General features: G+C 47.0%; 39 protein-coding genes (1 of these 39 running past the window's edge). 28 read left to right on the top strand and 11 right to left on the bottom strand.

Annotation, left to right across the window (positions count from 1 at the left end; translation table 11 throughout):
• Nucleotides 1-267, top strand: partial view of an RNA polymerase sigma-70 factor gene (locus tag B5F34_RS12090; protein WP_087339376.1) — the 3' portion only. It extends 294 nt beyond the left edge of the window; 267 of the gene's 561 nt are visible here — the last part of the coding sequence; the start codon falls outside the window, past its left edge; its stop codon occupies nt 265-267.
• Nucleotides 268-364: 97 nt separating this feature from the next.
• Here B5F34_RS12090 and B5F34_RS12085 read toward each other — a convergent pair whose 3' ends face one another.
• From B5F34_RS12085 to B5F34_RS12055, 7 genes are all read right to left on the bottom strand, one after another.
• Entirely contained in the window at nt 365-2,707 is a 2,343-nt protein-coding gene (locus B5F34_RS12085) for a beta-galactosidase (RefSeq protein WP_087339375.1), read from the bottom strand.
• A 260-nt stretch (nt 2,708-2,967) separates the two neighbouring features.
• Nucleotides 2,968-4,974, bottom strand: coding sequence for a DUF5054 domain-containing protein (locus B5F34_RS12080; protein ID WP_239448937.1), 2,007 nt, complete (start codon nt 4,972-4,974; stop codon nt 2,968-2,970).
• A 93-nt stretch (nt 4,975-5,067) separates the two neighbouring features.
• Nucleotides 5,068-7,287: a glycoside hydrolase family 3 C-terminal domain-containing protein gene (locus B5F34_RS12075; protein WP_087339372.1), complete on the bottom strand. Its 2,220-nt coding sequence runs from the start codon at nt 7,285-7,287 to the stop codon at nt 5,068-5,070.
• A gap of 49 nt (nt 7,288-7,336) precedes the next feature.
• Nucleotides 7,337-9,799: a glycoside hydrolase family 2 TIM barrel-domain containing protein gene (locus B5F34_RS12070; RefSeq protein WP_087339369.1), complete on the bottom strand. Its 2,463-nt coding sequence runs from the start codon at nt 9,797-9,799 to the stop codon at nt 7,337-7,339.
• Nucleotides 9,800-10,335: 536 nt separating this feature from the next.
• Nucleotides 10,336-12,330 carry a RagB/SusD family nutrient uptake outer membrane protein gene (locus tag B5F34_RS12065; RefSeq protein ID WP_087339366.1) on the bottom strand — a complete coding sequence of 665 codons (1,995 nt, stop codon included), beginning with the start codon at nt 12,328-12,330 and terminating at the stop codon, nt 10,336-10,338.
• Between the two features lie 16 nt (nt 12,331-12,346).
• Entirely contained in the window at nt 12,347-15,808 is a 3,462-nt protein-coding gene (locus B5F34_RS12060) for a TonB-dependent receptor (RefSeq protein WP_239448935.1), read from the bottom strand.
• 291 nt (nt 15,809-16,099) lie between these two features.
• Complete coding sequence (locus B5F34_RS12055) at nt 16,100-17,041, bottom strand: FecR domain-containing protein (RefSeq protein ID WP_087339360.1); 942 nt, start codon at nt 17,039-17,041, stop codon at nt 16,100-16,102.
• Between the two features lie 416 nt (nt 17,042-17,457).
• Between B5F34_RS12055 and B5F34_RS12050 the strand changes: the two genes are divergently transcribed.
• The 10 genes from B5F34_RS12050 (at nt 17,458) to B5F34_RS12005 (ending at nt 31,538) form a co-directional block, all read left to right on the top strand.
• Entirely contained in the window at nt 17,458-18,360 is a 903-nt protein-coding gene (locus tag B5F34_RS12050) for a porin family protein (protein WP_087339357.1), read from the top strand.
• A 60-nt stretch (nt 18,361-18,420) separates the two neighbouring features.
• Nucleotides 18,421-18,999: an AraC family transcriptional regulator gene (locus tag B5F34_RS12045; RefSeq protein ID WP_087339354.1), complete on the top strand. Its 579-nt coding sequence runs from the start codon at nt 18,421-18,423 to the stop codon at nt 18,997-18,999.
• Between the two features lie 103 nt (nt 19,000-19,102).
• Nucleotides 19,103-21,643, top strand: a complete 2,541-nt coding sequence (locus B5F34_RS12040; RefSeq protein ID WP_087339352.1) for a heavy metal translocating P-type ATPase — start codon at nt 19,103-19,105, stop codon at nt 21,641-21,643.
• 178 nt (nt 21,644-21,821) lie between these two features.
• Entirely contained in the window at nt 21,822-23,141 is a 1,320-nt protein-coding gene (locus B5F34_RS12035) for a cytidylate kinase family protein (RefSeq protein WP_087339349.1), read from the top strand.
• 421 nt (nt 23,142-23,562) lie between these two features.
• Nucleotides 23,563-24,276: a UMP kinase gene (pyrH, locus tag B5F34_RS12030; RefSeq protein WP_087339397.1), complete on the top strand. Its 714-nt coding sequence runs from the start codon at nt 23,563-23,565 to the stop codon at nt 24,274-24,276.
• 77 nt (nt 24,277-24,353) lie between these two features.
• Nucleotides 24,354-24,914 (top strand): ribosome recycling factor, encoded by a 561-nt coding sequence (gene frr, locus B5F34_RS12025; RefSeq protein WP_087339346.1) that lies wholly within the window; start codon nt 24,354-24,356, stop codon nt 24,912-24,914.
• Between the two features lie 139 nt (nt 24,915-25,053).
• Nucleotides 25,054-25,989 carry a ribosome small subunit-dependent GTPase A gene (rsgA, locus tag B5F34_RS12020; protein ID WP_087339343.1) on the top strand — a complete coding sequence of 312 codons (936 nt, stop codon included), beginning with the start codon at nt 25,054-25,056 and terminating at the stop codon, nt 25,987-25,989.
• A gap of 106 nt (nt 25,990-26,095) precedes the next feature.
• Nucleotides 26,096-27,175 carry an efflux RND transporter periplasmic adaptor subunit gene (locus B5F34_RS12015; RefSeq protein WP_087339340.1) on the top strand — a complete coding sequence of 360 codons (1,080 nt, stop codon included), beginning with the start codon at nt 26,096-26,098 and terminating at the stop codon, nt 27,173-27,175.
• An 11-nt stretch (nt 27,176-27,186) separates the two neighbouring features.
• Nucleotides 27,187-30,219 carry an efflux RND transporter permease subunit gene (locus B5F34_RS12010; protein WP_087339337.1) on the top strand — a complete coding sequence of 1,011 codons (3,033 nt, stop codon included), beginning with the start codon at nt 27,187-27,189 and terminating at the stop codon, nt 30,217-30,219.
• Nucleotides 30,219-31,538 (top strand): TolC family protein, encoded by a 1,320-nt coding sequence (locus tag B5F34_RS12005; RefSeq protein WP_087339394.1) that lies wholly within the window; start codon nt 30,219-30,221, stop codon nt 31,536-31,538. The genes B5F34_RS12010 and B5F34_RS12005 overlap by 1 nt, the downstream gene beginning before the upstream one ends.
• Nucleotides 31,539-31,695: 157 nt before the next feature.
• Here the strand turns inward: B5F34_RS12005 and dnaJ are convergent, their stop codons facing one another.
• Together dnaJ and B5F34_RS11995 are read right to left on the bottom strand one after the other, a co-directional pair.
• On the bottom strand, nt 31,696-32,862 hold the full coding sequence (gene dnaJ / locus B5F34_RS12000) for a molecular chaperone DnaJ (protein ID WP_087339335.1): 1,167 nt from the start codon (nt 32,860-32,862) through the stop codon (nt 31,696-31,698).
• Nucleotides 32,863-32,879: 17 nt separating this feature from the next.
• Nucleotides 32,880-33,464, bottom strand: a complete 585-nt coding sequence (locus B5F34_RS11995) for a nucleotide exchange factor GrpE (RefSeq protein WP_087339332.1) — start codon at nt 33,462-33,464, stop codon at nt 32,880-32,882.
• A 680-nt stretch (nt 33,465-34,144) separates the two neighbouring features.
• On the opposite strand from B5F34_RS11995, the gene B5F34_RS11985 reads away from it, so the two are divergent.
• The gene (locus tag B5F34_RS11985) at nt 34,145-35,761 is read left to right on the top strand and encodes an ATP-binding cassette domain-containing protein (RefSeq protein ID WP_087339328.1); all 1,617 of its coding nucleotides are present in this window, start codon (nt 34,145-34,147) and stop codon (nt 35,759-35,761) included.
• Between the two features lie 94 nt (nt 35,762-35,855).
• Here the strand turns inward: B5F34_RS11985 and B5F34_RS11980 are convergent, their stop codons facing one another.
• Nucleotides 35,856-36,911: a leucine-rich repeat domain-containing protein gene (locus B5F34_RS11980; RefSeq protein ID WP_087339327.1), complete on the bottom strand. Its 1,056-nt coding sequence runs from the start codon at nt 36,909-36,911 to the stop codon at nt 35,856-35,858.
• 114 nt (nt 36,912-37,025) lie between these two features.
• Here B5F34_RS11980 and B5F34_RS11975 point away from each other — a divergent pair, with 114 nt between their 5' ends.
• Complete coding sequence (locus B5F34_RS11975; RefSeq protein WP_087339325.1) at nt 37,026-37,901, top strand: CPBP family intramembrane glutamic endopeptidase; 876 nt, start codon at nt 37,026-37,028, stop codon at nt 37,899-37,901.
• 122 nt (nt 37,902-38,023) lie between these two features.
• Here B5F34_RS11975 and B5F34_RS11970 read toward each other — a convergent pair whose 3' ends face one another.
• Nucleotides 38,024-40,150: a Tex family protein gene (locus B5F34_RS11970; RefSeq protein WP_087339323.1), complete on the bottom strand. Its 2,127-nt coding sequence runs from the start codon at nt 40,148-40,150 to the stop codon at nt 38,024-38,026.
• Nucleotides 40,151-41,002: 852 nt separating this feature from the next.
• Here B5F34_RS11970 and B5F34_RS11960 point away from each other — a divergent pair.
• The 15 genes from B5F34_RS11960 to B5F34_RS11890 all read left to right on the top strand — a co-directional run bounded on the left by B5F34_RS11960 (nt 41,003) and on the right by B5F34_RS11890 (nt 57,448).
• Nucleotides 41,003-42,931: a nucleoside-diphosphate sugar epimerase/dehydratase gene (locus tag B5F34_RS11960; RefSeq protein WP_087339391.1), complete on the top strand. Its 1,929-nt coding sequence runs from the start codon at nt 41,003-41,005 to the stop codon at nt 42,929-42,931.
• A gap of 233 nt (nt 42,932-43,164) precedes the next feature.
• The gene (locus B5F34_RS11955) at nt 43,165-43,704 is read left to right on the top strand and encodes a UpxY family transcription antiterminator (protein ID WP_087339316.1); all 540 of its coding nucleotides are present in this window, start codon (nt 43,165-43,167) and stop codon (nt 43,702-43,704) included.
• Between the two features lie 118 nt (nt 43,705-43,822).
• Complete coding sequence (locus B5F34_RS11950) at nt 43,823-44,734, top strand: Rpn family recombination-promoting nuclease/putative transposase (protein WP_087339313.1); 912 nt, start codon at nt 43,823-43,825, stop codon at nt 44,732-44,734.
• A 246-nt stretch (nt 44,735-44,980) separates the two neighbouring features.
• The gene (locus B5F34_RS11945; protein WP_087339388.1) at nt 44,981-46,270 is read left to right on the top strand and encodes an ATP-binding protein; all 1,290 of its coding nucleotides are present in this window, start codon (nt 44,981-44,983) and stop codon (nt 46,268-46,270) included.
• Nucleotides 46,271-46,716: 446 nt separating this feature from the next.
• Complete coding sequence (locus B5F34_RS11940; RefSeq protein ID WP_140393006.1) at nt 46,717-47,838, top strand: DUF6337 family protein; 1,122 nt, start codon at nt 46,717-46,719, stop codon at nt 47,836-47,838.
• Nucleotides 47,813-49,066 (top strand): oligosaccharide flippase family protein, encoded by a 1,254-nt coding sequence (locus B5F34_RS11935; RefSeq protein WP_087339305.1) that lies wholly within the window; start codon nt 47,813-47,815, stop codon nt 49,064-49,066. The genes B5F34_RS11940 and B5F34_RS11935 overlap by 26 nt, the downstream gene beginning before the upstream one ends.
• Nucleotides 49,066-50,064 carry a glycosyltransferase family 2 protein gene (locus B5F34_RS11930; protein ID WP_087339302.1) on the top strand — a complete coding sequence of 333 codons (999 nt, stop codon included), beginning with the start codon at nt 49,066-49,068 and terminating at the stop codon, nt 50,062-50,064. Before B5F34_RS11935 ends, B5F34_RS11930 begins: the two co-directional genes overlap by 1 nt.
• A 9-nt stretch (nt 50,065-50,073) precedes the next feature.
• Entirely contained in the window at nt 50,074-51,123 is a 1,050-nt protein-coding gene (locus tag B5F34_RS11925; RefSeq protein WP_087339300.1) for a glycosyltransferase, read from the top strand.
• 91 nt (nt 51,124-51,214) lie between these two features.
• On the top strand, nt 51,215-52,312 hold the full coding sequence (locus tag B5F34_RS11920) for a hypothetical protein (protein WP_140393005.1): 1,098 nt from the start codon (nt 51,215-51,217) through the stop codon (nt 52,310-52,312).
• A 27-nt stretch (nt 52,313-52,339) separates the two neighbouring features.
• The gene (locus B5F34_RS11915) at nt 52,340-52,570 is read left to right on the top strand and encodes an acyl carrier protein (protein WP_087339294.1); all 231 of its coding nucleotides are present in this window, start codon (nt 52,340-52,342) and stop codon (nt 52,568-52,570) included.
• A 3-nt stretch (nt 52,571-52,573) separates the two neighbouring features.
• A complete protein-coding gene (locus tag B5F34_RS11910; protein ID WP_087339292.1) occupies nt 52,574-53,632 on the top strand; it encodes a ketoacyl-ACP synthase III in 1,059 nt (352 codons plus the stop codon).
• A 2-nt stretch (nt 53,633-53,634) separates the two neighbouring features.
• On the top strand, nt 53,635-54,399 hold the full coding sequence (locus B5F34_RS11905; RefSeq protein WP_087339289.1) for an SDR family oxidoreductase: 765 nt from the start codon (nt 53,635-53,637) through the stop codon (nt 54,397-54,399).
• A gap of 17 nt (nt 54,400-54,416) precedes the next feature.
• On the top strand, nt 54,417-55,160 hold the full coding sequence (locus tag B5F34_RS11900) for a polysaccharide deacetylase family protein (RefSeq protein ID WP_087339286.1): 744 nt from the start codon (nt 54,417-54,419) through the stop codon (nt 55,158-55,160).
• A 12-nt stretch (nt 55,161-55,172) separates the two neighbouring features.
• The gene (locus B5F34_RS11895) at nt 55,173-56,453 is read left to right on the top strand and encodes a nucleotide sugar dehydrogenase (RefSeq protein ID WP_087339285.1); all 1,281 of its coding nucleotides are present in this window, start codon (nt 55,173-55,175) and stop codon (nt 56,451-56,453) included.
• On the top strand, nt 56,453-57,448 hold the full coding sequence (locus B5F34_RS11890) for a glycosyltransferase family 2 protein (RefSeq protein ID WP_343224317.1): 996 nt from the start codon (nt 56,453-56,455) through the stop codon (nt 57,446-57,448). Before B5F34_RS11895 ends, B5F34_RS11890 begins: the two co-directional genes overlap by 1 nt.
• Nucleotides 57,449-57,671: the final 223 nt, after the last annotated feature.

The raw sequence follows: 57,671 nt of genomic DNA, 5'->3' as shown, positions 1-57,671 counted from the left end.
TTGGAGAATTTTGAGCCATCGGCTTTGTTTACGGATGAAATACAGAACTTGGCTGGCAAGGCCCTGGAATCGTTGCCTGAGCAGACCCGCCGTGTGTTTGTCATGAGTCGCCGTGAGAACATGTCGCATCGTGAGATTGCCGAACAGCTGGGCATCTCCATAAAAGGAGTGGAGTTTCACATTACAAAAGCCAACAAGCATTTGCGTGCCATGCTGAAGGATTACTTGCTCCCTTCGGTTGTGTTGGCTTATCTGTTGGGTGTATGAGGCGTGCTCTGTATCCGGCAGAAAAGAAAACGGAGAACCGTCTGACCAATCAAGCAGACAGTTCCCCGTTTTTTTTGCAGGATTCCCGAAAAATGCCTTACAGTTTGAAGGGCGTTTCCTTGACGTATACCTTATAACCCTTGATGGCTCCCGGTGCTCCCTCTTCTGCCCGCGGGAGGTAGCGCAGTCCGTTTATGGTGCAGCTCTCTTGCAGGTCTATCACCAGTGCGTGCGGATAGGGGGCATCTTCCGATGTGCTCCAGTAAGTAGATTCCTGCAGGTCGTACACCTTGTCTGCCGAGAAGTTACCCCAGCTGGTACTTTCGCTGTCGGCATAATCAATTTGCCAATTCTGGCGAGAGAGCGGTTTTCCGTTCTCGTCCAACAGATATAACTCGGCAATGGCAGCATTGTTTTTGCCGTCTTGGCTGTTCAGTGCTTCCAGGCAGACGTAGCGTCCTTTAACCGGTCGTGAGAAGGTGATTTCCTGCCAGCCGTTGCCTGCTTTCATATTTCCCGTGGCAACCGGTGTCTCTCCCTTCAGTGAGAGATTCTCTCCTTCTTTGCGGTGTGTCAGCGGTTCTTCTGCGCGCAGCATGTCCAGTATAGGCTGTTTCAGTCCTTGTATCTCGGCACGGTCGGGTCCCAGCAAGTCAAGTACCACGATTTCGTTCTTGCCTTTTTTCAGCCAGCATCCGGGCATGTAGAGAGTTTGTTGCGGGCCTATCTTCCAGAAACGGCCGATAGCTTTACCGTTGACCCACACCATGCCTTTACCCCATGTCTGCATGTCCAGGAATACGTCTCCGGTTTCTTTCAGGTCGAAGGTAGCACGATAATAGGCAGGGCCGTTTAGTTTATCACCTTTGCTGAAATGTTTACGGGCTGCGAATTCAGCTTCATCGGGGAAGCTGTACACTTGCCAGTTGGTTAAGTCTTTCCGTCCCTGGTCTGTCAGCAGTTGTACCCGTTCCGTGATTCCTTTCCGGTCATGTATGGCATGGTCGAAATTCACTCGTCCCATGGCTTCTACCAAGATGTCGAGCCGGGTCCCTTGTTTCAAGGCAGGGAGGGTCAGACTGTTGTCGCCGCGGCGTCGGTCCAGCCGTCCTAATAGTTCTCCGTCGGCAAAAATCTGCGCCCAGTCGTGTGCCTCGTCAACCAGCAGTACTGTCCCTTCGGCTACGTCCTCCGGCAATGCAGTCCGGTAGAGTATAGTGCCCCAACCCTGATTGAAATCTTCCATGGGCTTTATGGAGTCAGTGTGTTGCGGTTCGGGAAGGTTGTCAAACAATGGTGCGGTTTCGTCCAGATGGATGGTGGGAATCTCTATGACGGGCAGGGGCTGTGGTACATCCGGAATGACCTGGCCGGAATCTGCATATTGTGTCAGCAGTTCGCGCAGCTTGTAATATTTGGGAGTGGCCCATCCGGCTTCGCTGATAGGAGCGTCGTAGTCATAAGAACTGCACATGGCTGAATAGGGCGGACAGTTGGCACCTCCCCAGTGTCCGAAGGTAGTGCCTCCGTGGGTCATGTAAAGTGAAAAAGAGATGCCTCTGTCCAGCATGTCGCGGATGCCGGCCACCATGGTCTCGGCATCGCGTGTTTCGTGGCGGCGTCCCCAGTGGTCAAACCACCCGCTCCAATATTCGCTGCACATCAGAGGGGAGTCCGGTCGTGCTTCACGCAGAGCCTTGAACTGTGCGTCGATGTTGGCACCTGTACCGAAGTTGATGGTCCACAGCAAGTCATCCAATCCGTTTAGCTGGAAAGTGGAACTCCAGTCGCATTGGAATAGAGGCACGTCCGTAAATCCGGCTCCTTTCACGATGTCGCGGATATTGGCTATGTATTCTTTGTCGACGGCATAACCTCCGTATTCGTTTTCTACCTGCACCATGATGATGTTTCCTCCCCGGTTCACCTGCAAGTCGGCCAGTTGTTTGCCGATTTCGTTCATGTAGAGCTTGGTACGTTCCAAGAAGTAAGGGTCGTTGGTGCGTAGTTCGATGTCTTTCTTCTGCAACAGCCACCAGGGGAGTCCGCCCATTTCCCATTCCGAACATACATAAGGACCGGGGCGCAGTATGATGTACATGCCGTGCTTCTGCGCCAGCTTGCAGAAACGTGCAATGTCGTTCTGTCCCTCAAAGTCGAACTCGCCGGGGCGTTGCTCGTGGATGTTCCAGAATGCATAAATACAGATAGTATTCATGCCCAGTGCCTTGCACATTTCAATGCGATGCTCCCAATATTCGGCAGGAATACGGGTGTAATGCATTTCGGCAGCCTTAACTACGAACGGTTTTCCATCGAGTAGGAAGGTTTGTTTGCCTACACTAAAATCGTGCGGTTCTCCTTGTGGGGCAGAACAGGAGGTGTTGCCCAGCAGACCGCAAGCCAAAAGGCTTGAGAGTAGTAAATGTCTCAGATTCATTGTTTGTTTTTTTGGTAAATAATTAATTGGATTAATATAAATAAGTTATTTAGACTTTTCGACTAACGTATGGCGAAACTGGCATTTTGTTGATAATCAGCATGCTATTCTCTATATATAACGAGCTTGCTGCTTAGCGCCTGGAAGCAGGCTGCTTAGCGCTTAGCTGTTTTCTATCAAGCGCTTATCAGAAAAACCGTTCCTATTATACAGCGCATCCGTGTTGCACAAAGAAGTTTCAGTCACTCCGAAGTCTGTGGCTATTCTTGTGGTAACCATTCTACAGTAAACCGATAGGTGAGTGATCCTTCGTTCCACATGCTGAAATTCGTACCCCACAGATTATTGCTCAGATTGAAGTGAATACCCTCCCGTTTATCCGGATAAGCGGTGGAGTAGTTCAGTCCACAAGGCTCGCCTACGTTTATCAGAAAGGCAGTTTCACTCCAGATGCGGATGGTTCCCTGTGAGGTCTGTATGTCTACGTAACGGTCTATGCCGTGCATCTGCCTGTTGCCCCGTTCTACTACGTCCAGCAGATTTACGGGTTGTCCCAGTTTTTCGGCAATCAATGCAACGATGTCGGCTGCGTTGAACGACAGCCAATAGGCCTCCGGAAGCCGTACGGCAGGTTTTCCGATGAGGGTCAACCGGATTTCGGCTTTAGTCCCTTGGTCTGAAGTCTGGCATTCGGCGTATATATGTTGGGGATAGCACCGTTCATCCACTCCGTCGCGGTGCGGGAATGCCAACTCATACAAGGAACAGGCACCCTGGGGCGTTTGCCGAATTTCCTGACGGATAATTTGAGCCGGTAATGACACACTGACAGCTTTTGAGTCTTCAAGACCCGGCTTGCCCAAATCATAGAAAGCCCAGTCATAACGGTTGCGGAGATAGTGGTTCAGATAGCGGTCGTAGTCTTTCGAGTCAAACATCTGATACGACAGTCCGCCTATTTTCAGGATTCCATCCAGCAGATTGCACTGCCAGGGAGAACGGTCGCCGTCGGTTGCCTGGTCTGTAAATGCAGGCGTGGATATGTTTTCGGTATCTTTCAACGTCTGCCGGGCTTCCTCTTGCAATTGGGGAGGCAAGTAAGCAATGGCCTTATCCAGGTAGCTGTCTATTTCTTTCCACGACTGTTCCACCCGCTGAAACGTTGCAGTTTTCCGTGCCTCAATGAACGGATCCATATCGTATTTGTCCCAATTCAGCAGATGGCTTTTCACATCCATTCCCTGCGTATGTTCTCCGATAAGTCCCAGTTCGACGGCAAAATTCAGGTCAGTATCGCTTCCGCGTTTCAATCGTCCCTCTTTCAGCCATTGTGAGTATAAGGCAGACAGCGCACGGAATTTGGCCATGCGGATGGGGGAGCTTCCGTATCCGTAAATCCAGGTGTCTCCTATTTCGGATGTGACCACAGGCAGAGCGTCTTTGGCAGCCAGCAGATGGTTTGCTACTTCGTTGAAGGAAGCCGGTATCAGCTTTGCATTGGGATAATGTTTGTGCAGATTGGCATAAATGGCCTTAACCTGTTCATAAGTGTGGGGACCGTGGTTGTCGCCGGTAAAATTGACGGCAATGGCTGTTTGTCCATCGGGTAGGATGCTTTCCGTTCCGTAATCTTGCTGGTAAGCCAAAATCAGTTCGTTGCCATACGGGTCTCTCCAACGGCAGAACGGCGGTACATCGGGCATCGGACTGGCGGGATTCACACCGATGTGCAGAAAACGAATGCCCGCCCGGCTCAGTGGTGCTATGATGCTGCGGGTGTGTCCGGGCACGTCGGTCATTTTGGCGGCGATGGTATGTTTGCCATATTTCTTGTCCAATCTGTGAGACAACGACAGGCATGTCTCAAACAAATCGAGGTTCATGGATTCGGATTCCACCGTGTAGGGAACACCGTTCCACACAATGTCGCCCCGTTTGATGGCTTTTTCCAGCCGTTTCACTTCTTCTGGCGTAGCTTTCTGCAGATACTTCCATACCAGCCATGAACCGGTGGTCCACACGTAGCGTTCTCCACTTTTGTCTGCCCCTAGCCTCTCTGCCACGTCCAAGGCTTTGGGTATGAATTCTTCTACATAATTCTTCTCGACCACCGAACTCAAGTCCGTAAATCCCACGTCCAGGTGGGTCTTGAAAATCACATACACTTTAGTGATGTCCGGATTGGTTTGCGCAGATACTGCCCAAACACAAAGGCTGCAACAAAGTGCCAGCACGGTTCTCTTGATTAGATTTGTCTTCTTCATCATCTTGCGGTGTTTTGTATAAGGATTATCGGGGTGCCATGCACTTTTCATACGAATAACTCATGGCTCTATATAAGTATGTATTATTGTCTGTTCTCAATAAAGAAAGTATTTAGGTTCTCCTTGTAGTTCTATGGTTCGGGAAAGAATTCCTTCCGTAAAACGTTGCGGTGCACTGGGGCAGACATTGCCTGCATAGATGGTGACGGTTCCGGGCATGGTGCCTACTCCACCTGTTTCGTCTACATAAGCCAGGTCGCGGGGAGAAAGGCGGAAGATGACCGTTTTGCGCTCGCCCGGTTGCAGTATCACTTTCTGAAAACGGACCAGTTGGCAAAGGGGGGCTTCCGGTGCCATAGCCCTGTGCGACAGATAGAGCTGCACCACTTCTTCGCCGGCGCGTTTACCGGTGTTGCACACTTCTACTGTCACCGTCAGACTGTCTCCGGTCTGTGTCACTTGCGGACATTGCAGCTTCCTGTATTTAAAAGACGTATAGCTTAGTCCGTACCCGAAGGGATATAACACATCGCCGCTGAAGTAGCGGTAAGTGCGGTTGGTCATGGAGTAGTCTTCCATCGGCGGGAGGTCGGCATCCGAACGGTAGAACGTAACCGGCAGCTTTCCCGATGGATTATAACGGCCAAACAGTATGTCTGCCAAAGCTGTTCCTGCCGCCTGGCCGCCATACCATGCTTGAATGATAGCCGGTATATTTTCGGCTTCCCAGTTATAAGCCATGGCTCCTCCGGACATACAGATAAACACCATGGGCTTATTCAATCGTTTCAGACGCTTCATGACTTCGGTCTGTATGGCTGGCAACTGGATGGTGGTTCTGTCGCCGCCCGCAAATCCGTCCGCTTCTCCGGCATCACCCGCTTCTCCTTCCAGCAGAGGCGATACACCACCTGCATAAATAATCAGGTCCACATCCTTGTACCTGTTTGCCAACTGCTCCAGATCAGTGCCTTCCTTCAGTTGGGTAAAGTCCGACACTTCGTCATAGACGACCTCAATGCCCTTTTCTGCCTGCAAGGCTTCCAACAGGGTAATGTTGTTACTGGGGATTCCGTTGTAGTTGCCCAGCTGTGTGGTTTCGTTGTGAGCATTCGGTCCGATCAGGGCAATCTTTTTTATTCCGGCAGAAAGCGGCAAAAGCCGGTGTTCGTTCTTCAGCAACACCATCGACTGCCGTGCCATCTTCAGTGCTTGTTCCTGATGAGGACGCGACTCCAACACGCTGTAAGGGATGCTGGCATAAGGCACTCTGTCTGCCGGGTCGAACATTCCCAGGCGGAAGCGTATCCTCAACAGCCTTTTCAGTGAGATATCTATCTGTTCTTCGGTAATCAGTCCGGCTTCGACTGCTTTGCCGAGTGAGCGGTACATATCACCACATTCCAGGTCTGTCCCGTGCAATACGGCATCAGCCGAAGCCGAGATGGAGTCGGCATGTGTCTTGTGACCATACAGAAAGTCACTGATGGCCCAGCAGTCGGAAGTGACATATCCTTCAAAATTCCAGTCGTGAAGCAGTATTTTCCTTAAGAAGAGGTTGCTTCCACAACAAGGCTCTCCGTTGAAGCGATTGTATGCACACATGATTCCAGACACATTTGCCTCCTTGATGAGGCGGTAGAAGGCAGGCAGGTAAGTGTCTTTCAGATCATGGTCGCTGGCTGTTGCATTGAACTCGTGCCTCAGTGGTTCCGGTCCGCTATGTACGGCAAAATGTTTGGCACAGGCAGACACTTTCAAGTAATCGGGGTCGTTACCCTGCAGGCCTTTTACCATTGCGATGCCCATTTCGGCTGTCAAGTAAGGATCCTCGCCGTAAGTCTCATGTCCTCTTCCCCAGCGTGGGTCGCGAAAGATGTTGATGTTGGGTGTCCAGAATGTCAGTCCGGTATAACGCTGAATCGTATTTCCTTTTCTGACGGAGGCATTATAGACGGCTCTTCCCTCATCGGCAATCATGTCTGCCGATTTCTGTAGCTCCTCCGGGTTGAAGGTTGCTGCCAGTCCGATAGGCTGTGGAAAAACAGTCACCTTCTCGGCAGAGCGTGCCACTCCATGCAGACATTCGTTCCACCAATTGTAGTCCGGAATGCCCAAACGGGGAATCCCTTTGGAGGTGTGGGTCATTTGTGAGACCTTTTCTTCCAAGGTCATGCGCGACACCAAGTCGTTGATGCGCGTTTCCATAGGTAAATCGGCGTTCAGATAGGGCGGGACTTCCTGTCCCTGCACGGTGGGGGCTGTTGTCATCAGAGCCCCCGCCAGTAAGAATCCTGTTAATAAGTGCTTGTTCATCGAAGTCTGTTACCTTATTATTATATATGTATAGTAGCTCTTGTTCAGATTATTTTTGCGAAGCCAGCCTCAGTTCCTTTCGGACAGTCAATTCCTCGGAAGCAGCATTCAACACCAGTCTCTTTTCCCGGCTGGTTTGCACGACAAAGGAGGCAATGCCCGCTTCAGCTTTTATGGACGATGGTCCCATGAGGGTACCGCCCTCTACGGATAAAGTTACTTCGCGGCTGTTTTCTCCGAACGCCAGGATACCGTTTTCATCCGTCAGTTTCACGTAAACAATCAGCAAGTCGTTGGTAGCAGCCGGTTTGCCGTTTTCGAAGTAAGATATATCCATCGACGATACCGGGCCTGGTGTGCGCACAACATGTTCTGCCACCTTCTTCCCGTCGTGATAACCGATGGCTTCCAACTTGCCGGTCTGCCATTCCACGCCCGTGAAGGTGAAGGGCGGACATTCCAGATGGCGACAGTTGCCACCGTCGGGTGCCGGGATGTAAGGAGAATCCGGGCCGTTGTCGGGGTGTTGGCGTGCAATGGTGCGTCCGTTGAGGCGAAGCTCCACTTCATCTACATTGCCGAACACCTGTACCGTGTCTGAGGAGCCTTCCAGCCAGTGTGAGGCAATGAATACCTTGTAAGGCATCTGCGTGTCGGGCAGGAGGGTGGTTCCGGCTCTGACTTGCGTGCGGAAGAAAGGCAGGCTGAACTTGGGCAGCCGGAAGATGTCGGCTACTCCGCTGTAGCAGATGTTGTCGCAACAGCCGCGGTTATAGTCATACATGCTCCATATGGCGGCTCCCATCGTGGCGGGATAATAAGTGCTGTAGCGGTTGAGCGACCACTGGGCATTCCATACGTTCTGCCGTAAGGCACGGTCGCCGTCGCCGCGGCGTATGCGGGTGGTACTGTGGTGTCCGCCGAACTCATAGTCATAATATTCGCGGATGAAGCCCGGCTTACCGGTGTGGTTAGGACGGTTGAAGCCCTCTTCCCAATCGTTGTAGCACACATCAAAGCCGTCATAGCCGTAGGAGTCGCCCGAAGTAAAGCACTGGTCGCCGGGATATTCTTCGTGTGCTACCTTTACAGCACCGTCTTTCCACTCTTTAGGCGGCCACGACTCGTTGAGGGTAGTTTCCCAAATGATGATGGACGGATGGTTGCGGTCGCGTCGGATGAGGTCGCGGATGTCCTGATATGTATGTTGGATGAAGGCCGAATCTTTGTTGAAGAACTGCCAGCCGGGGATAGGCTCGATGGCCAGCAGGCCCAGTTCATCGCAGGCATCAAGCACCGACGGGTCTTGCGGATAATGTCCCAGTCGCACGACATTGAACCCGTTGGCCTTTATCTGATAAACGTCTCTATACTGTGCATTGTCCGACAGGGCATTGCCCACATACGGATACTCCATGTGCCGGTTGGTTCCTACCAATTTCAAGGGCTTTCCGTTGATGAGGAATCCTTTTTCGCGCGACATTTCCAGGCGGCGGATACCGATGCGCGTCTGCTGAAGGTCGGTGCCTTCCTTGCCGCCGTCTACTTCCGTTTCGAGCAGGTAGAGCGCAGGCGATTCGGGATGCCACAAGTGCGGATTGGCGAGTCGGATAGAAGCATTCCAGGTAGCGGTGTCTCCGGCAACCATTTCCAGACTACCTTGTACGCTGGCCACGCGGCGTCCTTTTCCGGTCTGCCGGTCCCATTCGTAGAGTGTATGGCGTAGGGTAGGAGTCTGTGCCGTAGCTGTAGTGTTGGCCACTTCGGTGGCGATATTGATGACGGCTTCCTGTTCGTCAGCTTTCGGGTAGGTTACAAATATGCCTCCCCCTGCCGTATGGCGGGCCATGACGGGGTTGGTAATGTGTACGGCAGGTTTGGCAATGAGCCGCACATCGCGGTAGATGCCGCCGTAATAGCAGAAGTCGAGCGTTTCCAGCGGTTTGCCGGGAGGAATGAGCGGATTGTTGCGGTTGTCCAGGCGTATCAGCACTTCGTTGGGTCGGTCGGTGCGCACCACGTCCGTCACGTCTACGGCAAAGGGCGTGTATCCGCCCGAGTGTTGGGCCAGGTGGTGTCCGTTCACCCACACATCTGCCAGGTGCATGGCGCCTTCAAAGTCCAGCCACAGTCTTTTCCCTGTTTCGTCCGGAGTCAGGCTGAGCTGTTTCCGGTAGTAGCATACGCCTTGCCATTGGTGCAGCACTACGAGCGGTTCGACAAAAGGCGTGTGGGGCAGTGTCACGTCCTCCCACGTCCCGTGTTCTAAGCGGGTGAATTCCAGCCGCAAGGTATCGGCAGGTACGGACAGATTCTGCTGTTGGCTTGTCTGTATGTGTTCTACGTTGAACTGAGATGCCCAGTCGCTGCCCTGGTTCTTGATTTCTCCCGTGTAGGAACTTGTTTCCAGACGCTGGAACTGCCATCCGTCGTCTAATAGTCGCTGTTGTGCCGACAACGTGGAGAAGGCACCGGCCAGGCAAAAGAAGGTGATGGATAGAATCTGTTTCATAACTGTTGGCAGCTTGTTGGATGCAGGTTGATGCCGGAGCGACCTTGTGGAAGGGCAGAACTCTTTGTTGGATTATATATTTCTGACAGACAGATGTTTATTGTCTATATATAACGTGTCTGCTTCTTATATATCAGAAGTCTGCTTCTTATAGCCTGGACATTTGCTTCTTATAGCTTGGCAGTTTGTCCGGAAAAGCTTGCAGGGGTTCCGTAGCCGGTCCGACATTTTGATTGCATCATCAAATGTTTAAATTGCTTTAGTATTTTCTGTTTGAATATGGGTTCTCCGACAGAGTTTGTGCATGAGAATATCCCATGACAAAATTAAATTATCAAGGGTATTGCTCCAAATATTTCTTTTTATTTGTATTGAAATAATTTGAAATTCTGTGAAGTATCTCCCGCTGTGAATATGTGCGGGAGGTTTTTCCCCGTTGCACGGGATGGTATTTTGCATCTGTTTCTGCTGTGGTTTTGCCCAGATAAACCGTTTACCCCATCGGGTAAACGGTTTTTGGGCAGACTTGCACAGTCTTACTGTTCAGCAGGCATATCAGCCTGAACGGGCCAATAAGGATTCTGGTACAGCGGCGAGCGTTCTACCGAAGCATGGTCGTCAGCTGTGAGAATAAGCTGGCGGATAGGCATCGGTTGCAGGTAGTGAGCCATCTTCCAGATGTATCCGTTGCGATACAAGTTACCGCTGGTCATATTCTTTTCGTAAGGACGGAGGTATTCGCTCAGTTCAGGCGCAGATACGTTGGCCGACGAACTTCCGTCGCTCACCAGACCGGTGTACCAGTCTTCCATCGGAGTGTTCCACAGGTGGAAGCCTTCTATATGATACGGCTCCTTTAGCATCTGGTCGTACGAGCGCCAGCGGGAGAGGTCCATGGAGCGGTAGCCTTCGCCGAAGAGTTCGCAGCAGCGTTCGCGGCGGATGTTGTAGAGCACGCGGTCGGTCAGCTGTTGTCCGGCTGTGTACGATGCCCAGTCGGAGCGTTCCTGTGCCATATCCGTGGCTTCAATGGTCACAGTGGGGTCGATGGCATTGCCCGTGAATCCGGCTGCGGTGCGCACGGCTTTCCAGTATTCCAGGATGTGGCCGGAGTTGATGTCGTTTGTCAGCAGATACTGTGCTTCCATGTAGTTCAGCAGGGCCTCGGTGGCGCGGAAAGAGATGGCTCCGTTGTAGGCAAGCATGTTTTCACACAGTTCCTTGTCGAAGGTACCACCTTTGCGCAGTGCATAACCGGTGTTGTAGCCCTTGTCTATGGTGCTGTTCATCAGGTCGGGATAAGGTTCGATGGGCACGGCGTGCGTAGTGGTTGCATCCATGTTGATAAACACATTCTTCTGTCCCGGCTCTTTCAGGAAGATATGCAGACGCGGGTCGGCATTCTGGCGCACGTTGGCAATGGTTGTGTCGTCGTACTTGAATCCGTCGTGTTCGGCATACCAGGGCTTGCCGTCGCTCATCACGAAACGTTCTACTCCGTTGCGGGTTACACCCACACCCCAGTTACCGAATTGCACGCCTATTTCCGTACCGTTGGTAACGATACTCTTGTCGAAGCTGCGCCACATCAGGATATCCGGATACCCCGACATATCAACAGCGCCGAACATATAGAAATAGGGGTTTACGTCATCCTCGCTTTGAGGAGTTATGCCTGTGTTGCGGGTAAGCGAATTCTTGTATTTCTCGGCCACTTCTTCAGCGCTCTCGGCAGCAATTTCCAGGAAATAACGCACTTCATTGTCAATGCTGCCCGACGGATATTCGTAGTTGGCGTTATAGTCTTTGGCTTTGCCCGGCCATCCCTCACCGTTGGGGACGAAAGGCGTATCCTTGAAGTTCTGCAGCCAAGAGGCCTCAAACAAAGCCACACGCGATTTCACCAGTGTAGCTACGTCTCTCGATACGCGGTTGCGCACGGGGTCGAAACCATCCTTCATGTAAGTGCGTGCTGTATCTAAGTTGGCGATGATGAAACGGGCCACTTCGTTGCGCGGACGGCGCTTGTTGGCAGCTACCAGCACTGCTTCATCGTCGGGCAGGGCTTCGGTCACGATAGGCAGGTCGCCCCAGTTGCGCAACATGGTCCAATAGCGGTATGCGCGGAAGAAATACATCTCGCCGATGTATTGTTCGATGTTGTAGCTGCTACCCGTTATTTCACCGTTCCGGTAACGCTCCAAAGAAGTGTTGAGCGAATAGTTGATGTTACGGACAAGCGTCCAGTCCCAGTTGCCGTTGGTCATTCCCACGCGCCACTGGCCTTCGGCATACATACCGTTGGCAGAAAGTCCGGCCTGAATGTCGGTGTAGTCATCCGAGAATGCACCCTGCAGGTTGGGCATGATATCGGTATAGAAAGCGTTGGCAGCTGCCTGTATCTGGTCTTCCGACCGGTAATAGTCCTCGGGGACAGCATACGAGGGCGGTTCTTTATCCAAGAAATCTTCGCAAGAGGCCAGGGCGGCCGAGAGGAGCAATGCGCTCGTAAGTATTCTAAATGTTTTCATAATGTCAGTCTGTTTTTTATAAGGTAATATTCAATCCGAACGATAAAGTTTTCTGCAGGGGGTAGCCTATGCCTTCTCCTTCATAACCGCCGGTCAGAGTTTCCGGGTCGTATTGTTTGTCTACGCCCGATACTGTCCACAGGTTCTCACCGGAGAAGAAGATACGTAGGTTGCTGATTCCCCAGCGTTGGGTAATGGTTGCGGGTATGGTATAACCAATCTGCAAGTTTTTCAGACGGATGTAAGCTGCGTTTTGCAGGTAGCGGGTCTGTGTCTGCAAGTTCTTGTTGCTATACAGCGGACGGGGCAGGTAAGCATCCGTGTTGGCATCCATGTATCCTTCTTGCACAGACCATGTATTTTCGTTGCGGAAGTAGTCGCTTACGGCTTCAATGCCTGTTGCCTGCCACATGCCGCCACCGGTAGCTCCGAAAGTGAACACGCCTCCATTCCAGATGTCGCGTTTCATCACGCCTTGGAAGAATGCGCGGAGGTCAAACCCTTTCCAACTTGCGTTCAGGTCAAGACCGAAGAGGAAGCGCGGTGTCGTGTTACCGATAACGCTCAAGTCGCCCGTATCTCCCAGTCTTTCCGAACCGGAAGAGATGTATCCATCGCCGTTCAGGTCGGCATACATAATATCACCTGCGCGCCAGTCGGAGCCAAGGGCATCTTGTCCACCATTGGGCAGCGTAGCGAGATGCTGCTGCATTTCTTCATCGGTGCGTGCCAGTCCTACAGTGGTGTAACCCCATATTTCGCCGATTTCACGTCCGGGAATGTAGCTCCATATATCGTTGGAGGGGTTGTTGGGGTAACGCGTGATTTTGGTACGTGCATCCGACAGGTTGAAAGCAACGCCATAGCTGAGTCCGTTGTTCAACTGGTCTCTCCATCCCAGTGTCAATTCCCAACCTTTGGTACGCAAGTCGGTGTTGTTGGTTACGGGTACGGATGTTCCCAGAATGTTGGGCAATTCGGGAGCATAACCCACCATGTCTTTGGTGTCGCGGATGTAGTATTCAAATGAACCAGTCAGGCGGTTGTTCAGTAAGCTCCAGTCTAAACCGATGTTGGTGGTCTGGATGGTTTCCCAAGTCAAGTCTTCCGATACCAGTCCGGGAGCATAAGCCGTGTTGGGTTGGCGACCGTTCATCAGCCACGAACCGTTAGAGGCTCCTACACTCATGGTCTGGTAAGTCTGATACCAGTTAGTCGTGTTCTGGTTACCCAGTGTACCAAACGAAACACGCAGCTTCAACATATCTACCTTGTCTGCCAGGGGTTCAAAGAAAGCTTCACGGGCGAGGTTCCAACCTACAGAAACCGAGGGGAATACTTTCCAGCGGTTGTCTGAGCGAAAACGAGAGGTACCGTCGGCACGGATATTACCTTCAAGCAGGTACTTGTCGTTGAACGTGTAGTTTACACGTCCGAAGAAACCGGCAGTTGCCCACTCGTTTTCCGAACCGTACACATCGGGAGTGACTTCGCTTCCATCAGGTCCCAGACCGGTAGTCATGTCGATTTGTGATTTGTCGTTGAACAGAAGTCCGACACGTGTTAAACCATATTGTCTTTGTTTCTGGTTCTCGGCCTGGAAACCTGCCATGATATGGAAATTGTGTACATCATTGAAGAGGTGGGTATATTCTGTATATGCCGAGAAATTGTAATAGCTGTCTTTATAATAGCCTTCGTGTACTTCCGAAGTATCGTCTACCACTACCGGATTGCCGTTTACATCGTGATTGTAGAGTTCCTTAGTATCCCAGTGGCGGTCGTTGATGTAGGTGCTATAGTTAAAGTCAATATGCGTCACCCAGTTCTTGATGGGTTCGATGGTGAAGTTTACCTGATGGCTGACACGGTCGTTCTGCCAGCGGTCCTCACCGCCTTCTGCCAGTCCCAACAAGGGTGAAGGCGAATAGTAGAGGTAGCCGTTGCGGTCGTAGCTGGGCAGTACGGGCCATCCTTGGCGGACAATGTTGTGGTAAAGCATGGAAGTCATTTCAGCCGGACGTTTGTAGTCTTGGCGGTTGAATCGCGTAGAGTAGGTGAAGTGCAGCCAGTCTGTTACCTGCGAGTTGACTTTCAGCATCACGTTGTAGCGGGTCAAACCGTCTTCGCCTATTTTTATCATACCGTTCTGATGCATGTAGTTGGCCGAAGCATAGTAGTTGAGCTTCTTGTTACCACCATTGATGCTGAAGTTATGCTCCTGCGAGAATGTCCAGTCCTTGAACACGAGGTCGAAGTAGTCTTCGTCATTGATACCATACGCATAACCATCTTGCCACAAACCGCTTCCATCGCCGCGGTCGCTGATGGAATAAAGGATTTCGCCGTTGGCTGTAATGCGCGAGCCGGGACCATAGGGCTTGGCGTTGTGATAGGCTACGATTTGATCCATGCGCTCGGGCGTAAAGTAAACGCCGGCGCCACCATTGGTATTCGTATCGTTTATCCAGCTGGCAAAGTCTACGGAATTCATGGAGTGGTTCATATTGATAGCCGTACCGAAGCGGAAGCTGTTGTTGTAGTTGACAGTAATCTTACCTTCATCGTTTCCGGATTTGGTGGTGATAAGAATAACACCAAACGGTGCACGGGAACCATAGATGGAGGAAGCTGCAGCGTCTTTCAACACGGAGATACTGGCCACGTCTTGCGGGTTGATGGAGTTCAGGTCGCCTTCTACACCGTCAATCAGCACAAGTGGGGAACCGCTGGAACCCTGACCGATGGTTGTAGTACCGCGCACGTTGATGCTAGGAGAGTCTTCCAGACTACCGTCGGTCTGTGTGATGCGCAGACCGGGTACAGTACCCTGCAGGGCCTGGGTCAGATTCGTTACGGGGCGCTGCTGAATTTCCTCGGCGGTTACTACGCTGACCGAACCGGTGAGGTTTACTTTCTTCTGCGTTCCGAAGCCCACTACTACCACCTCGTCCAGCAGTTGGTTGTCTTCTTTCAGTGTAATGTTCAGAGGTTTGCCCGGTTCGGCTTTCAACTTCTGCGTAATATATCCAATGTAAGAAATGCTGATAGTAGCATCGGGCGACGAGAGAGTCAGCTTGAAGTTACCGTCGATGTCGGTTATGATACCATTGTTGGTTCCTTCTTCCAGGATGGAAGCTCCGATAATGGGCAGTCCGGTGTTGTCAATCACTTTACCGCTGATGGTCTGTTTCTGCTGCTTGTTCCCTTTTTGTTGCCGGGCATCTTTGGTAGTCAGTACGATGTTGTTACCTTCCATCTTCCAGGTAACTCCGACAGGGCCGAACATTTGGGTCAAAATTTCTGCTACGGTTTTCCCCTGCATGTTGACAGTGCAAAGTCTGTCTACATTGATGTCTTTGTTGTAGACAAACAGGTAGTCAGTCTGCTTCTCGATTTCGCTTAAGATGACCTCTACCGGTGTTTCTTTGCGGTTGATGTTAACTTTGGCGTTCTGTGCACAGATATTTTCGCTCATTACAGCGAAGGTTCCGAAACAGAAGCATACTGCTGAGGTTCTCGCAAATCTAAATAAATGTTTAATTCCAGGATTTCTTTGTGCATGGAAATCCAACAGAGGGATGTTTTTCATACCTTTGTGAATAAAAGTTTTAATACGTTTTTAGGAAAAGATTGTGTTATTGCTTTTGGGCCGGCAGGTGTTGCAGCACTTGCCGGTTTTGTTTCAGGATGTTTGGAAACACGTGTCGGATTAAGTAGGTTTTCTCATTATTCGTTCTGTTTTTAATGGTTAGTATTCGGGTTATTTTTATTGAATGTACACGATATTGTGCTCTATATCCCGGCTGTAACTGAATTCTACATCCAATTGCAGCACTTTCAGAATGAAATCCAGCCCTTCGGGGATGCGGAATTTTCCAGTGAGTACGATGCCTGCAATGCGCGGATTCTCAAGTCTTATTTCTATATCAAAGTATTTCTCCAGGTCTTTTAATATGTCGGCAAACGATTTATAGCGGAAACAATACAGTCCTTCGCGCCAGCGGTACACGTTGTAGTCGTCAATGTTCTCCACTACTAATTGGCCATCGAGCATGGTTGTCTTCTGGCTGGGAGCCAGCGTAACGTGCTGTTCGGGGTCGGAGGTGGAGCTCACTTTTACGCATCCCTGTATCAGTGACGTCTCAAAATGTTCGGTGTCCGAATAGGCCTCTACGTTGAATTCAGTGCCTAATACCTCTATGTCCATCTGGCTGGTATGCACCACGAAAGGTATTTCTTCGTTGTGTGTTACGTCAAAGTAGGCTTCGCCGTCTAATTCAACCTCACGTTGCCGCGTGCCGAAGGTTGTCGGATAGCTGAAAGTGGTACCGGCGTTCAGCCATACGTCCGTGCTGTCGGGCAGCAGGATGTTGACGCGCTGTCCGGAAGGAACCGTGATGGTTTGCATGGCCAGGGCTGTCCGGTGGTTTGTAAATATAAACCAAGTGGTGGTTAGGCTGAAGGTGACGGCTACTACGGCTGCTATCTTCAGCCATTCGCGCCAGAGACCTACCTGCCGTGCCTTGCTTTTACGCGGGGCAGCTTGCATGGGCATGGAGCCAAGTATCTGTCCGGCGTCGAAGAGCTTTCGTTCCTGGTACAGGACTCTGAGGTTTTCTTCCGAACTCTCGGCCCATTCCTTTATTTGTTTCATTTCTTCTATGGAAGCGTGTCCTTCGAAAAAACGGTATAATAGATTCTTGTTCATAAACGTGTTTTTTGAGGCGTTTCATATTAATAGCGTTTGAGAAAGGCTTGCCCCTAGTGAAAAATTCTGTTTTTTTTCATAAAATGAAAGGATACTGTAGAAGGGAAATCGTAAGTTGTTGAAAATATGCTTATTATAAACGGATTGCGTAGGCGTGATATTGCGTGTTAAAAGTGTCAGGCCAGATGTTTTTCTAGGCTGGATGGGGAGGAATAAACTTCCGAGGTATAAGAAGCAAAATGGCAAGGTATAAGAAGCGGATTTCCAAAGTATAGGAAGCGGGCTCCTTATATATAAGAAAATCAGCCTTTGCCAATTCGGGATTTGGCAGGATAATTTCTGTACCGGATTATTCCTGATTTCATAAATAAGTCCTATATTTGTTGCATATTTCATCATCTAAAGAACGATATTTTATGAAAAGGGTAATTATTTTCATTGCATGTCTGACGGCTTGTCTCAGTCTGGCCGCTCAAAGCAGGGAAGTGAAAGGTGTCGTAATTTATGCATCCGACAGTCAGCCGGTCATCGGTGCCGAAGTAAAGGTAAAGGGGACCGACATCCAAACCGTTACCGACGTAGACGGTAAGTTCGTATTGGAGGTACCTGCTGATGCAAGTAAGTTGAGAGTCAGTTCTATAGGCATGGAAACACGAACGGTCCGCATACCCGAAAACGTAGAAGAGGAGCTGCTGATTAATGTTCGGCGTGAAGAACGCATCGTAACGCCCTTTGTACAAATTGGGGTCAATGCCAGTCGCCCTAAAGGCGATGACGGTCCGGATGCCAGCAGCGCCCAAATGGGATTTACGGTAGGTGCAGGTGTCAGTTTTGCCATCTCACACCATTGGTCTATCACTCCTTCTGTCAACCTAAGCCAGCGTACAGCCCGTTGGGAGAATGAAGATTATGTGTATGTAGATACCAAAATCGAACCCTTGTATCTGGATATTCCCATCTTGGCCGAACTGAAGCTTTGGGGAAAGAACAACTTCAAGAGCATTATCAGTGTAGGTCCTTATATCTCATTCGGTGTAGGAGGGCAATACACCGCCACAAACAACTACCAGGACGGTGCTCTCGTAGAACAGAAGACCTATAAAGGGGACTTGTTTGGGGATAACGCTCCTTTAAAACGCTTTGATGCCGGCATTCAGTTCGGTATAGGATGGCAAGTGAAACATGTCTATTTTGGATTCAACGTCCAATATGGTCTTACCAATATCGACAATAAGGATTTCACTTCGGATACAATAATCATCCCTTCCGAACATATACATAATTTCAAGGCCGATTTCTCCATCGGTTATCGCTTCTGACCCATTATCTGGCATCATTTTTCCAGGAACTGCTGCCAGATAGCTATATACGCTGAAAGCATGACATCTTCTTCACCGTACACGTTGTATATCAAACACATGGTATGTCCACGCTGCATACGTGCCGTGACTGCTGTGCTCAATGAACTGGGACTGCATCCGCTCTCCGTGCAGCTGGGCTTTGCCATTCTGCCTCAGGAGCCGGACCAGACCCTTCGCCCGCGCATAGCCCAAGCCTTGCAGAAAGAAGGTTTCGAACTGCTGGATAATCCACGTATGCAATTGGTCGAAGCCTTGAAAGATGCTATTATCGACTTGGTTCACTATCAGGAAGAAATGCCCTGCGTGAATCTCTCCGATTACCTGGCGCACCGTTTCCACCGCGATTATAGTGCGCTGAGCAAGCTTTTTTCCGAAGAAACGGGTACCACATTGGAGAAATATGCCATCGCTCAGAAAATAGAACGTGCCAAGGAACTGCTGACCTACGGAGAACTGACTCTTGGAGAAATAGCAGACCGTCTGGGTTATGCCAGTACTGCCTATCTCAGTGCCCAGTTTAAAAGTGTGACCGGACTGACACCCAGTGCCTTCAGGAAGTCTGCTGAGAAAGAACGTAAATCTCTGGATGCTTTCTGAGCTTTCTTTCTTCTGCCATAATTCCGTAACTCTTTTCCATAAATCCGTAATTCCTTTCCCGGCAACCTCCTTATCTTTGCATTCGGAAAGAAAATAAGGAATCATGGAAAAGAATAATAGCTGTCAAGAAACCTTTCCCGTATTGGGAATGAGTTGCGCTGCCTGTGCCGCCCGTGTTGACAAGACCCTGAACAAGCAACCGGGCGTGTGTCATGCCGCTGTGAACTATGCCGCTTCGACGGCCACCGTGGAGTTCGACCCCGCACAGACTTCACCCGAGAAGTTGCAACATGCCGTACAGGAAGCGGGCTACGACCTTGTCATCGGGTGCGACGAGCATACGGTTGATGAAGTGGAAGAGGTGCACGCCCGCCACTATCAGTCTTTGAAACGCCGCACTGCATGGGCTGTTGCCTTAGCTGTGCCTATCGCCATCATTGGCATGGGATTCATGGACTGCCCGTGGGCAGGGTGGGTTACCTGGTTGCTCGCTACACCTGTGGTCTTCGGATTGGGGCGAAGCTTCTTCGGCAATGCCTGGAAACAGTTGCGCCACGGCTCGGCGAATATGGACACGTTAGTGGCGTGCAGCACGGGCGTAGCCTATCTGTTCAGTCTCTTCAACCTCCTTTTCCCCCACTTCTGGCTGTCGAAAGGCATCACTCCGCACGTCTACTTCGAGGCCGCTGCCGTTATCATTGCTTTCATCCTCTTGGGGCGCCTGTTGGAGGACCGCGCCAAGGGTAATACCTCACAAGCCATACGGAAGTTGATGGGGTTGCAGCCGAAGACCGTTACTCTCATAGTAAATGAAGAGCAAGGGATGGAAAAGGAATCAGCGGACAACTTCCAGAATACCTCCGTGAAGGAAGTGCGCATAGAGCAAATACGTCCCGGTGATCTCATTCTCGTCAAGCCAGGTGAACGTGTGGCTGTGGACGGCACGGTGACGGATGGTACCTCTTACGTGGATGAGAGCATGTTGAGCGGTGAGCCAGTCCCTGTTTCCAAGCAGCGGGACGATAAGGTCTATGCCGGTACCATCAACCAGAAAGGGAGTTTCCGCTTCCGCGCCGACCGGGTAGGGACAGACACTTTGTTGGCTAAGATTATCCGCATGGTGCAGGACGCACAAGGCTCGAAGGCCCCGGTGCAGCAGTTGGTAGACCGGGTGGCTGCCGTCTTTGTGCCTGTCATCATGGGTATCGCCTTGCTCGCCTTGGTGCTTTGGCTGGCATTGGGCGGCACAGACGGACTGACTCACGGATTGCTGGCGTTGGTGACTGTGCTTATTATTGCCTGTCCTTGTGCCCTGGGACTGGCTACCCCGACAGCTATCATGGTGGGAATAGGCAAGGGAGCCGAGCGAGGCATTCTCATCAAAGACGCCGAAAGCTTGGAAACTGCCCGACGGGTGAATGTAGTAGTGCTTGACAAGACCGGCACCGTTACTGAGGGGCATCCCACGGTGCAGCGCATCCTTTGGACCAGTGACGAGGCCCGGCAGTATGCTCCTGTCCTTCTTGCTCTTGAAAGGAAGTCCGAACATCCGTTGGCCGAAGCGATAGTCTTAAATGAAGAACTGGGAATGAATGATGCAGAATGCTTTGTTGAGGGATTCGAGAGTGTGACAGGGCAAGGTGTGAAAGGTGTATGTGGAGACAGGACTTACTACGTAGGCAACCGCCGCCTGGTGCAGGGCAAACGCATCGTCCCTGCCCTGCAAGAAGCCGCCGCACAGTGGGAGCAGGAAGCACAGACGGTTATCTGGTTTGCCGACGGGCAAGAAGTTTTGGCTGTCATTGGCATCACCGACCGTATTAAGCCTACTTCCGTTTGTGCTATCCGCGCCTTGCAGGCTAAAGGCATCGACGTCTATCTGCTGACAGGCGATAACGAGGCCACCGCGCAAGCTATTGCCCGTCAGGCAGGTATCGCGCATTACCGTGCCGGAGTATTGCCGCAGGACAAGGCCGTTTTCATCCAAGGACTACAAGCCGCAGGCAAGGTTGTGGCAATGGTGGGCGATGGCATCAACGACAGTGCCGCTCTGGCCCAAGCCGACCTGAGCATCGCTATGGGCAGCGGCAGCGATATTGCTATGGACGTAGCCAAGATGACTATCATTTCCTCCGACCTGACCAAGATAACCGAAGCTTTGCAACTCTCAAGGCTCACCGTGCGTACCATTCGCCAGAATCTTTTCTGGGCGTTCATATATAATATGATCGGCGTGCCCATTGCCGCGGGCGTGCTTTATCCCATCAACGGCTTCCTGCTTAACCCGATGATTGGCGGGGCAGCGATGGCCTTCAGCAGTGTGAGCGTGGTGACCAACAGCCTGAGGTTGCGCCGGAAGAAGTTATCTTTGGAATTGATGATGAATGATGAAGAAGTTACCAATATAAGTCAAACCAAAACTGAAGAAAAGACAATGGAAAAGCAATTCAAGGTTAGCGGCATGATGTGTCAACACTGCCGCATGCATGTAGAGAAAGCATTGAACAAGCTGGAAGGCGTCAGCGCCACCGTCACCCTCGATCCACCCGTGGCCACAGTGACCTTCAGCGGCAAGGAGTATTCGCTCTCCGAACTGCAGCAACAGGTAACGGAAGAGGCTGGTGAATACACGCTGAGCGAGTGAGTAGCCAGGGGACGGATTATCCGGAGTAGCCGTCAAGAAAGATCCCGTAACGGAGAAAAGAATCCGTTACGGGATTTTTGGCAATAAGTAACAGCCCTCTCCAGTGACAAGGACGTCGAAAATTCCGTATCTTTGTCCCGCTTTAGCGCAAGCGGATACACATAACTATATATACATTATGAAGAACAAATATATCATTAGACGTTATCTACTCTTCGCCCTCGCCCTTTTTGTCAATGCCCTGGGCATCGCCTACATCACCAAGGCCTCGCTGGGTACTTCACCCATTACCAGCGTCACTTACGTAGCCAGTATGTTTACCCCACTTACAATGGGACAGTGGACCATTGTGCTGAACCTGCTGTTCGTCTTGCTTGAACTGCCGTTTATGACACGCAAGCAGGTCAAGGAAGACTTGCGCATGTATCTTTCGCAGATAGTCATTACCTTCTTCTTCGGGCTGTGCATTGACTTGTGCATGTATCTTATACAGGGACTGGTGCCCGTCAGTTACCTCAGCAAGATAGGAAACCTGCTGGTGGGCTGCGTCATCCTGGCCTTGGGCATTGCGTTGGAAGTAAAGGCCGATGTGGCTATGATGGCGGGCGAATACTTTGTACGGGTATTGGCCAAGCGCTTCCGCAGAGACTTTGGATACATGAAGCTGGGGTTTGACTGGTCGCTGGTGCTTCTGGCTGTGTTGCTGTCGTTCGGCTTTATGGGAGGACTGTACGGTGTGCGTGAAGGCACGGTGATAGCAGCCTTGCTCGTAGGGCCTATCGTGCATTTCGTCAGCCCTTGGTATCGGTTTGTTGACCGTTGGATTTCGTCAGGACAAGTCCCGTCTGTACCGTCGGAAGCTGGCTCGGAACAGCTGCACACGGTTATCACCATAGCCCGCGAGTTTGGTAGCGGCGGACACCTGTTGGGTGAGATGCTCTCCAAGCGGCTGGGCATACGGCTTTACGACAAGGAGTTTATTCATCTGGCTGCACAGAAAAGCGGTATTAACGAAGACTACATCCGTCGCAACGAACAGTCCATCCCCTCTTTCTGGCTGAAGTGCATCCTGGCCGCCGGCAGCGAAAGGTCACGTGAATGGAGCCTCTCGCCAGACGACGTGCTTTTCGTGGCAGAAAGCAACATCATCCGCGAACTGGCGGCACAAGGGCCGTGCATTATCGTGGGACGCTGTGCCGACTACGTCCTGCAACATCGCCCGAAGCTCATCAGTGTGTTCTGCTATGCTGACCCGGAGAGTGCCGGTCGGCGTTGCACCGAAGAGTATGGCATAGCAGCAGACAGGGCACAGGCCGAAATGACCCGCGTCAACCGCAACCGAGTGACTCATTATGAGTATTATACAGGGCAGAAATGGGGAGAACCGCATCACTATAACCTGATGCTTAATACCGGTAGTCTGGGATTGCAGACTGCGTGTGATTTGGTAGCAGAACTCTATCAGCGACAAGAAAATGGAAGCGGGCAGGTTGAATGAAGGCTTGTAAAAGCGGAAGTACTCTAAAATTTCCGACCTACAAATGGGTTGTCTTGCATGCTGTTGATAATCAGTGTTCTACTTCTGATATATAAGCAGCACGCTGCTCATCGCGTGGCAGCATGCTGCTTATGGCTTGGCAATTTTGGGGAAAGCGCTTATCAGAGAACTGCCTGATATGCACGGGACATCGGCGCTGTGCATAAAAAGTTTAAATCACTTCGTTATATTCGCGAAGAAACTCCTATCTTTGCAAGTACAAACGTTCTATGGCGACGTTATGAGATTCCTGGGTTACCAAGCAAACCAGAGGTTCAAACACGTGCTCAGTAGAAAGATGAAAGGCAAAGGCATGCTTACCGAAGGCATGGCCAGACTTCCGCAGGAAGAAACAGAAACATTATTAATAACGAATCATAACATGGAAACGAAATTCAAGCGAATCCTCCTCAAGCTCAGCGGCGAAAGTCTGATGGGCAGGAAGCAGTACGGCATCGACGAAGAACGCCTGGCGCAGTATGCCGCACAAATCAAAGAGATACATGAAATGGGTGTACAGATTGGCATCGTCATCGGTGGAGGAAACATCTTCCGTGGACTCAGCGGTGCTTCAAGGGGTTTTGACCGTGTGAAAGGCGATCAGATGGGTATGCTTGCCACCGTCATCAATAGTCTGGCCCTCAGTTCGGCCCTTACCTCCGTCGGTGTCAAGGCCCGCGTGCTGACAGCCGTGCGCATGGAACCCATTGGAGAATTCTACAATAAATGGCGCGCTATCGAATGCATGGAGGCAGGCGAAGTGGTCATCATGTCGGCGGGTACGGGTAATCCCTTCTTCACCACCGACACCGGCTCCAGTCTGCGCGGCATTGAAATCGAAGCTGATGTCATGCTGAAGGGTACCCGTGTGGATGGCATCTATACCGCCGACCCTGAAAAAGATCCTACAGCTACGAAGTTCTCTGACATCACTTATGATGAGGTGCTTGCCCGCGGACTTAAAGTAATGGACCTTACCGCTACCTGCATGTGCAAGGAAAACAACCTGCCCATCATCGTCTTCGATATGGATACGCCCGGTAACCTGCGTAAAGTGATGCAAGGGGAAGAGATTGGTACGCTGGTGCACAATTAAATGAAAAAGGAAGAGCGAAGAATGAAGAATTTAATTATATTTGCACCCTATCTGAAATAATCAAAAACAAACCTGATATGAAAGACGTAAAAGACATCCTGGGCGAAGCCCAAGAAAAGATGGACATGGCCATTATGTACCTGGAAGAAACCTTGGCACATATCCGTGCCGGCAAGGCTGATGTCCGCCTGCTGGACGGTATCCGCGTAGACTCCTACGGCTCGATGGTGCCTATCAACAATGTTGCTGCCGTTACTACTCCCGACGCGCGCAGCATCGCCATCAAACCTTGGGACAAGAACATGTTCCGCATTATCGAGAAGGCCATCATTGATTCCGACCTGGGCATCATGCCGGAGAACAATGGTGAAATCATCCGTATCGGCATCCCGCCTCTCACTGAAGAACGGCGCAAACAACTGGCCAAACAGTGTAAGGGCGAGGGCGAAACTGCTAAAGTGAGTGTGCGCAACGCCCGCCGTGACGCTATCGACGCCCTGAAGAAAGCCGTGAAGGAAGGTCTGGCCGAAGACGCACAGAAGGGAGGCGAGGAAAAACTCCAGAAGATTCACGACAAGTATATCAAGCAGATTGACGAGATGCTTGCGGCAAAAGACAAGGAGATAATGACCGTATAAATAAATTGGAAATAGAGGATTGAAAATTGAGAAATAGCCGGTTTTTCTTGGAGAGTGAAATACAGAGATGTTCCTTTCCTGAAGATAAGAGTCTGCTTCTCAATTTTCAGTTTCCCACTTTCAACTTTCAATAGAACAAGTGAACGGACTCGTTATCAAGAATACCGGCAGCTGGTATATTGTCCGCACCGGAGACGGACGCGATGTGGAGTGCAAGGTGAAAGGAAACTTCCGCCTGAAAGGCATCCGCAGCACCAATCCCGTGGCCGTGGGCGACCGCGTGCAGATTGCTGAAAACCGTGAAGGTACGGCTTTCATCACCGAGATAGAAGACCGTAAGAACTACATCATCCGGCGCGCTTCCAACCTGTCTAAACAGTCGCATATCCTGGCTGCCAACCTCGACCAGTGCATGCTGATAGTTACCGTCAACTATCCCGAAACATCTACTACTTTCATCGACCGCTTCCTGGCTACGGCTGAAGCTTATCGGGTGCCTGTCTTGCTCCTCTTCAACAAGACAGACCTCTATGATGAAGATGACCGACGTTATCTGGAGGGACTGGTCCATCTCTACACTACCATTGGCTATCCCTGCCTTAAAGTCTCGGCAATCCAAGGTCAAGGTATGGAGGAGGTGAAGGCAAAACTTCGCGGACGCATCACTCTCTTCTCGGGCAACTCAGGTGTGGGTAAATCGACTCTCATCAACGCACTGTTACCGGGCACTGATGCCCGCACGGGGGAAATCTCCGCTGTACACAACAAGGGTATGCATACCACCACATTCTCCGAGATGTATCCTGTGGATAACGAGGGCGGTTATATCATCGACACGCCGGGCATTAAAGGATTCGGCACTTTCGACATGGAAACAGAGGAGATCGGACATTATTTCCCCGAAATATTCAAGGCCTCGGCCGAATGCCGTTACAGTAATTGTACACACCGCCATGAACCGGGATGTGCTGTGCTGCAAGCTGTGGAAGAACACCGCATTAGCCAGTCGCGATATGCTTCTTACCTCAGTATGCTGGATGACAAGGAAGAAAGTAAATACCGGGAAGCTTACTGAAATACCGAAAATATTAACACAACTTTAACATAATACGCTTTAAACCTTACAGACAGGACACTATCAATGAACATATAAACAATTTTATACCACAACAACACGCTACATGAAGAAAAAGCTGAAATGGGGCCTCATCCTGGTGATAGGCGCCGGGCTTGTCGGGTGGGGAATCTACTCACAAATGCCCAAAACAAACGAAGAACTGGCTGAGGCTGACAAAATCATGCCGGCCAACAGTCCAAGTAAAAAAGTATTAAACGTCAACGCTACCATTGTCAGGCCGCAAATGCTGGTGGATGAGATTCCTATCATTGGTAGTCTGTTGCCTGACGAAGAAGTGAACCTCTCGTTCGAAACTTCTGGCAAAATCACAGACATCAATTTTGAGGAAGGTACGCACGTACAGCAGGGACAGCTCCTTGCCAAAGTAAACGACCGCCCACTGCAAGCCCAATTGCAACGTCTGGTTTCCCAGCTGAAACTGGCCGAAGACCGTGTGTTCCGTCAGGATGCGCTGTTGAAGCGCGATGCTGTCAGCAAGGAGGCCTACGAACAAGTGAAAACAGACTTGGCTACCTTGAATGCTGATATAGAAATCATAAAGGCACAGATTGAACAGACTGAACTGCGTGCGCCTTTTGATGGTATCATCGGATTGCGACAGGTCAGCGTGGGCACATACGCTTCTCCTACCACGATTGTAGCCAAGCTGACTAAAATAGCTCCCCTGAAGGTCGAATTTTCTGTGCCGGAAAGCTATGCACGTGATGTCAAAGTGGGTACTACGCTGAAATTCTCACTTACCGGTTCGCTCAATCAGTATGAGGCACGTGTCTATGCCCGCGAATCAAGCCTTGATCCCGTGACCCACTCGCTTACCATTCGTGCTCTCTATCCCAATCCGTCGGGTATTATGCCGGGGCGTTTTGCCTCCATCAACTTGCGCAAGCAAGAGCATGAAAACGCTCTGGCCATTCCTTCCGAAGCCATCGTGCCGGAAATGGGAAAAGACAAGGTGTTCCTCTACAAGAACGGAAAGGCGGAACCTGTGGACATCGTGACGGGTATTCGAACCGATGCACTGGTACAGGCTGTGAGCGGACTGAATGAAGGAGATACAGTCATCATTTCGGGTACACAGCAGTTGCGCACAGGTATGACAGTGACAATTGACAACATCTATTAAGCATACGCCCCATGAACATATCCGAACTAAGCATACGCCGTCCCGTGCTCTCCACGGTGCTGACCATTATCATCTTGCTCTTCGGCTTCATCGGCTATACCTCGCTGGGCGTGCGCGAATATCCTTCGGTAGACAATCCCATAATCTCCGTGCAGTGCTCGTACACGGGAGCTAATGCAGATGTCATTGAGAACCAGATTACCGAACCGCTGGAGCAGAACATCAACGGCATTCCCGGCATCCGTTCGTTGACCAGTGTCAGCCAACAGGGACAAAGCCGCATTACCGTAGAATTTGAACTGTCCGTCGACTTGGAAACCGCAGCCAATGACGTGCGCGACAAGGTGTCACGTGCTCAACGCTATCTGCCCGATGACTGCGACCCGCCTACCGTGTCGAAGGCCGATGCCGATGCCACACCTATCCTGATGGTGGCTTTGCAGAGCAACAAACGGTCGCTGCTGGAATTGAGCGAGATTGCCGACCTGACCGTAAAAGAACAGCTGCAAACTATTTCCGACGTGAGTAGCGTCAGCATCTGGGGTGAAAAGAAATACTCCATGCGACTTTGGCTCGACCCTACCAAGATGTCGGGCTACGGCATCACGCCTGTCGATGTAAAGGAAGCCATCGACCGCGAGAATATCGAACTGCCTTCGGGAAGCATCGAAGGTAACACTACCGAGCTGACCATCCGTACGCTGGGTCTGATGCACACACCTGAAGAGTTCAACAACCTCATCATCAAAGCTGATGGCAACCGCATTATCCGTTTCAGCGACATCGGGCGTGCCGAACTGGGAGCTGCCGACTTGAAAAGCTACATGAAGATGAACGGCGTGCCTATGGTGGGTGTGGTAGTTATTCCACAGCCTGGTGCCAACCATATCGAGATTGCTGATGCTGTCTATGACCGTATGGAGCGCATGAAAAAAGACCTGCCCGAAGATGTGAGCTATACCTACGGCTTCGATAATACACGCTTCATCCGTGCCTCCATCAGTGAGGTGGAACATACGGTGTACGAGGCTTTTGTACTGGTTATTATCATTATTTTCCTTTTCTTGCGCGATTGGCGTGTAACGCTGGTACCGTGTATTGTTATCCCCGTGTCGCTCATTGGTGCCTTCTTTGTGATGTATGTGGCTGGGTTCTCCATTAACGTGCTCACCATGCTGGCCGTGGTGCTTGCCGTTGGATTGGTGGTGGATGATGCCATTGTGATGACTGAAAACATCTATGTACGTATCGAACAGGGTATGCCGCCTAAGCAGGCGGGCATTGAGGGAGCAAAAGAGATATTCTTTGCCGTTATCTCCACCACCATCACGCTGGTAGCCGTATTCTTTCCTATCGTCTTTATGGAAGGTACTACAGGGCGTCTTTTCCGCGAGTTCAGCTTCGTCATATCGGGTTCCATTCTCATTTCTGCCTTTGCTGCCTTGACTTTTACGCCCATGCTGGCTACCAAGTTGCTGAAGCAGGAGAAGAAGAAAAACTGGTTTTACCGTATTACCGAACCCTTCTTTGAGGGGATGAACCGCTTATACAGTCGTTCGCTGGCTGCTTTCCTGAGGAAACGGTGGATAGCATTGGCTTTCACGCTCGTCACTTTCGGTATCATTCTGTTCCTTTGGAATCACATTCCTGCCGAGATGGCTCCGCTGGAAGACCGTTCGCAGATAACTATCAACACCAGTGGTGCTGAGGGTGTGAGCTATGAATACATCCGCGACTATACGGAACGCATCAACGATGTGGTAGACTCTATCATTCCCGATGCTGAGGCTGTTACGGCCCGTGTGTCGAGTGGAAGCGGTAATATCCGCATTACGCTGAAAGACCTTCGCGAGCGCGATTATACGCAAATGGAAGTGGCAGAAAAGCTATCGAAAGCTGTGCAGAAGGAAACCAAAGCGCGTGCTTTCGTGCAGCAACAATCTTCGTTTGGCGGACGACGCAGCAGCATGCCGGTGCAGTATGTGCTGCAAGCCACCAATATCGAAAAGCTGCAGGAAGTGCTGCCTAAGTTCATGGAGCGTGTCTACGAGAATCCGACTTTCCAAATGGCGGATGTAGACCTGAAGTTCAGTGACCCTGAAGCCCGGATACAGATAGACCGAGACAAGGCGGGAACAATGGGCATCAGTACACGAAACATTGCCCAGACCTTGCAATATGGTTTGAGCGGCCAGCGTATGGGTTACTTCTACATGAACGGCAAGCAGTATGAGATATTGGGCGAAATCAACCGTCAGCAGCGTAACAAGCCTTCGGACCTTGTGGGGCTTTACATCCGCAGCGATAACGGCGAAATGGTGCAGCTGGACAATCTGGTAAAGATTATCTACGGTACGGCGCCGCCCAAGCTTTATCGTTACAATCGTTTTGTGTCGGCTACCGTATCAACGGGTCTGGCTGAAGGGAAGACCATCGGGCAAGGCATTGAGGAAATGGACAAAATAGCTGCCGAAGTGCTGGATGACAGTTTCCGCACAGCTTTGTCGGGTGACTCAAAAGATTATAGCGAAAGTGCTTCCAGTCTGATGTTTGCCTTCATATTAGCCATTGGACTTATCTACCTTATCCTGGCTGCACAGTTCGAGAGCTTCAAAGATCCGCTGGTCATTATGCTTACCGTGCCGCTGGCTATTGCGGGAGCACTTGTGTTTATGTACTTCGGCGATATCACGATGAACATCTTTAGCCAGATTGGTATCATTATGCTTATCGGTCTGGTGGCCAAAAACGGTATTCTTATCGTGGAATTTGCCAACCACAAGCAAGATCACGGCGAAGATAAGATGCGGGCAGTGCAGGATGCAGCCCTGCAACGCTTGCGTCCCATCCTGATGACCAGCTTTGCTACTGTGCTGGGCTTGTTGCCTTTGGCCTTTGCTTCGGGTGAAGGAGCCAACCAGCGTATTGCCATGGGTACTGCAGTGGTGGGAGGGATGATTGTGTCCACACTGCTCACCATGTATATCGTGCCTGCCATCTACAGTTACATTTCTACCAACCGCAGTAAACTGAAAGAAATATGATGAAACAATTTATACTTTTACTGATAGCCGTTTGTGCGGCAACCTCAGTTCTCGCACAACCTCCAGTTTATACCCTGAAGGATTGTCTGGAAGAAGGACTGCTCAATAACTATTCGCTGCGTATCACCCGTAACCAGGAACGTATCAGCGAGAACAATGCTACGCTGGCCAATGCCGGTGCCTTGCCGACTCTGGACCTTACGGCTGGCTACAGCGGCTCGTTGAGCGATACGGAAACCAAGCTCCGCTCAACACAAACTGTCAGCAAGGAGAAAAACGCTTTGGATCAGACCATCGACGCTGGAATCAACTTGGAGTGGACCGTATTTGATGGGTTTAACATTACGGCTACTTACCAGCAATTGAAAGAGCTGGAGCGGCAGGGCAAGACAGAAACACGCATTGCCATTGAGGACCTTATTGCCAACATTGCGGCAGAGTATTATAACTTTGTGCAGCAGAAAATCCGCCTGAAGAACTTTCATTACGCCATGTCTCTTTCTCGCGAACGGTTGCGTGTCGCTGAGTTGCACATGAACGTGGGAAATGCGGCCGGTATAGACTATCTGCAAGCCAAAGTGGACTTCAATGCCGACAGTGCCCAGTATATCAAACAACAAGAAGCCTTGCACACTTCGCGCATCGAACTGAACGAACTGATGGCCAATGAGGATGTGGACGAGTTCTTTATCATCCGGGACAGTCTCATCGACATAAACCAGATTCTCGACTTCGAAGAGCTCTGGCAAGGAACACTGGCTATCAATGCTTCGTTGTTGCGTGCCGACCAGAATCAGACCATTGCCCGACTGGATTATAAGAAAGTATGCGCACGCGATTATCCTTACATCCGCCTGAACGGAGGCTATGGCTATACGCTGAACCGGTATGAACTGGCTGCCAACAGCCGACGGAGCAACTTGGGGCTGAACTTCGGTGTCACCGTAGGCTTCAACCTCTTCGATGGTAACCGCCGCCGTGAACGACGCAATGCCAGTCTGGCTGTCGAGAATGCCAGACTGGAGCGGGAACAGTTGGAACAGACGCTGCGCGCGGACCTCAGCAATTTGTGGCAGGCTTATCGCAATAACTTGGAACTGTTGAAGTTGGAACGCCAGAACCTTATTGTGGCCAAAGACAACTATGACATCTCGCGCGACCGCTACCTGTTGGGCGACCTGGCAGGTATTGAAATGCGTGAGGCACAAAAAAATCTGCTCGATGCCGAAGAGCGCATCCTCTCTGCCGAATACGACACGAAGATCTGCGAAATCTCTCTGTTGCAAATCAGCGGAAAGATAACGGACTATCTGCAATAGACTCTGCTGGAAGGAAGCGGCTGTTGGCCTGTTGTCTGGAGGATAGCGCAGCACGCTTACGCTTCTTGGCTATGCAATAAAAAACTGCCGGAGAAATGTTTCCCGTTTCTCCGGCAGTTTTTCATACATGAAAGATAACAATAAGGTTCAGGTAGGATTATTCAAACAAAGTTTTGAATTTCTTGAAGATTTTTTCTTTAATGGAGGTATTGGGTTTGAAATTGTCGGACGCGTCCAGTTCTTCCAACATTTTCTTTTCTTCTTTGCTCAATGTTTCCGGGACATAGATGCTGACATTGACCAGTAAGTCGCCTGTGCCATAGCCGTTTACGCTGGGCAGACCTTTGTTGCGCAGGCGCAGCACCTTACCCGGTTGTGTGCCCGGTTCTATTTTCACTTTCACTCTGCCGTCTATGGTCGGTATTTCTACCGTTCCGCCTAATGCGGCAGTAGGGAAGTTCAACAGAAGATTGTATATCAGGTCGTTTTCATCGCGAATCAGTTCTTTGTCCGGTTCTTCTTCTATCAGAATCAGCAAATCGCCCGCTACGCCGTTGTGTTTGCCGGCATTTCCTTTGCCGCTCATTGACAGCTGCATGCCCTCTGCCACTCCCTTAGGGATTTTTACCGTTACTACTTCTTCGCCGTAAACGATGCCTTCGCCACCGCATTCCTTGCACTTGTTTTTGATGATATGACCTTCGCCGCCGCATGTGGGACATGTGGTGCGTGTCTGCATCGTTCCCAATATGGTCTGTTGGTTGCGGATGACCGAGCCTGTTCCCTTACAGGTAGGGCAGGTTTCTACGCCGCCAGTTCCCTCTGCGCCGCTTCCATGGCAATGCGGACACGGAACGTATTTTTTCAGTTTGAATTTCTTCTCTACGCCAGTCGAAATCTCTTTTAATGTCAGTTTTACTTTTACGCGAAGGTCCGAGCCTCTGTAGCGACGCTGTTGCGAGCTGCTTCCTCCACCGAATCCGCCAAAGCCACCGAATCCACCGTGTCCACCAAAGATATCGCCGAACATCGAGAATATATCGTCCATGGACATGCCTCCGCTGAATCCTCCGAACGGGCCTCCGTTGCCGGCTGCTCCACTTACACCTGCGTGGCCGAACTGGTCGTAACGGGCACGCTTGTCCGGATTGCTCAACACTTCGTAGGCTTCGGCAGCTTCTTTGAATTTTTCTTCTGCCTCTTTGTCGCCAGGATTGCGGTCCGGATGATATTGAATGGCCTTTTTGCGATATGCCTTCTTGATTTCGTCTGCCGATGCGTTTTTCTCAACGCCTAAAACCTCATAGTAATCTCTCTTTTCCATACCTATGTTTATCAGATTTATTCACCCACTACGACTTTGGCATGACGGATGACTTTATCGTTCAGGGTATATCCCGTCTGTACGCAGTCCAGGATTTTTCCTTTCTTCTCTTCTTCCGGTGCCGGAATCACGGCAATTGCTTCGTGGAAGTCTGTGTTGAGCGGCTGGTCTTGCGTTTCAATCACTTTCACGCCGTTTTGTCCCAATACCGTCATAAATTTGTTGTAAATCAGCTCAACGCCTTCCTTTACAGCCTTTACATCCGAAGCATTCTCCATTGTTTTCAGCGCACGTTCCAAGTCGTCTACCACCGGCAGGATGCTGCTGATGCTTTTCTCGCCGCCGTTCAGAATCAGTTCGGCTTTCTCTTTCATCGTCCGTTTGCGGTAGTTGTCGAACTCGGCAGACAAGCGCAGGTATTTATCTTTTTGTTCGGCTATCACTTCGTTGGCTTTGTCTAATTCTTCTTTCAGCTTTTCCTCTTCAGTTCGGGGAGTCGCTTCTTGTTCCTCGGCCTTACTTTCAGAAGACTGTGCTTCGTCATTCCCGTTTTGAATCTTTACTTCCTCTTCCTGTTGGGTTGTTTTTTCTTGTTTATCCATATAGTTGTGATTTTTTATTGTGCAAAATGAATTATTGATGTCCCTACAAAAAGTTTGCCAAATGGACATTGTTCCGAGAAACGGCGCAAAGGTAGTGTTTTTATGCCACATTGGCAGCGGTTTTATCATCGAAGTGATTTAGAGCCGTTTAAATTTTCCTATTTTAAGCTTTATATTCAGCTTCCTTTGAGCTTCTTTCCGGTCTCTTTTCCCGGTATACTTCGTCACGTAGCCTGCTCCGCTCCTCCGTGCACCGGAAAAATATCCTCGGAAACAAAAATTAAGCAGACTCTTAAACTTCTTATTTTCAACGCAGATGTCCGTTTGCCGGGCGGTTTTTGCTGGCAGGCCCTTCATACAAAGTTGTCAGGCAATAAGCACCGTACTGTCAGGCGCTAACCAGCGTACTGCCGGGCGCTAAGCAGCAGGCTCGTTATATGTTAGAAACGGACCGCTGATTATCAGCAGGATATAGATAACGCCATTTCTATGGGCGGGAAAGCTTAAATTGCTTCTCTATTTCGGGGAATTTTCCTACCTTTGCACGCTCAAAATAAAAATGGTGTGGAGCCTCCGTCAATCTCTTCCGTTGGAGGACGTTTAGGTGTGCATCCTTATTTCTGAATCTCTTTTCTGTGGGGAAGAGCAAGGAGAGGCTTCTAATTTATTCTTTAGTAAATATGATTACAGTTTCTAACGTTTCGGTACAGTTTGGTAAAAGAGTATTGTTCAATGAGGTAAATTTGAAATTTACCAGCGGTAATTGTTATGGCATCATCGGCGCTAACGGCGCGGGCAAGTCTACTTTCCTGAAAACTATATCCGGTGAGTTGGAGCCTACGACCGGCAGTATTACACTGGGACCGGGAGAACGTTTGTCTGTTTTGAGTCAGGATCACTTCAAGTGGGATGCTTTTACGGTGATGGATACTGTCCTGATGGGGCATACCGTGTTGTGGGACATCATGAAGCAGCGTGAGGCTTTGTATGCCAAAGAAGATTTTACGGATGAAGACGGCATGAAGGTTTCGGAGCTGGAAGAGAAGTTTGCTGAACTGGACGGCTGGAATGCAGAAAGCGATGCAGCGGCTCTGCTGAGTGGCTTGGGTATCACGGAGGACAAGCATTATATGTTGATGTCTGATTTGAATAACAAAGAAAAGGTGCGTGTTATGTTGGCGCAGGCCCTTTTCGGCAATCCCGACAACCTGTTGCTGGACGAGCCTACCAACGACCTTGATATGGATACCGTCACTTGGCTGGAAGAATACCTGGCTAACTTTGAACACACGGTGCTGGTGGTGAGCCACGACCGTCACTTCCTCGATTCGGTGTGTACGCATACGGTGGATATTGATTATGGCAAGATTAATCTTTTTGCCGGCAACTATAGTTTCTGGTATGAGTCCAGCCAGTTGGCTTTGCGTCAGCAGCAGAACCAGAAGGCCAAGGTAGAAGAAAAGCGCAAGGAGTTGGAAGAGTTTATCCGTCGTTTCAGTGCCAATGTAGCCAAGAGCAAGCAGACGACCAGCCGCAAGAAGATGCTGGAAAAGCTTACTGTGGACGAAATCAAACCTTCATCGCGCAAATATCCCGGTATTATCTTTACTCCGGAGCGTGAGCCGGGCAATCAGATATTGGAAGTGTCCGGACTGACTAAAACGCTGGATGATGGCACCGTGCTGTTTCGTGATGTCAATTTCAACGTCGAAAAAGGCGATAAGATTGTCTTTCTTTCGCACGACCCGCGTGCCATGACAGCTCTCTTCGAAATCATCAACGGAAACATGAAGCCGGATAGCGGGCATTATAATTGGGGCGTTACCATTACCACGGCCTATTTGCCGTTGGACAATACAGATTTCTTCAATACAGACCTCAATCTGGTGGACTGGCTTAGCCAGTTTGGCGAAGGCAACGAGGTGTATATGAAGAGCTTCTTAGGCCGCATGCTCTTCTCTGGCGAGGAAGTGCTGAAGAAAGCGAGCGTGCTGTCGGGAGGCGAGAAAATGCGTTGTATGATTGCCCGCATGCAGTTGCGCAATGCCAATTGCCTGATTCTGGATACACCGACCAACCACCTCGATTTGGAATCCATACAGGCTTTTAACAATAATCTGAAGATTTATAAAGGGAATATTCTTTTCGCTTCACACGACCATGAGTTCATACAAACCGTGGCCAATCGTATTATTGAACTGACTCCCAACGGCATTATCGATAAAATCATGGAATACGATGATTACATTTCGTCCGACCATATCAAGGCGTTGAGAGAGAAGATGTATCAGAACTGATTTGTAGAAGTGCCGGTTGGCTCATCGGCAAGTGGAAGAGATACAACCGAAAGCAGGCGGTTATCTGTACTTGTTTTCGGTTGTATCTCTTTTTTTATTTCTTCTTATCCATCCATATCAGTTTGCTGGGCTCTTCTCCAAACAGTTTGTCGCCCAATGTCGTGATTTGATTGCCGGTGGCTACTACGCGGCGCAGGTTGTCGCATCCCATAAAGGCCCCAAACTCAATGGCTGTCAGGGTAGGGGGGAGAAACAATGTACCACACAGACGGGTGCAACCGCTGAAAGCTCTTTGCCCGATGGTCTTTAAACCTTTGGGCAGGGTTAGCTTCAAAAGAAATTTCTTTTGGGTGAATGTATATTCGGGTATGCTTGTGGCATTGGTATTTTCCATATCTACTTTCACTAAGTTGGGCATATAATCCCGTATCAGAGCAAAGTCAGCTTCATCCAATTTGCCTTCTATGGTCAGGAAGTTGACTTCGTTGGGTTGTTTGCCTTTCTGTAGCAATTCGCTGGCCAGACTGCCCATGCGGCTTATTTGTACGTGGGCTCCGGTAGGTTCTCCTTCTACGAAAGCAAAGTTTTTCCATTCTTCCTGGCTGCGGTAACTGTCTCCATATCCAAGGGGTACAAAGATGGCAGTCAGGCTGTCGGCTAAGGCATCTTCTTTTAAATGAGGAGCTTTCTTGCTGCGTATTTGGCAGATGGCCAGGTTCTTGCATCCCTTGAAGGCACCGTAGTCTATAGTTTTCAGACCGGGTGGCAGGATAACCCGCCGCAAGGATTCCTTTCCGTGGAAAGTGCTGTCGTTGTTTTCCTGGCAGAAAGCTAATGCAGGCAAGGTATTGGCCGGATAGATACGTAAACCTTTGCTGGTCCCGTTTTTACCGGTATACAGGCTGATGCTGGCTTCTGAGAGGTCTAAGGTCCGTAGTTGCTTGAATCCGTCGCGCAAGTTGCGGAAGTCGATGGCATTCAGTCGTCCTTGAAGGCGCAGGTAGGTAATTTGGTTGGCTTCTTCTTCTGTGAGCATTTCCATCATCGTACCCGGTTTAGGCACATATATCGTCTTGCTTCTTTTCTGGCCGTATGCGTTCAGTGTTGCGCAAAAGATGGTGAATATCAGGAATAGTCTGTTCAATTTCATGGGATTCGTTTTTTAATAATCACTTTCAAAGATAAGAAGAATTAGGTAACTTGCGCTTCATTTTTCCTTTTTATGACTATTTTTGTCGGTTGTTAATGAAAAAAGTTTTGTCTGATGGAAGAAAATGTAAGCGGTAAGGATGAGGTTCGCAAAAAACAGTGGCATCGTTGGGCAGCCTTGTGGCTTGATATACTGATGTTTTTGCTCATCTGTTTCGGAGTATATGTGTTGTTGGCTGTCTTGTGCCGTGTCTTGAGCACCTCGGGTTCAAGTGAACCGGCTGTTCAATCTCCTTGGATGCTGTTGTGTGATGAGGCTTGTCTGTTGTGCAGTGTTGTTTTGTCTGCCTGGGGTGTGTTGCATCGTCGTGGCATGCCGTTGTCTTGCCTGGGACTGGCATTCCGGTGGAAAGGAATTTTGTGCGGACTGTTTCTGGCTCTGCTGTTACATTCGTTGGGGTGGGGCCTGGTGCTTGCCGCCGGTGCGGTGCAGGTGGAAGAAGCGGTCTGGCATGTTTCTGTATTATGGCCCATGTTGTTACTGTTCCTGTTGGTAGCTATTACTGAAGAGCTGTTGGTGCGTGGTTTTTTATTGGGTCGTATGCTCGATGGCGGTATGAATCGCTGGTGGGCACTTTTTCTTTCTTCCTTGTTGTTTGCGGTGATGCATTTCTTCAATCCCGATTTTTCCTGGCTGGCTTTCCTTAATATTCTGCTGGCCGGTCTGTTGTTGGGAATTCCTTTTGTCTATACCCGTAATCTTAGCTTTCCTATAGGGTTTCATTGGTTTTGGAATTGGATTCAGGGACCAGTCTTAGGGTATCGTGTCAGCGGGAATGAGTCCGGAGAAAGCCTTTTCTCTCTGTCTTTTTCAGAATCCGGTTGGCTGCATGGCGGAAGTTTCGGCTTTGAAGGGTCACTGCTCTGCACAATCCTGCTGGCATTGGCTGTAGGTGGCCTGTTATTTTATTATGTACGGCGGATGAAATGAAAATGGCGCAAGATTAAGGCAAAGTGTGTGAGAAGAGAAGTCGGCGAGGTAAATATTGTACAGACTGAGTATCAGTTTCCTGCATCCCGTTGACTTCTCTTTGAATGATCTCTACCCGTCCATCAGTTGCTGATTTTCTTCAGTTGAATCCGTTTACGCTCCCTGTCAATGCCCAGTATCTGCACCCGTATGTGCTGGTGGATGGAAACAACCTCGTTCGGGTCGGCTACGTAACGGTCGGCCAGTTGCGAACGATGAATCAGCCCGTTTTCTTTAATGCCAATGTCTACAAAGGCACCGAAGTTGGTGATATTGTTGACAATGCCCGGCAATTCCATACCTTCGCGCAGGTCGTCGATGCTGTGTATGTTCGGGTCGAACTCAAAGCATTCGATAGGTCCTCGCGGGTCTCGTCCCGGTTTGTCAAGCTCTTGCAGGATGTCTTGCAGGGTAGGCATGCCGATTGTCTTCGTCACATAGCGTTTCAGGTCAATCTGCTGGCGCAGTTTCCTGTCGGCAATCAGTTCGGCGATGCTGCATTGCAGGTCGTGTGCCATCTGTTCCACTACAGAATAGCTTTCCGGATGCACGGCTGTGTTGTCCAATGGATTGGCGGCTTGTGGGATGCGGAGGAAACCGGCACACTGCTCAAAAGCCTTGGCGCCCATGCGCGGCACCTTCAGCAGTTCCTTTCTGGAGGTGAAAGCCCCGTTTTCCGTGCGGTAGTCTACGATGTTCTGTGCCAACTGAGGTCCCACGCCGGATATATAGGTCAGTAGCGGAACGCCTGCTGTATTGACATTTATCCCCACAGAGTTCACGCAGCTTATCACTGTCTGGTCCAATGCCTTTTTCAGTTTCCCCTGGTCCACGTCATGCTGATATTGTCCTACACCGATGGACTTCGGGTCAATCTTCACCAATTCTGCCAGCGGGTCCATCAAGCGGCGGCCGATAGATACAGCCCCACGCACCGTCACCTCATAGTCCGGAAACTCATCGCGAGCTATCTTCGAAGCCGAGTAGACCGATGCTCCCTGTTCACTCACCACAAACACCTGCACGTCTCTGCGGAAAGTCTGCCGTTTCAGGAAATCTTCTGTCTCGCGGCTTGCCGTCCCGTTGCCGATGGCAATGGCATCTATTTTATAAGTCTCTATCATGGCCTGTACCTTGGCAAAAGCCTCTTTGGACTTGTTGACCGGCGGGTGCGGGTAAATATTTTCGTTGTGCAGCAAGTTACCTTGTTCGTCCAGGCATACCACTTTACATCCCGTTCTGAATCCGGGGTCTATGCCCATCACCCGTTTCCTGCCCAGCGGTGGAGCCAGCAACAGTTGCCTCAGGTTGGCGGCAAAAACGCGGATAGCCTCGTCGTCGGCCTGTTCTTTGCTCAGGTTGGCAAATTCTGTTTCTATCGAAGGGCGTAGCAGACGTTTGTAGGCATCCTTCACAGCCTCTGCCACCCGTTGTCCGCTGCCGTTCTGACTACGCACAAATCTTCGTTCCAGCCTCTCCAGACATGCTTCGTTGTCAGGATTGATAGACACCTTCAGCAGTCCCTCCGTTTCTGCACGGCGTATGGCCAGCAGGCGGTGCGAACCACAGCGCTTCAAGAGCTGCTCGAAGTCGAAGTAATCTCTGTATTTTGCCGCTTCCTCTTCTTTTCCTTTCACGACCTGGGCGGTCAGTATTCCTTGGCGGGCAAAGGCATTACGCACGGTGTTTCGGGCTTTTTCATCTTCGCTGATGTATTCTGCCAAGATGTCGCATGCACCTTTCAGTGCTTCTTCCACGTTTTTTACCTCCCCCTTCACGTAGCGGGCTGCACACTTTTCCGGATGCTCTTCGCGTTGCTGCATCAGCAGGGTAGCCAGCGGTTCCAGTCCCTTCTGCCTGGCTGCCTCGGCGCGGGTTTTCCGTTTCGGTTTGTAAGGCAGGTAGATGTCTTCCAGCACCGTATTGTCCCATGTCTCTTCGATGCGTTTCCTCAATTCCGGCGTCAGCTTTCCCTCTCCCTCGATGGTATTCAGGATGGTTTCTTTTCGTTTAGCCGTTTCCTTCAGCTTTTCATATTGCGTTTGAATGGCTTCTATCTGTACCTCGTCCAGTCCGCCCGTCCGTTCCTTGCGGTAGCGACTGATGAAGGGGATGGTGGCCCCCTCGTCCAGCAGGGCTATGGTGGGCCCCACTTGTTTTTCTGCCACGCCCACGGCCGCAGCTATCAGGGAGATGAATGTTGTTTCCATAAACACGGGTAAATCCTTTTTATGCGGGCAAATGTAATGAAAACAATCGGATTCTGCAACCGGTGTCCGTCGTATGCGAAGGCTGTGTAGGGAGGCGCGCCGGTCCTTATATATAAGAAGCATGCTTTTAAGCTATAGGGAGCATGCTCCTAATAGCGTAGAAGTAGGTCGGTTATATATAATAATGTAAGGTTAGAACCGATATGTCCATGTGGATATAAACCGGAAAATGGTCTTGCACAGTGACCGACCGCCAGAAGTATCTGTAGAACGAGATGAACTTATACTTACACTCTTTTCGCCAGACCCTGAAGAAAGAGGTTGAGCCCTCTTGAACATCGGGCAGGAAGGATGTTTGATTTGCCGCCGGAAAAAGCTGCATATCCGTCAAAGACGGTTGCATTATTTGTGGAATATTCTTTTTTGCCGTATATTTGCAGCGTTATAGAAAGTCATTCTGTATTCTCGTGAGCTTAGGCTCTTGTACGGTGAAAGAGTGGGCAGCCTATATCCTTATGAGCTTTCCGAGCTCCTTTGTCCGGATAATTCGGACAGAGGAAGGAGTCTTTATATATAGGCCTTTCTCTTATCTGCCTGCCTCTCTTTCCCTGAATTCCTTTGAAAACAAGCATTTGGAACAGTACTGAGCGAAGAATGACAGGTTTCAGACAGCATTATTTCAATCTTCATTAGTGGCTTCTTTTTACATGCCGGTTGCGGTTACCAGTGGCGCGATTGGCAGACTTGGGGATACGGCAACTTTGTATCCCTGTGTCTTTTGTGTCTGATGCAAGCTAAAATCTGATTAGTTACTTAACAGTTACTTATCTTTCCGATATGTTAAAACTATCCATTCGCGGACGTTATTTCCGCCGTTATCTTTCTACTAAAGTATTGCCGGTATGGAGCATTCTGCTGATAGACACGTTGCTTGTGGCTATTTCTGTATTCGGCGCTTTTTTGCTGAGGTTTGACTGGCAGTCCATCTGGCTCTATTCTGCTATGGTGGAGAAGAGTATTTTGGCTGTGGTAGTGGTCAATCTGGTCTTTTTCCATGTTTTCCGCACCTATTCCAACGTATTGCGCTTCTCTTCCTTTGTAGATGTCATGCGCATCTTCGTTGCGCTCACAGTGTCTTATGCCCTGTTGGCGGTTTTTGCTGTTGTTTTGGCGCATCGTCTGCATCCGGCGTTTCTGCCGTTCAGTGTGTTGGTCATATCGTATGTCAGCAGCTTTGCCCTAATGGCCTGCTCCCGCATTGTGGTAAAGGTTCTGTTTGATACGCTGAATCTGGACCGGAGCAACAGCCACAATGTTTTTATTTATGGGGCACGTGAGGCGGGCGTGAATATCGCTAAAGCCATTCGCGTCAGTCTGAACAACCGTTACCGTCTGCGCGGTTTCATAGCCGACGAACCTGAACTGATTAATAAGGAAATCATGGGGGTACGTGTCTATCCCAATGATGAGATGCTGGCGGAAAACCTTCGTCGCCACCGCATTGAGGTGGTCATTGTTTCTCCGGCCAAGATGGACGAGCTGAAGAACACGGATATGGTCGACCGACTGCTGGCATTGAATATCAGATTGATGACCGCTCCTCCTTTGAGCGAGTGGAACAGTCCGGTGCTGAAGCGCGACCAGTTGAAAGATATTCAGATTGAAGACCTGCTTCCCCGCGACCCCATCCAGATAGACATTCGCAAAGTAGCTTCCCACCTGGAAGGCAAGCGGGTGATGATTACCGGTGCTGCAGGTTCTATTGGCAGCGAAATCATGAGGCAGGTGGCGTCCTTTAATCCCTATAAACTGATTCTGGTAGACCAGGCAGAAACACCGTTGCACGACATCCGCCTGGAGTTGCAGGACCATTGGCGTGACATCGATGCCGTGACCCTGGTGGCCGATATTGCCAATGCCACTCGCATGGAAGGCATTTTTGCAGAGTTCCGTCCGCAATACATCTTCCATGCTGCTGCCTACAAGCATGTACCCATGATGGAAGACAACGTGTCCGAGTCCATCCAGACCAATGTTTATGGTACACGTACGGTGGCCGACCTGGCTGTGAAATACGGAGCCGAGAAGTTCGTAATGATTTCCACTGACAAGGCGGTGAATCCCACCAACGTGATGGGCTGCTCCAAACGCATCTGCGAAATCTATGTGCAGTCGCTGGCCAAGAAGCTGCAGAAAGAAGGGAAACCCTGCACGCAGTTCATTACCACCCGTTTTGGCAATGTCTTGGGGTCCAATGGTTCGGTCATTCCCCGTTTCCGCGACCAGATACAACGGGGTGGTCCTGTCACTGTCACCCATCCGGACATTATCCGTTACTTCATGACCATCCCCGAAGCCTGCAGGTTGGTGTTGGAAGCCGGTAGCATGGGCAACGGCGGAGAAATATACATCTTCGATATGGGCAAACCGGTGAAGATTGTCGACTTGGCTCGCCGTATGATAAGCCTGTCCGGTCGCACGGATGTGAAAATCGAATTTACCGGCTTGCGTCATGGCGAGAAACTTTACGAAGAACTGCTGAACGTGAAGGAACTGACCAAACCCACGTATCACGATAAAATCATGATTGCCACGGTGCGCGAGTATGACTACGACGAGGTAAAAGAACGTATCCAGGGACTGATTGATGTCAGCTATACCTATGACCAGATGAAGATTGTGGCAGCAATGAAAGACATCGTTCCCGAGTTTATCAGCAAGAATTCCTGCTTCGAGGCACTGGATAAAAAGAACGGAGCAGAGGTGGCGGTACAATCCTGAAAGAGGGTATAAAAATGTTTTTCTTCTTGCATATATCTTTCTTTCGTCGTACTTTTGCAGCGTTATAGTAGGTCATATCTGTTTTTCTCGTGAGCTTCGGCTCTTGTACGGTGGAGATAACGGCAGGCTGTATCTTTCTGGAGAGATTCATATCCCGGTTGTTTGTCGGCTTGGGAAAGGGGATTCTTTCTCCAAAGATTGCCTGTTCACGTCTTCCACTCTCTTCGATTCGTATGGACGCAACTGAACAAAAATCCTCTTGGTATGCCATTCGCACTTTCAATTGCCAGGAACTCCGGTTGGGAGAATTCCTGACAGAAAAAGGCAAGGATTTCTTCATCCCCATGACTTATGCCGAGAGGCGTAATCGCATGGGGCAGACCAAGCGTGTGCTGGTACCTGTGGTACACAATCTGCTGTTCCTCCGCAAGGACGAACCTCAGAAACACCTGATGCGCCTGCTTACGGAATGCAACCTTCCCATGAACGTCTTTCGCAAGGAAGGGACTGGTGAGTGGTATGAGATTCCCGACCGTCAGATGCTGGAATTCCGTGCGTTGTGCGACCCCGATTTCAAAGATACCCTTTTTATGACCAGCGAAGAGGCCGACGCCAAGCCCGGCAAGTTAGTGGAAGTCATACACGGACCTTTTGCCGGGATGACCGGTAAACTGCATCGGGTGAAGAACAGCTTCTATTTCATTAAAACTTTGGTAGGAGTGGGCGTAATGCTCCGCATTTCCCGTTGGTATTGTCGGGTGTTAGACAGTTGATGCTTGAAGGTAAGGAATCGTTTGTTCGTTTGATTATTTTTTTTCGATGGAATATTGGGTTTGATGCTTGATTTTCCTATCTTTGTCCTTTGTAACATCTCAAAATAGTCAAAAGGATATGTGCTCGGAAGGCATTTACGAAAGATACATTAATTTTTATACCGATTTTGCGTTCAAGAAACTGTTCGGTACGGAGATTAACAAAGACTTGCTCATCAGTTTCCTGAATGCGTTGCTGCAGGGGCGTGAAGAGATTAAAGACATTTCTTATCTCAACACGGAGCATCTGGGTACCCAGGAGTACGACCGTCGGGCTGTATTTGATGTATATTGCACGAACGAGCAGGGAGAATATTTTCTGGTGGAGATGCAGAAAGGCGAACAGCAGTTCTTTAAGGACCGCAGCCTTTATTATTCTTCATTTGCTATCCGCGAACAGGCTCCCCGTGGCAATTGGGATTACGACTTGAAAGGCATCTATACGATTGGTATTTTGAATTTCTGTTTTCATTCGCAGGATCCTTCCTATTATCACGAAGTGAAGTTGATGGATACTGCCACCGAGGAAGTGTTTTATGACAAGCTGACCTTCATCTACCTGGAGATGCCCAAGTTTACGAAAACAGAAAGCGAGTTAGAGACCTTGCTTGACAAGTGGCTTTATGCGATTCGTAACCTGGCTTCGTTGATGGATCGTCCCCGTGCCTTGCAAGAGAAGGTCTTCCAGCATTTGTTTGAAGCAGCCGAGCTTGCCAAATTCGACCCCAAAGACCGCTACGCCTACGAAGAGAGCTTGAAGAACTATCGTGACTGGTACAGCGTGATGAAGACGGCTGAAATGAAAGGGCATGCGGCTGGCCATGCAGCAGGCTTGGAAGAAGGTCGTGCTGAAGGTCGTGTAGAAGGACGTGCTGAAGGTGCGCATGAGGCAAATCTTTCCATAGCCCGTAATCTGAAGCCAATGAACCTCCCTATATCAGATATAGTAAAGGCTACTGGTTTGACTATAGATGAAATAGAAAAACTGTGAGTCGGCAGCTAATTCTCAGTTAGTTTTTGCTTGATAGCTCAGACTTTCATAGAACTTCGGTCGGAAAAATGTGGAAATATCCTAAAACTTCGGTCGGAAAAGTGTGGTTTTCTTTTGAAAGTTCGGTCGGAAAAATGTAATTTTGTGCCAAAACATTTATTATTCTGCGGATTAAGAATTGGAAGAATGAGGGCTTGTATGGTTTGAATGATTCAATGCTGGATTCGCATATTTACTATGATTGGCATGTATAGGAACATTATCGAGCAACTTAAGCAATGGAAAGAACGGGAACATCGGAAGCCTCTTGTTTTGGCCGGTGCACGTCAGGTGGGTAAAACGTATATCCTCCAAGCATTTGGTGAGCAGGAGTTTGACAATGTGGCTTATATCAATTGTGATAATAATGAATTAGCTAAAAATCTCTTTGTTCAGGATTATGACATGCAGCGTATCCTGCTTGCCATCGGTGCTATTACAGGGCAGAGTGTAGTGCCTGGCAAGACATTGATTATCTTGGATGAGATTCAGGAAGCTCCTTGTGGATTGTCTGTTTTAAAATATTTCTGTGAGAATGCGCCGCAATATCATGTGGCTGTGGCAGGTTCCTTATTGGGGATAGCCATGCATCGGGGGGAATCTTTTCCTGTAGGTAAGGTAGAGGTGTTGCATATCTATCCGATGACGTTTGACGAGTTTTTGTTGGCCAAAGGGAAAAAGCATATGCTGGATATTCTTCTCTCCAAAGATTGGGATACTATCAAACTTTTGCGGGGGGAGTTTGTCAAAATTTTGCGTGAATACTATTTTGTGGGTGGAATGCCCGAAGCAGTGGGCGAGTTCATTCTTTCCAATGATGCAGTGCGGGTGCGTGCCATTCAGAATGATATTCTTTATGCTTATCGAAAGGACATTTCCAAACATGTGCCAGTTTCAGAAGCCAATCGCATCAGTATGGTCTGGCAATCCATGCCCTCGCAATTGGTGAAAGAGAATAAGAAGTTTGTGTATGGGGTAGCCAAGCCGGGAGGGAGAGCCAAGGATTTTGAAGTCGCTATTCAGTGGCTGTTGGATGCCGGGTTAGTCTATAAGGCAGAAAGGGTGTTACAGCCCAAGATGCCTTTGAAATTCTATGTCGATATTTCCAGTTTCAAACTTTTCCTGTTGGATTGTGGCTTGTTGGGAGCCATGAGTGAAACTCCTCCCGAAAAGTTGTTGATAGCAGATAACGGTATGGAGGAATCGAAAGGAGCTTTTACTGAAAATTATCTCATGAGCCAATTGGTTGCCAAGAATAGTACTTCTGTTTTTTATTACAGCAATGATGCAAAGTTGGAAATTGATTTTTTGATTCAGCAAGATGAGCGTGTCGTACCGATAGAAGTAAAAGCTGAAGAGAATTTGCGTTCAAAATCGCTTTCTACTTTTGTGGCTTCTCATCCGGGAATGCATGGATTGCGGTTTTCAATGTCGGATTATCGTGAACAGGAGTGGATGACTAATGTGCCTCTTTATGCGGTAACGGCTTATTTTTGAGTATAAGCGTCTCTCAAAGGCGTATTAGCCCAACTGAATCTGCTGCCAAGGATATCAGAATCAATACGAACAAACTATAAAAATAAAGTCAGGTTTTTGAAAACATTAAGTAAGCGTCCAAAACAGACGTATTGCCTGTTCAGTTAGATGTTCCTACCTTCGCGCTGTAAACATTAAAATTATAATGATATGTACAGCAGTGAAGATTTTGAAAGGCTTTTCATCCCAATTTTAATCTTATTTCAGACATGCTGCTTGTAATACAGGGGGTATGTCAGAATTGAACGCTTACGAATTGGACGTTTACTTACTTATTGACTGACTGCTTACATCCTATGTTTTTTTTGTGTGTTTTTTTGTTTGAAGTCTTTTTTTTGTTTTTTTTTGAAAAGAAAATTTGGGGAACCTATTTTACTCCTTTAAATTTTCTTTCGCTGCCATATACTTTGGTTACGTTAGTAGCTATTGTATATTCTTATGCTTCTCTTGGAGTGCCAGATTTTTATTTCCCTTCTTTAATTGTATGGATGGTTGGCCTCTTTTTTTTCTTCATTCCGAGTTTGTTTTTTTCATTTGCAAATAAAAATAAAGAATTTTTGTTTCAGATTTGTGTTGGGAAGAAGGATGATAATTATCGTCTATTAACAGTCATTGCACTTGTTTGTATAGCTATTTCCATGTCTCGTATTCATTCTGTCGTTTCTCTTTCTGGAATGAGTTTTGGTAGTGATGAATTTTCAGAAGAATATGAGGTGAAAGGTGTTTTGGCGCATCTTTCTGTATTAATGTCCGCTATATTTGCTTATATGGTATATAAAGCAGATGCTCGACATAAATTTGCTTATATTGTAATTTTATTGGCTTTGGTTGGAATGTATGCCGTTGGTGTAAAGAGCTGGATTATAGCTCCTTTTCTGATAGGGTATTTCGCTCGGATAGTAAGTGGTAAAACAACATTTTCATTTAAGTCTGTATTACTTCCTGTATTAGCTTGTATTCTAATATTTGTATTAAGCTATTTTATTCTGATGGTTGTGAGTGGAAAGAGTGAATTGTCCTCTGTATGGTTTACTTTTGTCACAAATCATTTTATTGATTATTTGTCTGGGGGAGCTTTAGCTTTAAGTCTTGATATAAAGGCAGGAATCTTGGAGCCTGAAATGACAGAAGCTCTTTTTACTCCTGTTATTAATATATTTAATTTTGTATTTGGAGGTGAATATCTCAGTTCTCTTAATCCAATTTTTTTGTCTATAGGTGATTTAGGAGAAACTAATGTACGAACTTTTATGGGGACAATTTGGGTATATTCTCAAAATATATTCAGTTATGCTATAATAGTAAATGTGTTTGGCACTTTTTTTTATCTATTGTATAGCTATTTGAGATTTTCGTCTAACATCTTTATGCTGTTGGCTAATTGTGGAAATTTCACTTTTTTAGCGTTAGGTTTTTTTGATTTCTATTGGTTAACCTTAGGTGCATATGAAATTATTTTAATTCTTTTATTATTGTATTTGATGTCTCGATTATCACTTCGGAATGTATTTAAAATTAAAAAAGAATAGTAGCCTGTTAGAGAGTATATTATCTCTTTCCATATTAAATATTTTAAACATGGTGCTTCCCCTTGTTACACTACCTTATCTAATTAAAGTAGTTGGGATGGCTAATTATGGAGCTTATTCAATCGCATATGCCATTATTCAATATATGTTGTTAGTAAGCACTTATGGGTTTAATTTCTCAGTAACAAAACAGATAGCACAACATAGAGAGGACGGAATTTATATCAATTGCATATTTAATGCAACTATTGCGGCTAAGGTATGTTTGTCTATTGCTGCTACAATTGTGTTCACTGTAGTTACATGGATATTTTTTCCTATTACTTATTTATATATGATGCTATTGGGGATTGGAGTAGTAGTTGGTGATTTATTGAACCCTGTATGGCTTTTTCAAGGAATGGAGAAAATGCGTTATATGACGTTGGTTAATTTCATTTGTAAACTGTTATTTACTATTCTGATTTTTTGTTTCATAAAGGAGGAGAAAGATTATTTGTATATAACATTATTAAATTCTGCCGGTTTTCTATTAGCTGGAGGCTTAAGTCTTTACATTGCCTGTAAAGTTTTTGGGGTTTATTTATCTTTTCCTACTTACAAAGATGTTTTTTCTCAGTTAAAAGATGGATGGTATATTTTTCTATCCACTATTTTTATGAATTTGTACAGAAATTCTAATGTATTCATTTTAGGACTTTTTATTAATGAATCTTTTGTTGGTATTTATGCAAGTGCAGAGAAGGTTATAAAGGCTTCTCAATCAATAGCTTCTCCAATATCGAATGCTTTATTTCCTTATTTGGCCAAATCTTTTACACAAGGTTCGTTATTGTCTGATATGAGTAAAATAAAGAAAGTAACTTTGATTATGGGAGGACTATTGTTCTTGTTATCTTGTGCTATATTTTTGGGAGCGCCACTAATTAATGATGTATTATTGAATGGTGAATCAAGTGGAGCAATAGAGTTAATGCAGTTAATGACACCCGTAATTTTCTTTGGAGGTTTAAATTATATTCTCGGAATAGTTGGATTGGTGAATTTAGGCTTTCAAAGTTCTTTCTTTAAATATGTAATGTATTCAGGAATATTGAGTATAATTTTTTTGGTAGTTACAGTTAATTTTTGGGGTAATTACAGTGCCGCCATTGCGATGTGTATTTCTGAGATAACTTTATTTGTGATGTGTTTATGTAAGTTTAATACGTTAAAGATTAGAGTTTAATGGTTTGTATATTAATACTTAATTGGAATGGATATCATGATACAATAGAATGCTTGCGTTCTTTAGACAAAATTTTGTATGAACATTATTTCGTTATTGTCGGAGATAATGGCTCTTCTGACCATTCGTTAGAAAAAATAGAGGATTTTTGTATAAATGAAAATCGGCTATATGGTAAAATTGTATTGGGATCGGGAGAAGAACTTCTTCCGATAAAAAAGAGGATGACTATATTGTATGATTTGGAAGACAATAATGGTTTCAGTAGAGGGAACAATTTAATGCTGAAATATGCATCTCAATATCAGCCTGATTATTATCTATTGTTGAATAATGATACGATTGTTGAACCAGATTTCCTTTCTATATTAGTTAAATTTCAACAGAGTCACCTTGACTTTAAAGTATTAACTCCTTTAATTCATTATTTTTATGATAAAAAAATGATCTGGAATGGTGGGGGGGATATTTATTGGGGATTTCGTAAGTATCATTATGCGAATAGAGCAGCTTCTGAGGTTAAAGAGAAAGAATATATATCGTGTACATATATTACGGGGTGTGCTTTATTTTTTGTTCCTTCTTTGTTGATGGAAAACAAAAATATTTTTACTGAGAAGTTTTTTTTTGGTGAAGAAGATTTTGAATTAGGACTTAGGCTAAAACGAATGAAGTATCGGATGGCTTGTGTTGTTAATTCTGTGATTTATCATAAAGTTGGTGCTTCTCGAAAGAAAGGTGACTTTGCATTAGAACATGCTTATATTTATTATTTGAATCGGTTAATAGATGTAAGAGACTATATGAGAAAGATCTCTTTTGTATGCTATCAGTTATTATTTTATTTGAATGTGCTGTACAAGATGAAAAGTAGCTATGGTTTATCATTAAAAGAAGCATGGATATTTGTAAAAAGATTGAGAGATGATTTGGCTGTGAGGACAGACGTATCCAAGGAGTTTTTCTCTTTTTTATTTTCCTCAAAAATAACTTTATAAATTGAGATTATGGGGCATCTAAGGATTTTAGTTCTTGGCTATTTTGCAAATACTACCAAACGCTTGGATGGACAAATTGCAAAAACAAAGGAGATTTATAATTTGATATCAATACATAATAAAGATAAATGGCAACTAGATTGTTTTGATACGGAATTATTTAAATATAAGAAGTGGGCTGTTATAATATTATTTTTGAAGTTGTTATTGTGTGATCGATTAATATACTTACCGGGTCAGAATAATTTAAGAAAATTCGGAAAACTACTTTATTATTATCAAAGGTTGCGGAATTTTTCTGTTATTTATATAGGGATAGGTGGATGGCTGGTTGATTTTTTAGTTCAAAATCCTTCTTATGTTAAAATTTTTAGGCGATATACTTCTATTATGGTTGAAAATTCTTCTGTGGTAGAAAATTTGAAATCTGTATACAATTTTACGAATGCTATATGTGTGCCAAATTTTAGAATACATAATTATATTCCTCAACTAAATAATAGTAATGATAGGAAATTTAGAATTGTTTTTATGTCGCGGATTATGAGGGATAAGGGAATTGATACAGTTTTTGCTATTATTGAAAATTTGAAGGAATATGGATTTTTGGAAAAGGTAGAGTTAATGTTTTATGGCCCTTTGTCTAAAAAGAAAGAAGAACAACTCTATTTCGAAGAGAATCTTGCGAAATATAATAATGTACAGTATGGAGGAGTTTTACAGATGAATGATATCTATATAACGTTAAATAAGTATGACGTGATGCTTTTCCCAAGTCGATATGAAGGAGAAGGATTTCCGGGGGCAATATTGGATGCTTTTATAAGTGGAATACCTGTAATAGCTTCTAATTGGAAATATAATTCGTCAATAATTCAATCAGGTTATAATGGTATAATATGCTCTCATAATGATATTCAAGAATATATAGATGCTCTTAAAATCTTAATGTTGGATAAAGAAATATTATTAAAGATGAAGGTAAATGCCTATGAAAGTTCCCAAAAATACTCTTCTGATGAAGTTTGGAAAGAACTTTCTTTATTATTAAATAGTTAGAAGCCTTATTAAAAGGCTGTAGTTATAAGTTTGTATGATGTAATATAAAGGTTGTTTGTGTTTGTTCTTTCTAGCTAAAATATGATGTGTTATGTCTACTATATCTACTCAAATCATTACTTTCCGCGATATAATTTTTAATAATTATGAGTTGTGCAGCGATTCTTATGGCATTGCTTCTTATGTATTGACATCTCCACGCGTGGCTGCTGGTATAAATTGTCCGTTCAATGCATCGAAAGATAACTGTGCTTTTTTGTTTATAAATGTGGATGGTGTGGTAGCAGCCCGTTCACAGCATTTTGGAACCCGGTTTTACGCAGACGGAAAAATAGTTTCTGCAGGAACTGGTTCGTCTTTGGAAACGGCAGAACCCTATAGGCACTTAGGAATAGGGGCAGAGATTATGTTGTTTATAGCAACCAATAAAGAATATCCTTTGTTTATTGCTTCTGGCATTTCCGAAATGGCTTTACCCCTTTATGATAAACTCCACTATTATGTTTTGGCTTTCCCCCGCATTATGCAATTGCGGAATGCGCACTGTGTATTGGAGAGTAGAAAAATGCATGGTGGATTGTTAAAGTTGTGCAGCAGACTGGCGAATATACCTTTATGGGCAGTGACTGCATGGGGAAAATATAGCGGGAAGCGGTTATTAAGGCACTATCAGGTAGAAAAAGTTTCGACTGTCCCTGGGTGGGTGGATAATATCGTGTTGAACGATGGGCATAAATATATGGAGGTGCATGACCATAGATGGTTGCAATGGAACCTGGACTATAATTTCCGAGGATTGCCGCAAGATATTCAATCGTTTTACACAATAAAGAAAGATGATAAACCGATAGGTTTCTTTATGACTAAAGAGCGTTTTAGGGAGAAGGCCGGTGGAATATTGCGGAATGTTTTAATCGGTGCTATTATGGAATGGGGGACAGTAGATGATAATCTGCTGTCGGAAGTTGATATTTACAGATTGGCTTTGCCCACATTTTCACCTGGGGTTGACATCGTGGAAACGGCTACCGCCAATCATACCGTTGTTAGAGAAATGAGGAAATACGGTTTCCTGCGTCATGGGGATGCCCATATCGCATTGAAAGATAAAAAGAAACAATATAAAGATGCTAAGAATATAGCTTTGTGGCGTATCCGTTATGGGTATGCCGATGTGATTTTGACTTAAAAGATTAATTTGTAAAAATATAAGAGTATGAATTTTCCAGATTTCATTGAAAAGTTTGCAGAAGCAATAGAAGTAGAAGATGCAAAGACTTTATCGGGCAGTACCGAATTCAGGGGAGTGGACGAATGGTCGTCACTAGCTACCTTATCTGTAATTGCAATGTTGGATGAAGAATATGATGTCCAGATAGAGAATGCAGAATTTCGTGAACTGAAAACGATAGAGGACATATTTAATTGTGTAAAATCAAAGCAATAACCCATGGCTTTTATGAGGTTTTCAGGTGTGGGAATGACAGCCCTGGCAGGAGCTGTGCCCCATATTGTAATTGACAATTATGGATATACGCAATATTTTCCGGCAGACCAGGTGAAAGCAGTTGTTGATAAGGTAGGAATTTATGAACGACGTTTTGCAGATGAAAAGACCTGTTCGTCAGATTTGTGTTTTGCTGCTGCAGAGAAATTGATTGCGGATAACCGTATCGCAAGGGATGAGATTGATTTGTTGATATTTCTTTCCCAGACTCCGGATTATAGAATGCCGGCAACTTCAATTTTACTGCAGCATCGTTTAGGATTGTCGCATTCTACTATTGCCTTTGATGTCAATTTGGGATGCTCCGGTTTTATCTACGGTTTGAGTATCGTATATTCTTTCATGCAACAACATGGACTTCGCAAGGCTTTGCTATTAGATGGTGAGACTCGTTCAAAGGTTTATTCACCTAAGGACAGGCGGTCAGCTTTTTTGTTTGGTGACGGGGGAGTTGCTGCGTTGATAGAACGTAATGAGAAATTCGGTGAAAGTTATTTTTCTCTGAATTCGGATGGAAGCCGGGGGGATTTAATTATGATAAAAGGAGGTGGATACAGATATCCGAGTTCCGTTGATACGCTGAGAGAGAAGGTGGTCGATGAATATGGCAATATACGGAATGATGAACAAGGTTATATGAATGGTGGAGATGTATTCAATTTTGTCATTCGTGAGATTCCCAAAGATATCAAACGTATGTTTGAGTACACGGGCTTGGATACAGATTCATTTGATTACTATATATTCCATCAGGCCAATAATTTTATCAATTCTTATTTAGCAAAGAAATTGAAATTGGATGTAACGAAAATTCCTTCTACAATAGCTAAGTACGGTAATACGTCTTCAGTAAGTGTACCTTTGACTATTGCAAGTGAGTTGAAAGGTCAGTTTGACTCTCCTAAACGATTACTGTTGAGTGCTTTTGGAGTAGGAATGACTTGGGCAACCGGGGTGATAACATTAGATAGGTGTAATATCAGTGATATAGTGGAGGTCTGACAATGTATAATCCGTTTTCATTAGAGGGGAAAAGAATTCTTATTACCGGAGCTTCTTCCGGTATAGGAAGGCAATGTGCCATTGATTGTAGTAAGATAGGGGCTACTGTAATATTGTTGGCCCGCAACGAAGAAGGTCTTAAAGAGACATTGGCTGAAATGGAATCAAGTGAGAGACATTGTTATTTCTCTGTAGATTTAAGCATTACAGGCAATTTAGAGCAATTAGTCAAAGATATCGTGAATCGGAAAGGGACAATAGATGGGGTTATTAACTGTGCAGGTATATCATCTGTCACACCATTGACATTAGTGACAGAAGATTTGTTCTCCAAATATTGTAATGTTAATATTTTCTCTGCGATTAATTTGACAAAAGAGGTCGTGAAGCGAGGTCATTTCTCAAAAAAAGGGTGTAGCATCATTTTTATATCCTCAATTATGGGATGTGTTGGTGAAAAAGGAAAAACGTTGTATAGTGCGACAAAAGGTGCATTAATATCAGCCTCCCGCTCTTTAGCTTATGAACTTGCCATAAAGCAAATACGTGTAAATGTTGTTTCTCCTGGTGCTATAATGACACCGATAAATATGGAACAGCCTTATATGAAAGATCCCGATCTTCGTACCATATTGGAGAAAAAACATTTGTTAGGCTTAGGGAAAACTACAGATATCTCTCAGACATGTATCTTCCTTCTTTCTGATGCTTCCCGTTGGATTACAGGACAGAACATTATTGTGGATGGCGGCTATACAGTTATCTGACTTTTGAGTGAGATTGTATGAAGAAGGTTGTTTTAATGTACCATGACCTTTACCTCCATTCTTCATCCGAGAGCGGATTTCAGAATGATAGTGCATTTCAATATAAAATTCAAGTAAATGAGTTTGAAAAGCAGGTAGAGTCTGTTGTTGAATATTGTCGGAAACATCCGGAAACGGAAGTAGAATTTACTTTCGATGACGGTGGTGTTTCTTTTTTGACTTTAGCCGCTCCGGTTTTGGAGGAGTATGGGTTAAAAGGGACGTTTTTCATTAGTACGGCTTATTTAAATACACCTTTATTTCTTACTACAGAACAGGTGGCGGAGTTGGCAAGGCGGGGACATCGTATCGGTTCTCATTCTCATACACATCCGGTATTGACAGAATTGGGAGAGGAACGTATCGCTGAAGAATGGTATAAGTCTGTTGGAATTTTGAAGGACTATGTTTCCGGTGAGACGATTGCTTCCATCCCTAATGGTAATGGTGATAAAACTGTAATGCAGAAAGCTGCTGAGGCCGGCATCCGAAAACTGTATACTTCCGTGCCTGCTACTCGTGTTACGAACTTGGGAGGTATGCAGATTTGGGGGCGTTATGTCGTTTACCAAGGTATGACTGTGGGGGATGTCATGGCTATTGTGGCAAACAGAAACAGGCGAAGAGTAATGTATAGTCGCTGGTTGTGTTTGCAATTGATAAAGAGTTTGTTGGGTAAGCATTATAATTCTTTGAAGTCGCTCATTTTTAGGGTAAAATAAATCAGATTATTTATGGATTCAATTAAAATTGCCGTAATCGGTCTCGGTTACGTAGGGCTTCCTTTAGCCCGACTTTTCTCTACAAAGTACAAAACAGTGGGTTTCGACATGAATCAGGCACGGGTAGATGCCTTGATGAGTGGACACGATGCGACTCTTGAGGTTGCTGATGACTTGTTGCAAGAGGCCATCGGAAAACACGGTTTTGTTTGTACTACGGATTTGGAAAAGATTAGGGATTGTAATTTTTATGTCGTTGCAGTGCCTACTCCCGTAGATCACAACAATCATCCGGATTTACGACCTTTGTGGGGAGCCAGTGAAACAGTTGGAAAAGTTATTTCTAGAGGAGATATCGTAGTATATGAGTCAACAGTTTATCCGGGGGTTACAGAAGAGGAATGTTTGCCTGTTGTGGAACGGGTATCTGGATTGAAGTTTAATGTAGATTTCTTTGCAGGGTATTCACCTGAGCGTATCAACCCAGGGGATAGGGAACATACGGTAGAGAAAATCAAGAAAGTGACTTCCGGTTCTACTCCAGAGATCGCTGATATTGTGGATGAGGTTTATAATTCGGTGTTGGTAAACGGCACTCATAAGGCTCCTTCTATCAAGGTGGCGGAGGCTTCCAAAATCATTGAAAATTCTCAACGGGATGTAAATATCGCTTTTATGAATGAGTTGGCTAAGATATTCAACGCAATGGGAATTGATACGAATGATGTAATAGAAGCGGCTTCGTCTAAGTGGAACTTCATTAAACTGAAACCTGGGTTGGTCGGGGGGCATTGTATCAGTGTAGATCCTTATTACTTAATACAAAAAGCGCAAGTATATGGTGTATTGCCACGAGTGATGTCAGCTGCGCGGCGTTTGAATGACGGTATGGGGGCTTATGTAGCAGAACAGACCATCAAGTTGATGAATAAGAAAGGGGTATTGGTTAAAGATGCCAAGATATTGATATTGGGTATTACGTTCAAGGAAAATTGCCCGGATGTTCGTAACACCAAGATTGTTGATATTTATCATACGTTGAAGGAATATACCAATAATATTGTTGTATATGATCCATGGGCCAATGTTGATAAAGTGAAGCATGAATATGACATCGAAATTCAGAATAGTGAATTAGAGGCTTTGCAAGGGCAATTTGATGCGGTTATCTTGGGGGTGGCTCACGATACTTTTAAAAGCTTGAATATTCGTGATTTCTTGGCTAATCAGGATGGTGTCGTTTACGATGTAAAGGGTGTGTTGGCGAGGACTCAAATAGATGGAAGACTTTGATGGTTATGTTGTCGGTAGTTTGTCCTGTATATAACGAAGAGCGATATATTGTCCGATGTATAGAATCTATTTTGGCACAGGATTATCCTAAAGAGGATTTGGAAGTGCTGTTTGTAGATGGTATGAGCCGTGATAAAACGCGGGAAATGATAAAGGGATATGCAAACAAATATCCCTTTATCCATTTGTTGGATAACCCGAAGCGAATTGTACCATACGCAATGAATCGAGGCATTAAGGCAGCTAAAGGGGATATTATTATGCGTCTGGATGCTCATGCAATGTACGCACGGAATTATTTCTCGGTTTTGGTAAATGCTTTAAATTCGTTGAATGCTGATAATGTGGGGGCTGTTTGTCGTACGGACGTTCTAAATAAAACGCCGAAGTCCTTAGCTATAAAAGAAGTGCTAAGCAATAGATTTGGTGTCGGAAATTCGGCATTTCGTGTGGGAGCGGATAAGGTGATGAAGGTCGATACAGTACCTTTCGGCTGTTGGCGCAGGGATGTATTTGACAGATACGGGCTATATGATGTCCGCTTAGTGCGCAATCAAGATATAGAATTGAATAAACGCATATTGCGTGGAGGGGGGAATATATATATCATACCTAATACGTATTGTACTTATTTGGCTCGAGAAACATTCAATGGTTTGGCAAAAAATAATTATGGGAATGGGAAGTGGAATATTTTGACAGTTTTCTATACCCGGCAACTGGATTCTTTGTCGTTGAGACATTTTGTCCCTTTGCTTTTTATTTTATCATTAATATTGCCTGTTTTTTGTGCCTTATTTTATGCGCCTCTGGGTCTGTTATCTGTTATGTCTTTGGTAATGTATCTTGGCTTGGTGGGAGGAATTAGTTTGAAAGCGGCCATGCAGAAAAACTTGAATTTCTTTTACCTCATAAGTTCTTTCGGTATTCTGCATTTGTCATACGGATGGGGGGCTTTGGCTGGAATATGCAGATTGCCTTTTTTAAAACATTGATTGTATGGAAAAAGAAAGAAAAGAAACAATTTTCTCATGGTTATACCGAAAAATCTATAAATCCACCCCTCCCTATTGGTGTTATTACTCTGTATATCAAATAATTAACGTGAGTTCGATATAAGGATTGAAATTATTCCTTTGAAAATTAGGAACATAGCGATAAAAGCATTAAATTTATAGTGTCCAAGTATAACATTTAAGCAATTACCACTATGTTCTC

The organism is Mediterranea sp. An20, assembly GCF_002160055.1.
In the GTDB taxonomy this organism is placed as follows: domain Bacteria; phylum Bacteroidota; class Bacteroidia; order Bacteroidales; family Bacteroidaceae; genus Bacteroides; species Bacteroides avicola.
The sequence above is the reverse complement of the archived record's forward strand: the minus strand, read 5'-3'. Positions and strand labels throughout refer to the sequence as shown.

What these genes read in the sequence shown, in the direction of transcription:
- B5F34_RS12085 (WP_087339375.1), bottom strand. Translation starts at nt 2,707, where the DNA reads ATGAATCTGAGACATTTACTACTCTCAAGCCTTTTGGCTTGCGGTCTG.
- B5F34_RS12080 (WP_239448937.1), bottom strand. Translation starts at nt 4,974, where the DNA reads ATGATGAAGAAGACAAATCTAATCAAGAGAACCGTGCTGGCACTTTGT.
- B5F34_RS12075 (WP_087339372.1), bottom strand. Translation starts at nt 7,287, where the DNA reads ATGAACAAGCACTTATTAACAGGATTCTTACTGGCGGGGGCTCTGATG.
- B5F34_RS12070 (WP_087339369.1), bottom strand. Translation starts at nt 9,799, where the DNA reads ATGAAACAGATTCTATCCATCACCTTCTTTTGCCTGGCCGGTGCCTTC.
- B5F34_RS12065 (WP_087339366.1), bottom strand. Translation starts at nt 12,330, where the DNA reads ATGAAAACATTTAGAATACTTACGAGCGCATTGCTCCTCTCGGCCGCC.
- B5F34_RS12060 (WP_239448935.1), bottom strand. Translation starts at nt 15,808, where the DNA reads ATGAGCGAAAATATCTGTGCACAGAACGCCAAAGTTAACATCAACCGC.
- B5F34_RS12055 (WP_087339360.1), bottom strand. Translation starts at nt 17,041, where the DNA reads ATGAACAAGAATCTATTATACCGTTTTTTCGAAGGACACGCTTCCATA.
- B5F34_RS12050 (WP_087339357.1), top strand. Translation starts at nt 17,458, where the DNA reads ATGAAAAGGGTAATTATTTTCATTGCATGTCTGACGGCTTGTCTCAGT.
- B5F34_RS12045 (WP_087339354.1), top strand. Translation starts at nt 18,421, where the DNA reads ATGACATCTTCTTCACCGTACACGTTGTATATCAAACACATGGTATGT.
- B5F34_RS12040 (WP_087339352.1), top strand. Translation starts at nt 19,103, where the DNA reads ATGGAAAAGAATAATAGCTGTCAAGAAACCTTTCCCGTATTGGGAATG.
- B5F34_RS12035 (WP_087339349.1), top strand. Translation starts at nt 21,822, where the DNA reads ATGAAGAACAAATATATCATTAGACGTTATCTACTCTTCGCCCTCGCC.
- pyrH (WP_087339397.1), top strand. Translation starts at nt 23,563, where the DNA reads ATGGAAACGAAATTCAAGCGAATCCTCCTCAAGCTCAGCGGCGAAAGT.
- frr (WP_087339346.1), top strand. Translation starts at nt 24,354, where the DNA reads ATGAAAGACGTAAAAGACATCCTGGGCGAAGCCCAAGAAAAGATGGAC.
- B5F34_RS12015 (WP_087339340.1), top strand. Translation starts at nt 26,096, where the DNA reads ATGAAGAAAAAGCTGAAATGGGGCCTCATCCTGGTGATAGGCGCCGGG.
- B5F34_RS12010 (WP_087339337.1), top strand. Translation starts at nt 27,187, where the DNA reads ATGAACATATCCGAACTAAGCATACGCCGTCCCGTGCTCTCCACGGTG.
- B5F34_RS12005 (WP_087339394.1), top strand. Translation starts at nt 30,219, where the DNA reads ATGAAACAATTTATACTTTTACTGATAGCCGTTTGTGCGGCAACCTCA.
- dnaJ (WP_087339335.1), bottom strand. Translation starts at nt 32,862, where the DNA reads ATGGAAAAGAGAGATTACTATGAGGTTTTAGGCGTTGAGAAAAACGCA.
- B5F34_RS11995 (WP_087339332.1), bottom strand. Translation starts at nt 33,464, where the DNA reads ATGGATAAACAAGAAAAAACAACCCAACAGGAAGAGGAAGTAAAGATT.
- B5F34_RS11985 (WP_087339328.1), top strand. Translation starts at nt 34,145, where the DNA reads ATGATTACAGTTTCTAACGTTTCGGTACAGTTTGGTAAAAGAGTATTG.
- B5F34_RS11980 (WP_087339327.1), bottom strand. Translation starts at nt 36,911, where the DNA reads ATGAAATTGAACAGACTATTCCTGATATTCACCATCTTTTGCGCAACA.
- B5F34_RS11975 (WP_087339325.1), top strand. Translation starts at nt 37,026, where the DNA reads ATGGAAGAAAATGTAAGCGGTAAGGATGAGGTTCGCAAAAAACAGTGG.
- B5F34_RS11970 (WP_087339323.1), bottom strand. Translation starts at nt 40,150, where the DNA reads ATGGAAACAACATTCATCTCCCTGATAGCTGCGGCCGTGGGCGTGGCA.
- B5F34_RS11955 (WP_087339316.1), top strand. Translation starts at nt 43,165, where the DNA reads ATGGACGCAACTGAACAAAAATCCTCTTGGTATGCCATTCGCACTTTC.
- B5F34_RS11950 (WP_087339313.1), top strand. Translation starts at nt 43,823, where the DNA reads ATGTGCTCGGAAGGCATTTACGAAAGATACATTAATTTTTATACCGAT.
- B5F34_RS11945 (WP_087339388.1), top strand. Translation starts at nt 44,981, where the DNA reads ATGTATAGGAACATTATCGAGCAACTTAAGCAATGGAAAGAACGGGAA.
- B5F34_RS11935 (WP_087339305.1), top strand. Translation starts at nt 47,813, where the DNA reads ATGTATTTAAAATTAAAAAAGAATAGTAGCCTGTTAGAGAGTATATTA.
- B5F34_RS11930 (WP_087339302.1), top strand. Translation starts at nt 49,066, where the DNA reads ATGGTTTGTATATTAATACTTAATTGGAATGGATATCATGATACAATA.
- B5F34_RS11925 (WP_087339300.1), top strand. Translation starts at nt 50,074, where the DNA reads ATGGGGCATCTAAGGATTTTAGTTCTTGGCTATTTTGCAAATACTACC.
- B5F34_RS11920 (WP_140393005.1), top strand. Translation starts at nt 51,215, where the DNA reads ATGTCTACTATATCTACTCAAATCATTACTTTCCGCGATATAATTTTT.
- B5F34_RS11915 (WP_087339294.1), top strand. Translation starts at nt 52,340, where the DNA reads ATGAATTTTCCAGATTTCATTGAAAAGTTTGCAGAAGCAATAGAAGTA.
- B5F34_RS11910 (WP_087339292.1), top strand. Translation starts at nt 52,574, where the DNA reads ATGGCTTTTATGAGGTTTTCAGGTGTGGGAATGACAGCCCTGGCAGGA.
- B5F34_RS11905 (WP_087339289.1), top strand. Translation starts at nt 53,635, where the DNA reads ATGTATAATCCGTTTTCATTAGAGGGGAAAAGAATTCTTATTACCGGA.
- B5F34_RS11900 (WP_087339286.1), top strand. Translation starts at nt 54,417, where the DNA reads ATGAAGAAGGTTGTTTTAATGTACCATGACCTTTACCTCCATTCTTCA.
- B5F34_RS11895 (WP_087339285.1), top strand. Translation starts at nt 55,173, where the DNA reads ATGGATTCAATTAAAATTGCCGTAATCGGTCTCGGTTACGTAGGGCTT.
- B5F34_RS11890 (WP_343224317.1), top strand. Translation starts at nt 56,453, where the DNA reads ATGGTTATGTTGTCGGTAGTTTGTCCTGTATATAACGAAGAGCGATAT.